This is a genomic window from Arthrobacter sp. H-02-3, assembly GCF_003097355.1.
Taxonomy (GTDB): domain Bacteria; phylum Actinomycetota; class Actinomycetes; order Actinomycetales; family Micrococcaceae; genus Arthrobacter; species Arthrobacter humicola.
In genome coordinates this window covers 56,672-113,697 of sequence record NZ_PYUI01000013.1, presented here as the reverse complement: position 1 = coordinate 113,697, position 57,026 = coordinate 56,672, and the positions used below count along the sequence as shown (strand labels likewise).

General features: G+C 68.5%; 50 protein-coding genes, 1 pseudogene and 1 riboswitch (2 of these 52 running past the window's edge). Of the genes and pseudogenes, 23 read left to right on the top strand and 28 right to left on the bottom strand.

Translation table 11 applies throughout. From position 1 onward, the window contains the following. Positions 1-591, top strand: a pseudogene (locus C9424_RS13745) (macrolide 2'-phosphotransferase); its annotated part reaches 319 nt to the left of the window's first position; the annotation flags it as partial. 746 nt (positions 592-1,337) lie between these two features. Here C9424_RS13745 and C9424_RS13740 read toward each other — a convergent pair. From C9424_RS13740 to C9424_RS13730, 3 genes are all read right to left on the bottom strand, one after another. Continuing rightward, complete coding sequence (locus C9424_RS13740) at positions 1,338-4,871, bottom strand: ATP-dependent helicase (RefSeq protein ID WP_237563457.1); 3,534 nt, start codon at positions 4,869-4,871, stop codon at positions 1,338-1,340. Positions 4,872-4,981: 110 nt separating this feature from the next. Further along, positions 4,982-8,308: an ATP-dependent helicase gene (locus C9424_RS13735; RefSeq protein ID WP_442862041.1), complete on the bottom strand. Its 3,327-nt coding sequence runs from the start codon at positions 8,306-8,308 to the stop codon at positions 4,982-4,984. Between the two features lie 119 nt (positions 8,309-8,427). Further along, positions 8,428-8,844 carry an MGMT family protein gene (locus C9424_RS13730; RefSeq protein ID WP_116767367.1) on the bottom strand — a complete coding sequence of 139 codons (417 nt, stop codon included), beginning with the start codon at positions 8,842-8,844 and terminating at the stop codon, positions 8,428-8,430. A gap of 107 nt (positions 8,845-8,951) precedes the next feature. On the opposite strand from C9424_RS13730, the gene C9424_RS13725 reads away from it, so the two are divergent. From C9424_RS13725 to C9424_RS13710, 4 genes are all read left to right on the top strand, one after another. Then, positions 8,952-9,662: a 3'-5' exonuclease gene (locus C9424_RS13725; RefSeq protein ID WP_116767366.1), complete on the top strand. Its 711-nt coding sequence runs from the start codon at positions 8,952-8,954 to the stop codon at positions 9,660-9,662. A gap of 384 nt (positions 9,663-10,046) precedes the next feature. After that, a complete protein-coding gene (locus C9424_RS13720) occupies positions 10,047-10,982 on the top strand; it encodes an ABC transporter substrate-binding protein (protein WP_116767365.1) in 936 nt (311 codons plus the stop codon). A gap of 3 nt (positions 10,983-10,985) precedes the next feature. After that, positions 10,986-11,750 carry an amino acid ABC transporter permease gene (locus tag C9424_RS13715; RefSeq protein WP_116767364.1) on the top strand — a complete coding sequence of 255 codons (765 nt, stop codon included), beginning with the start codon at positions 10,986-10,988 and terminating at the stop codon, positions 11,748-11,750. Next, positions 11,747-12,484 (top strand): amino acid ABC transporter ATP-binding protein, encoded by a 738-nt coding sequence (locus C9424_RS13710; RefSeq protein ID WP_116767363.1) that lies wholly within the window; start codon positions 11,747-11,749, stop codon positions 12,482-12,484. The genes C9424_RS13715 and C9424_RS13710 overlap by 4 nt, the downstream gene beginning before the upstream one ends. A 105-nt stretch (positions 12,485-12,589) precedes the next feature. On the opposite strand, the gene hemL is transcribed toward C9424_RS13710, so the two are convergent. The 10 genes from hemL to hemE form a co-directional block, all read right to left on the bottom strand. Then, a complete protein-coding gene (gene hemL / locus C9424_RS13705) occupies positions 12,590-13,930 on the bottom strand; it encodes a glutamate-1-semialdehyde 2,1-aminomutase (RefSeq protein ID WP_116767362.1) in 1,341 nt (446 codons plus the stop codon). A gap of 30 nt (positions 13,931-13,960) precedes the next feature. Next, positions 13,961-15,067 carry an LLM class flavin-dependent oxidoreductase gene (locus C9424_RS13700; RefSeq protein ID WP_116767361.1) on the bottom strand — a complete coding sequence of 369 codons (1,107 nt, stop codon included), beginning with the start codon at positions 15,065-15,067 and terminating at the stop codon, positions 13,961-13,963. Next, positions 15,064-16,047: a porphobilinogen synthase gene (gene hemB / locus C9424_RS13695; RefSeq protein ID WP_116767360.1), complete on the bottom strand. Its 984-nt coding sequence runs from the start codon at positions 16,045-16,047 to the stop codon at positions 15,064-15,066. Before hemB ends, C9424_RS13700 begins: the two co-directional genes overlap by 4 nt. After that, the gene (locus C9424_RS13690; RefSeq protein ID WP_116767383.1) at positions 16,044-16,961 is read right to left on the bottom strand and encodes a uroporphyrinogen-III synthase; all 918 of its coding nucleotides are present in this window, start codon (positions 16,959-16,961) and stop codon (positions 16,044-16,046) included. The genes hemB and C9424_RS13690 overlap by 4 nt, the downstream gene beginning before the upstream one ends. Before the next feature lie 38 nt (positions 16,962-16,999). Continuing rightward, on the bottom strand, positions 17,000-17,998 hold the full coding sequence (gene hemC / locus C9424_RS13685) for a hydroxymethylbilane synthase (RefSeq protein WP_116767359.1): 999 nt from the start codon (positions 17,996-17,998) through the stop codon (positions 17,000-17,002). Continuing rightward, positions 17,995-19,281, bottom strand: coding sequence for a ferrochelatase (locus C9424_RS13680; RefSeq protein WP_116767358.1), 1,287 nt, complete (start codon positions 19,279-19,281; stop codon positions 17,995-17,997). Before C9424_RS13680 ends, hemC begins: the two co-directional genes overlap by 4 nt. Beyond that, positions 19,278-20,024 (bottom strand): hydrogen peroxide-dependent heme synthase, encoded by a 747-nt coding sequence (gene hemQ / locus C9424_RS13675; protein WP_116767357.1) that lies wholly within the window; start codon positions 20,022-20,024, stop codon positions 19,278-19,280. The genes C9424_RS13680 and hemQ overlap by 4 nt, the downstream gene beginning before the upstream one ends. Positions 20,025-20,145: 121 nt before the next feature. Next, complete coding sequence (locus tag C9424_RS13670) at positions 20,146-20,817, bottom strand: hypothetical protein (protein ID WP_133247520.1); 672 nt, start codon at positions 20,815-20,817, stop codon at positions 20,146-20,148. Positions 20,818-21,236: 419 nt separating this feature from the next. Next, complete coding sequence (gene hemG / locus C9424_RS13665) at positions 21,237-22,778, bottom strand: protoporphyrinogen oxidase (protein ID WP_116767355.1); 1,542 nt, start codon at positions 22,776-22,778, stop codon at positions 21,237-21,239. 4 nt (positions 22,779-22,782) lie between these two features. After that, on the bottom strand, positions 22,783-23,820 hold the full coding sequence (hemE, locus tag C9424_RS13660; protein WP_237563456.1) for a uroporphyrinogen decarboxylase: 1,038 nt from the start codon (positions 23,818-23,820) through the stop codon (positions 22,783-22,785). A 302-nt stretch (positions 23,821-24,122) separates the two neighbouring features. Here hemE and C9424_RS13655 point away from each other — a divergent pair, with 302 nt between their 5' ends. Then, positions 24,123-25,496, top strand: coding sequence for a glutamyl-tRNA reductase (locus C9424_RS13655; protein ID WP_116767353.1), 1,374 nt, complete (start codon positions 24,123-24,125; stop codon positions 25,494-25,496). A gap of 146 nt (positions 25,497-25,642) precedes the next feature. On the opposite strand, the gene C9424_RS13650 is transcribed toward C9424_RS13655, so the two are convergent. Together C9424_RS13650 and moeB are read right to left on the bottom strand one after the other, a co-directional pair. Continuing rightward, the gene (locus tag C9424_RS13650) at positions 25,643-26,665 is read right to left on the bottom strand and encodes an SDR family NAD(P)-dependent oxidoreductase (protein WP_116767352.1); all 1,023 of its coding nucleotides are present in this window, start codon (positions 26,663-26,665) and stop codon (positions 25,643-25,645) included. Positions 26,666-26,763: 98 nt separating this feature from the next. Continuing rightward, a complete protein-coding gene (gene moeB, locus C9424_RS13645) occupies positions 26,764-27,987 on the bottom strand; it encodes a molybdopterin-synthase adenylyltransferase MoeB (RefSeq protein ID WP_116767351.1) in 1,224 nt (407 codons plus the stop codon). Positions 27,988-28,068: 81 nt separating this feature from the next. Here moeB and C9424_RS13640 point away from each other — a divergent pair, with 81 nt between their 5' ends. The 4 genes from C9424_RS13640 (at position 28,069) to C9424_RS13625 (ending at position 31,739) form a co-directional block, all read left to right on the top strand. After that, positions 28,069-28,788: a TetR/AcrR family transcriptional regulator gene (locus C9424_RS13640; protein ID WP_425547217.1), complete on the top strand. Its 720-nt coding sequence runs from the start codon at positions 28,069-28,071 to the stop codon at positions 28,786-28,788. 61 nt (positions 28,789-28,849) lie between these two features. After that, on the top strand, positions 28,850-29,074 hold the full coding sequence (locus C9424_RS13635; RefSeq protein WP_091249068.1) for a DUF3107 domain-containing protein: 225 nt from the start codon (positions 28,850-28,852) through the stop codon (positions 29,072-29,074). A gap of 58 nt (positions 29,075-29,132) precedes the next feature. After that, positions 29,133-29,435: a hypothetical protein gene (locus C9424_RS13630; protein WP_116767349.1), complete on the top strand. Its 303-nt coding sequence runs from the start codon at positions 29,133-29,135 to the stop codon at positions 29,433-29,435. 321 nt (positions 29,436-29,756) lie between these two features. Then, entirely contained in the window at positions 29,757-31,739 is a 1,983-nt protein-coding gene (locus tag C9424_RS13625) for an HNH endonuclease signature motif containing protein (protein ID WP_237563451.1), read from the top strand. Positions 31,740-32,027: 288 nt separating this feature from the next. On the opposite strand, the gene C9424_RS13620 is transcribed toward C9424_RS13625, so the two are convergent. The 3 genes from C9424_RS13620 to thiO all read right to left on the bottom strand — a co-directional run bounded on the left by C9424_RS13620 (position 32,028) and on the right by thiO (position 34,452). Then, positions 32,028-32,852, bottom strand: a complete 825-nt coding sequence (locus tag C9424_RS13620) for a thiazole synthase (RefSeq protein WP_116767348.1) — start codon at positions 32,850-32,852, stop codon at positions 32,028-32,030. Positions 32,853-32,857: 5 nt separating this feature from the next. Further along, the gene (gene thiS / locus C9424_RS13615) at positions 32,858-33,094 is read right to left on the bottom strand and encodes a sulfur carrier protein ThiS (RefSeq protein WP_116767347.1); all 237 of its coding nucleotides are present in this window, start codon (positions 33,092-33,094) and stop codon (positions 32,858-32,860) included. Then, a complete protein-coding gene (thiO, locus tag C9424_RS13610; protein WP_116767346.1) occupies positions 33,091-34,452 on the bottom strand; it encodes a glycine oxidase ThiO in 1,362 nt (453 codons plus the stop codon). Before thiO ends, thiS begins: the two co-directional genes overlap by 4 nt. After that, positions 34,446-34,566: riboswitch (TPP riboswitch) on the bottom strand. It overlaps the preceding gene by 7 nt. A 26-nt stretch (positions 34,567-34,592) precedes the next feature. Between thiO and thiE the strand changes: the two genes are divergently transcribed. Then, the gene (gene thiE, locus C9424_RS13605; protein ID WP_116767345.1) at positions 34,593-35,300 is read left to right on the top strand and encodes a thiamine phosphate synthase; all 708 of its coding nucleotides are present in this window, start codon (positions 34,593-34,595) and stop codon (positions 35,298-35,300) included. Between the two features lie 36 nt (positions 35,301-35,336). Here the strand turns inward: thiE and C9424_RS13600 are convergent, their stop codons facing one another. Beyond that, positions 35,337-36,008 (bottom strand): ferritin-like fold-containing protein, encoded by a 672-nt coding sequence (locus tag C9424_RS13600; RefSeq protein ID WP_116767344.1) that lies wholly within the window; start codon positions 36,006-36,008, stop codon positions 35,337-35,339. Positions 36,009-36,049: 41 nt separating this feature from the next. Here C9424_RS13600 and C9424_RS13595 point away from each other — a divergent pair, with 41 nt between their 5' ends. The 3 genes from C9424_RS13595 (at position 36,050) to C9424_RS13585 (ending at position 40,507) form a co-directional block, all read left to right on the top strand. Beyond that, complete coding sequence (locus tag C9424_RS13595) at positions 36,050-37,546, top strand: RNB domain-containing ribonuclease (protein ID WP_116767343.1); 1,497 nt, start codon at positions 36,050-36,052, stop codon at positions 37,544-37,546. A 304-nt stretch (positions 37,547-37,850) separates the two neighbouring features. Continuing rightward, on the top strand, positions 37,851-39,617 hold the full coding sequence (locus C9424_RS13590; protein WP_116767342.1) for a DEAD/DEAH box helicase: 1,767 nt from the start codon (positions 37,851-37,853) through the stop codon (positions 39,615-39,617). Positions 39,618-39,625: 8 nt separating this feature from the next. Beyond that, positions 39,626-40,507 carry a DNA-methyltransferase gene (locus C9424_RS13585; protein ID WP_116767341.1) on the top strand — a complete coding sequence of 294 codons (882 nt, stop codon included), beginning with the start codon at positions 39,626-39,628 and terminating at the stop codon, positions 40,505-40,507. A 104-nt stretch (positions 40,508-40,611) separates the two neighbouring features. Here the strand turns inward: C9424_RS13585 and C9424_RS13580 are convergent, their stop codons facing one another. Continuing rightward, positions 40,612-41,457 (bottom strand): PHP domain-containing protein, encoded by an 846-nt coding sequence (locus C9424_RS13580; RefSeq protein ID WP_116767340.1) that lies wholly within the window; start codon positions 41,455-41,457, stop codon positions 40,612-40,614. A gap of 135 nt (positions 41,458-41,592) precedes the next feature. On the opposite strand from C9424_RS13580, the gene C9424_RS13575 reads away from it, so the two are divergent. Next, a complete protein-coding gene (locus C9424_RS13575) occupies positions 41,593-43,176 on the top strand; it encodes an aminopeptidase P family protein (RefSeq protein WP_116767339.1) in 1,584 nt (527 codons plus the stop codon). A 156-nt stretch (positions 43,177-43,332) separates the two neighbouring features. On the opposite strand, the gene C9424_RS13570 is transcribed toward C9424_RS13575, so the two are convergent. Further along, complete coding sequence (locus tag C9424_RS13570) at positions 43,333-44,205, bottom strand: general stress protein (RefSeq protein ID WP_116767338.1); 873 nt, start codon at positions 44,203-44,205, stop codon at positions 43,333-43,335. 77 nt (positions 44,206-44,282) lie between these two features. Between C9424_RS13570 and C9424_RS13565 the strand changes: the two genes are divergently transcribed. Genes C9424_RS13565 through C9424_RS13555 form a run of 3 tightly spaced genes read left to right on the top strand, consistent with a single transcriptional unit; the run spans position 44,283 to position 47,504 of the window. Then, positions 44,283-45,566 carry a magnesium transporter MgtE N-terminal domain-containing protein gene (locus C9424_RS13565; protein ID WP_091249035.1) on the top strand — a complete coding sequence of 428 codons (1,284 nt, stop codon included), beginning with the start codon at positions 44,283-44,285 and terminating at the stop codon, positions 45,564-45,566. Continuing rightward, on the top strand, positions 45,547-46,365 hold the full coding sequence (locus C9424_RS13560) for a DUF1003 domain-containing protein (protein ID WP_442862039.1): 819 nt from the start codon (positions 45,547-45,549) through the stop codon (positions 46,363-46,365). Before C9424_RS13565 ends, C9424_RS13560 begins: the two co-directional genes overlap by 20 nt. Before the next feature lie 11 nt (positions 46,366-46,376). Continuing rightward, positions 46,377-47,504, top strand: a complete 1,128-nt coding sequence (locus tag C9424_RS13555; protein WP_116767337.1) for an Mrp/NBP35 family ATP-binding protein — start codon at positions 46,377-46,379, stop codon at positions 47,502-47,504. Positions 47,505-47,610: 106 nt separating this feature from the next. Here the strand turns inward: C9424_RS13555 and C9424_RS13550 are convergent, their stop codons facing one another. From C9424_RS13550 to sigE, 3 genes are all read right to left on the bottom strand, one after another. Continuing rightward, positions 47,611-48,006, bottom strand: a complete 396-nt coding sequence (locus C9424_RS13550; protein ID WP_116767336.1) for a twin-arginine translocase TatA/TatE family subunit — start codon at positions 48,004-48,006, stop codon at positions 47,611-47,613. 81 nt (positions 48,007-48,087) lie between these two features. Next, positions 48,088-49,497 (bottom strand): hypothetical protein, encoded by a 1,410-nt coding sequence (locus tag C9424_RS21685; RefSeq protein WP_133247519.1) that lies wholly within the window; start codon positions 49,495-49,497, stop codon positions 48,088-48,090. Between the two features lie 8 nt (positions 49,498-49,505). After that, positions 49,506-50,159, bottom strand: a complete 654-nt coding sequence (gene sigE / locus C9424_RS13540) for an RNA polymerase sigma factor SigE (protein WP_116767334.1) — start codon at positions 50,157-50,159, stop codon at positions 49,506-49,508. A gap of 292 nt (positions 50,160-50,451) precedes the next feature. On the opposite strand from sigE, the gene C9424_RS13535 reads away from it, so the two are divergent. Then, complete coding sequence (locus tag C9424_RS13535; protein WP_091249026.1) at positions 50,452-51,084, top strand: O-methyltransferase; 633 nt, start codon at positions 50,452-50,454, stop codon at positions 51,082-51,084. A gap of 141 nt (positions 51,085-51,225) precedes the next feature. Here C9424_RS13535 and C9424_RS13530 read toward each other — a convergent pair whose 3' ends face one another. From C9424_RS13530 to C9424_RS13515, 4 genes are all read right to left on the bottom strand, one after another. Then, positions 51,226-51,393: a DUF3117 domain-containing protein gene (locus C9424_RS13530; RefSeq protein WP_079550332.1), complete on the bottom strand. Its 168-nt coding sequence runs from the start codon at positions 51,391-51,393 to the stop codon at positions 51,226-51,228. A gap of 299 nt (positions 51,394-51,692) precedes the next feature. Beyond that, entirely contained in the window at positions 51,693-52,874 is a 1,182-nt protein-coding gene (locus C9424_RS13525) for a hypothetical protein (RefSeq protein ID WP_202615874.1), read from the bottom strand. Between the two features lie 101 nt (positions 52,875-52,975). Beyond that, entirely contained in the window at positions 52,976-53,332 is a 357-nt protein-coding gene (locus C9424_RS13520; RefSeq protein ID WP_116767332.1) for a DivIVA domain-containing protein, read from the bottom strand. Between the two features lie 48 nt (positions 53,333-53,380). Continuing rightward, positions 53,381-54,280: a TIGR00730 family Rossman fold protein gene (locus C9424_RS13515; protein WP_237563450.1), complete on the bottom strand. Its 900-nt coding sequence runs from the start codon at positions 54,278-54,280 to the stop codon at positions 53,381-53,383. A 217-nt stretch (positions 54,281-54,497) separates the two neighbouring features. Here C9424_RS13515 and C9424_RS13510 point away from each other — a divergent pair, with 217 nt between their 5' ends. The 4 genes from C9424_RS13510 to C9424_RS13495 all read left to right on the top strand — a co-directional run. Next, positions 54,498-55,253, top strand: a complete 756-nt coding sequence (locus C9424_RS13510; RefSeq protein ID WP_091249018.1) for an amino acid ABC transporter ATP-binding protein — start codon at positions 54,498-54,500, stop codon at positions 55,251-55,253. 63 nt (positions 55,254-55,316) lie between these two features. Further along, positions 55,317-56,201 (top strand): glutamate ABC transporter substrate-binding protein, encoded by an 885-nt coding sequence (locus tag C9424_RS13505; protein WP_116767331.1) that lies wholly within the window; start codon positions 55,317-55,319, stop codon positions 56,199-56,201. A gap of 99 nt (positions 56,202-56,300) precedes the next feature. Then, complete coding sequence (locus C9424_RS13500) at positions 56,301-56,951, top strand: amino acid ABC transporter permease (protein ID WP_091249013.1); 651 nt, start codon at positions 56,301-56,303, stop codon at positions 56,949-56,951. Further along, positions 56,948-57,026: the start of an amino acid ABC transporter permease gene (locus C9424_RS13495; RefSeq protein ID WP_116767330.1), read on the top strand. The gene runs 755 nt beyond the window's last position; the window shows 79 of its 834 coding nt (coding positions 1-79); the start codon lies at positions 56,948-56,950; its stop codon lies off the right edge, out of view. The genes C9424_RS13500 and C9424_RS13495 overlap by 4 nt, the downstream gene beginning before the upstream one ends.

Genomic DNA, 57,026 nt, shown 5'->3' with positions numbered 1-57,026 from the left:
CCCGTTCCCTTGACGACCTCAGCAGCGGCTCCCCCGCCCTCGCCCGGGAAATCGGGGCGGCACTGGCTGCAATCCATGACCTTCCGCGGTCGATCGTGAGCAATGCCGATCTGCCGAGCTACACGCCCAACGAATTCCGCCAGCGGCGCCTCAACGAACTCGATCAGGCCGCCACTACCGGGAAGATCCCCCCGCTGCTGCTGCGGCGCTGGGAACACGCCATGGAAGACGTCTCCCTCTGGCGCTTCAATCCCTGCGTTGTTCACGGGGACCTCCACGAGGACAATCTGCTGGTGGACGGCGACCGCGTGACCGCCGTTACGGGCTGGACCGACCTGCGCATCGGCGACCCGGCTGACGATATGGCCTGGCTGGTCGCCTCGAACGAACAGGACTTTGTGAACGCCGTCCTGGATCACTACACCTCCAGCCGGCGCGACGTACCCGATGCCCACCTGTTGCGGCGTGCGGCATTGTCCGCCGAATTCGCTTTGGCCCAGTACCTCGTCAAGGGCATGGCGGCCGGCAACCAGGACATGATTGACGAAGCAGAGTCCATGCTCGCCGCGCTGGCCGACGACGTCGCAGAATACGGTGGCCAGCCCATCAGTGTGGAACCGCTGCCGCGGCCGGTCGAGGCACCCGAAACGGGCGCGGAACGAGGCGGCGTCAGTGCCGGTGCGCCCACGACGGCGTCAGGGGCTCCTGCCGCTCCGGCATCGCCGGGCGCAGGAACGGCGCCTGCCGTCAGCAAGGTCACGCTGCTTCCTTTGGAGCCGGCACCCGCCCCGGATGCCTCTCCCGCTCCCAGTGCTTCGGCGCCTGGTCCGGGGACCGGTGCCAAGCCCGCCGTGCACGTCACGCCCATCCCCCGCGATGCGGACGCCGCTCCCCCGGGCCCGGCCGTGCAGCCTCTCACCAAGGCAGGAACAGACTCCCGGCCTGATGCCGACACCCCGGACGTTTCCGGCACCCCGGACGCGCCCGGGCCTGGCGCCGGCGGACAGACCGCCGGCGAGGGCACGACGGCCACCAGTGCCGCACCGAACGACGCAAGCCCCCGTGACAACGCCGCCGCAGCAGTCCCGCAGGCTGATGTGGCGACGGCTGATACCCGGGACGACGCCGGCGCGGCCGGGGACGACGGCGCTCAGGCGGCAGCCCCCGCTACCGGAGACGCGTCGACGCAATCAATCGCCGTCGTGCAGCCGGGCTCGGGCAAGGAACCGGACTCAGTGAAGGAGCCGGAGTCCGGAGACAACACGTCAACCGCCGCCATCACCGTAGTGGACGTAACGTCCCGCTAGGACCCCGCCGGAACCAGTGGCAGATCCCGGCTAGGAATCCTTCGCCGTCGCCACCGTTGTCCTGCCCAGCGCCGCGGCCACGATTTCCTCAAGCTTCTTCGCTGATCCGAGGTCATGCGGACGGACCACCTGGTTGTCGGCCACGTAGTAGAACGCCGCCCGGACGTCCTCGAGCGGGACCCCTTTGAGCCGGGCCCAGGCCAGGCGGTACACGGCGAGCTGGACAGCCTTCACCTTCAGCTGGGCTGCAGACGGGCGCCGCCCGGTCTTCCAGTCCACAAGGTCCCAGCAGCCGTCAGCATCGCGGAACACGGCGTCGATCCGGCCCCGGACCACGACGTCGCCAATCCGAGTCTCGACCGGGACCTCAACATGGGCCGGGGCGCGGTGTGCCCATTCGGACTGGCGGAAGGTTTCCACCATGGAATCCAGGCCGTAGGCCTCGTCGATGTGGTCATCAGCCCCGGCCGCCTCGCCCAGGTCCAGCATGCCGGCTGCGCCGAAGTATTCCTCCACCCAGGCGTGGAAGGCCGTGCCTTTTCGGGCTGACATCCCCGGTTCGCGCGGAACCGGCCGCCGCAGTCGGGCCACAACCGAGTCCGCATCATCGTCCAGGTCCACGAGGGTGGACGCGGAGATATGGCCGGGAAGATGCACATCCTGGACCACCGAACGCCGGGACCGTCGTTCGAGCAAAGTGGCCGCCTCCTTGGCCCACCCGGCCGCCGGTCCGCGCAGGGCAGGGCGCCGTTCCTCGTCACCGCCGGAACGTTCCCGGACCGGATCCGGGACGTTTTCCGGGCCGCCGTCAGGGCCGTCATGGGCGTCGAAGGCAGGGCCGGCCCCGGGGGCGTCGAGCATCGCCTGCAGGACCCGCGCCGCGGCTGATTCCATGGCCGCACGGCGTCCCCTGACAAGCCTCAGCCGTTTGCCCGTCCGGGGGTCAGACGGCCCTTCGAGAGGGTCGTACGGCCACGCGGCGACTTCAAGTTCGGAGGTCAGGGGGCTTTCCGCCGGCAGCGCGTCCTCGCTGACGGACAACGGATGAATTTCGGCGGCGCCTTCCGCCGTGAGGCCCTCGAGCTCGGCAAGGAAGGGTGACATTTCAGCCAGTCCGGCGCGCGATCCCACCCATGCGGCACTTGAAATCCAGAGCACATGTTTGGCCCGGGTGTAGGCCACGTAGGCCAGGCGCCGTTCCTCGGCTTCGCCGTGCACCTGGACGGCGGACTTGAACTCTTTCTCCGCGTCAAGCCAGCCTTTCTGGTCCGGCTGATCCAGGTCCCATTGGGGGAGGTCGGCGCGGTCACCGCGCAGCGGCCACGGCAACGCCGCGCTTCCGCTGCTCCACCGCGAGTCCCTGCTGCTGGGAAACGCCCCGGAGTTGAGCCCGGGAACGAACACGACATCCCATTCCAGGCCCTTGGAGGCGTGCACCGTCAGGAGCTGGACGGCTTCGTGGTTCACCTCGGGCGCTGCGGCATCGAGACCGTTTTCCTCTGCAGCCGCGGCTTCCAGCCAGGCAAGGAAAGCCAGGACGTCCACCCGCTGGGAGGTGTGCAGGAACCCGGCGGCGGCGTCCTGGAAGGCGTCCAGATTACGGCGGGCCTGGTGGATGCTGATCCCGGGCCGCGCCGCGACTTCGATGTCCAGGAGCATGGCCCGTTCGACCTCGCCGAGCAAGGTGGTGAGGTCGTCCCCCATGTAGCTGCGCAATTGCCGGAGCTCGTCGGAGAGCCGCTGCAGGCGGTCGCGGGCCTCGGGGCTGAGCCTGCGGCCATGCGCCGAGGTCCAGCCTTCGCGGGGCAGCCAGTCCAGAGCTTCGACCAGGCTGGCGGAGTCCGTGATGTCGCCTTCAATCACGGCGTCGTCGTCAGTATCCTCGGCGGCATGCCCCGCGTCGTCGGTATCGGGGCTGCCGGGGCGGCCCCGGCGGCGGGCCAGGAAACTGGACCAGTCCCGCAGTGCCATCAGGTCCGCCGGGCCGATCCGCCACCGCGCACCGGCCAGCAGGCGCATGAGGGAGTCCGAGCGGCCGGGGTCGGCCAGGACGCGGAGCGTGGCGACAAGATCGATGATTTCGGGGGTGTCCAGCAGCCCGCCGAGCCCGACGATTTCGTAGGGTATGCCGCGAAGTTCGAACTCGCGCCGGATACATTCCATCTGTGCCCGCCGCCGGCAGAGGACGGCCATGGCCGGAGGCACCGGATCGGCCTGCGCGGCATCGAAGTCCGTCACCCGGAACTTCAGGACGTCCCCCGCGATGGCCGCCGCCTCGGCCTCGTCCGTGGCGAACCGTCCCATGACGACCCTGCCCTGGACTGCGCCCGGGCTGGGCTGCAGGGGCGGGACCTCGACGGCGTCGGGGGTGTCCCGGGCCCCGGCAGGCCCGAGGCTGGCCGCGGCCTTGCTCAGCGGCGCCGAAATGAGGTTGGCCGTGGCGAGGATGTTGCGCCCGTTGCGCCACGCGGTGGTCAGGTACGACGTCGGCGCCACGGCAAAGCGCGGGGCCGCGCCGGCCGCGCCCCTGCCCTGGTCTCCGCCGGAGCCTGCGCTGCCGGCATCTTCACCGCTGACACGGATCGGGAATTCGCGGACGAAGTGGAAAAGCTGTCCCGCAGATGCTCCCCGGAAGCCGTAGATGGACTGGTTCGGGTCCCCCACCGCGGTCACGGCATGCCCGTCGCCGAAGAGCCGGGAAAAGAGGACCAGCTGGGCATGCGATGTGTCCTGGAATTCATCAAGCAGCACCACCTTGTAGCGCTGGCGCTCTGTTTGGGCGGCGACCGGAATCTCGCGGGCCACCCGTGCCGCCAGGGCCACGAGATCGCCAAAGTCCAGTGCACCGCGGGCCCGCTTCGCCTCGGAATAGCGGCCCACCATATCCGCGACGCTGGCCCGCGTGCGCAGCATCGCGCTGAGGTCGCCGGCGGCCTGGGTGGGGTTCTTCTTGGCGTCGGCGACGTAGGGAAGCGACTCGAACGCGGCGATCCGTTCCTGCAGCCAGCCCCGGACCCCGGCCGGGTCCTGCAGGTGCTCCGCGCACTCCCCCGCCAGTTGGATCACGGCCTTGACGAGGGTCGATTTGGCGGACCGGAAGTGTTCGTAGTCGCCGTCGAAGGCTTCCACCACCTCGCTGGCGAGCTGAAACGACTGCGCGCCGCCGAGCAGCACGACGTCGCGTTCGACCCCGAGCCGGAGGCCATAGTCGGAGACAATGCCGCTCGCGTACGAGTGGTACGTGGAGACCTTCGGTTCGAGCGCATCTGCGCTCAGCAGCCCGGCAGGAAAAACGGCATTCCCCGTGTCGGCCGCCGCGATGCGCTGCAGCGCGGCCAGCTTGGCCCGGATCCGGGAGGCGAGCTCACCGGCGGCCTTGCGGGTGAAAGTCACGCCGAGGACTTCCTCCGGCCTGACCCAGCCGTTGGCCACGAGCCACACCACCCGGTCCGCCATGGTGGCGGTCTTCCCGGAGCCCGCCCCGGCAATGACGAGCCGCGGCGTGAGGGGCGAGGAAATGATCAGGGACTGTTCGGCCGTGGGGCTGTTCTTCTCCCCCAGCATTGCAGACAGTTCCTCCGGGCTGAACCGAGGGTCGGGAAGGGGCCCGGTATCGCGGGCCGCGTCCGGTGCCGCATGTGGGTCTGCCAGGCCGGTCGGCGGCGCCTCGGGGGTCATTCAGTTACCTGCTTTCCCCGCACGCACAGCGGGCACACTTCGGGGAGCCGGCAGCCGTGGCCGCCGTGGCCTCCCTTGGACGGATCGTGGCGGGCCTGGAAGGTGCTGCCGGACATCACCTGGGCGGCGTCGCCGACCATCTCCAGCGCCCAGTTGTCCTGGGGGTCGAGCGGGGCCTGGGCCTGGATGCCCGGGCTTTTGGTTGTCGTGCCGAGCTGGGCCAGGACGGCACCGCCCGGCAGCGGCGGCGGACCGTCGTCGGGGCCGGCAAAGCCGCCGGCCAGCACGGCGGCCTGGTAGGCGCCGAGCTGCGGATGACGCTCCAGATCCGCCTTGCCCGGCTGGCGCTTACCGGTCTTGAGGTCCACGATCACCAGGCGGCCCTCGGCGTCGATCTCCAGCCTGTCCACCTGGCCCCGGAGCACGGCGGGCCGGGCCGGGCCCGCGCTCCCGCCGTCGCCGGACTCAGGTCCGGCGACGGGCTCCGCCGGAAGGTCCGGCAGCTTCACCTCAAAGTCCTGCTCGACGCCGACCAGACTACGGCCTTCGCTCCGCATGATCAGGACATACTGGGCGAGCTTGCGGACCATGGACTCGGCACGCTGAAAATCCAGCTTGCCCTCCCAGTTGTCCTTCATCCCCAGGGTAGGCCAGCGCCGGACGAGTTCCGCCACGTATTCGCTTCCAGAGGCATCGGGGAGGTCCTGCGCGATGGCATGGACCAAGGTACCCAGGCTGCGGGCAAAATCCGTGGCGGCTTCTCCGCCGGCGGCCTGCACGAACCAGTCGAGCGGCGATTTCTGCACGGTTTCGACCTTCGAGGGCGAGACGAAGACTGTTCCGCCGGCAGGAACAACCGGCTCGTCGGAAGACAACCCGGCCAGTCCCCACCAGCTCGCCGGGTGTGCGCCCGGAACCGGCGGCCGAGCGGTGGCCAGGACGCCCAGCACGGCCGCGGCTTCGGCCGATTCGGCAGCTTTGGGATCCAGCTGTGCATACTGGCGCAGCTCCGCGACCAGGGCCCTGAGGGTCAGCGGACGCTCCACCGGGGTGAAGCCCCGGCGGTCCTGCCCCGGGCGCAGCGGCGCCACATAGTCCAGGAAGGAGGACGGTTGCTCGTCCTCCGAGGACACCGCCGTGCAGATCAGCACCTCGCGGGCGCGGGACACCGCGGTGGAAAAGCTCCTCAGTTCGTCATAACGGATTTCGCGCAGCCGGCTCAACGGATCCAGTTGCAGGGCATACTCGACGCCGTGTTCGACGGCGTCGGCGAACAAGGTGCTGCCGAGCAGTTCGCCACGCAGCCGGGTATTGGGCCACACGCCCTCTTGGAGCCCTGGCACAATCACCACAGGCCACTCCCGGCCGGCGGCACTGGCAGGGGTCATGAGTTCCACAGCGTCTTCCAGCTGCGCCCTGGCGGCGAGGGTATCCATGGGGAGCTCCTGGCTGAGCAAGTACTCGAGGAACTGCTCCGGTCCGGAACCGGGCAGCTGGTCGACGAAGCGCTCCGCGGTATGGAACAAGGCCATCATGGCATCGAGGTCACGGTCGGCCCTGGCACCGGCTGACCCGCCGGCCAGGGCGGCCTCGGTCCAGCGGGCGGCCAGTCCGGTCGAATGCCAGAGCGCCCACAGCACCGTCTCGGCGTTACCGCCGGGGGCCTCGGCGGCGTCGCGCCCGGCCCGGATCATCCGGGCAATGCGGCGGGCCGAATGTCCTTCGATGCCCAGTGTTGCCAACGCTCCGGGCTCCAGCAGGGCCTCGACAAGGAGGGCGTCGCTGGTCCGTCCGCCGCCGCCGAGAAGTTCCTCGCGGCGGAGCGATTGACGCAGCCTCCGCAACTCAATCGAGGTGGCACCGCCGATCCGGGACGTCAGCAAGGACACGGCCGACTCTGGCGTGAGCGCGGCCGGGTCAAGGGCCACGGCGTAGGCATCCAGCAGCGGACGCACCGCGACCTCGTCCCGGACCGCCGATTCGGCCACGGGAATCCGGACCGGAATGCCTTGGCCGGCCAGGTACCGCTGCAGCTGGCTCAACTGGCCGCCGTTGCGAACGATCACGGCGATGTCCCCGAGGTCCCGGGCGTCGTTCAGCTGGGCTTCGAGGATCCGCTGCGCCACATACCGCAGTTCATGGACCGGAGACGGCAGCAGGTGTGCCTCGACCGTCCCCGGATTGACGTCGGCGCCACGGGACGGCCCGCCCGGAGCGGGGTCCGGCGTGGGATCCGGAGCGGGGTCCGGGGAGGGGGCCGGCGCGGGAAGGGGCTCAGGTTGTTCGAGCCGGCGTGCGGACAGGCCACCGGACCGCAGGGAGATGCGCTCGGCCACCGACAGCCACGACTCCGCCACGGCCGGGGCGTGCCGATGCGCAATCCAGAGGGGACGTTCCAGGATCACTCCGTCGGCGGCCAGGAGACGGGGAAGCTCGGCCACGAGATCCGGGCGCGCCCCCCGGAAGCCCTGAACCACGGTGTCCGGCGAGGCGGTGATGATGGCGTCCTTGCCGGCTGCGATGTCAGCAAGCAGTTCGAAGACCGCGGGGTTCGCTTCCTGGATGTCGTCCACGAGGATCAGCTGGAGGCGCTCGCGTTCGGCCGCGAGGAAATCCGGGGCGTCCTGGAAGATCTGGCGTGCTGCGGTGATGATGCCGGCGGGGTCGAAGGCCTCCGGCATGCGCAGGTCCAGGACGTCACGGTACTCGGAGTACAGGGCGGCCGCCGGAATCCAGTCGGGCCGGTTGCACCGCCGGGCCAGGGCCACGAGATCCTCCGCCGTCCGCCCGGATTCGATGATGCGGTCGAAGAGTTGGCGCACTTCCTGCCGGAAACCGCGGGTCTGCAGGGCGGCGCCCAGATCCTCCGGCCATGGCAGCTCGAGGCCGGGCAGCGCATGCCCTTCGAGCAGTTCCTTGATGATGAGGTCCTGCTCCGGGCCGGAGAGCAGCTTCGGCTGGCGCGGCAGCGGCAGGATGCCTTCCGCTTTGGCGCGGCGGATCAGATCGAAGGCGTACGACGCCCAGGTGCGGGCCGGCGTCGTGCTCAGGCTCCGGTCCAGGCGGGCTGTGAAGCGGTCGCGGAGAGTATCGGCGGCGAGCCTGCCGGGAGCCAGGATGAGCATCCGTTCCGGGTCCAGGCCGTCACGTTGGGTGCGGTGGACGGCGGCTTCGACGAGGACCGTCGACTTCCCCGTGCCCGGCGCGCCCGGCACCAGAACGGGGCCAGAGCCCGGCGGGACCTGGACGACGGCGAGCTGGTCGGGCGACAGCACCGGGACCGCGCTGTGGTGGGTCCGGGGAGGCAACAACCGCAGCCCCACACCCGCTGTCTGCCCCGTTCCCGTTCCTTTTCCCGTGCCAGTTCCCTGATGGGCATGGGACGCGGACCGCTGCAGGCCCGGATCGAAGCTTTCGGGCTGCTGAACCTCGGTCACTTTACTCACACAGTCATCTCATCATCCGGTACCGACAATTTATGCAACTCCCGCTCGAGCCGCTCAGTGATGGCATCTATCCGGTCGAAGTCGGCGTCGCTGGGCACCCATCGGCCGGCGGCCAGGTTCACGCGCCAGCGGCCCTCGCCGGTCCGGAGGAAATCGGCGTGACTGCCCAGCAGCGGCGTGCCTTCCTGCAGATAGAGCGTCAATGCCTCGCGCTCATGTCCGGGAGGCGCATCCCCGCTGGCCTTCAGGACCCGCCACCACGGCACGTGGCTGCCATAGTGGCTCATGACGGAACCGACCTGGCGCGGACCTCCGGAGCCAAGCAGTTCCGCAACGTCGCCGTAGGCCACCGCGGTGCCGGCCGGGATCAACGCCACCAGCTCCAGCACCGCCTCCACATACTCCGTTCGCATCGATCCAGCCTAGCTGGCCACAGGTCGCGTCAGTGCAGGCCCCGCACCCGGACGGCACGCGCCGGGAGCGGTCAAGAACTGTCGGAGGCAGAAGGTAGCGTTGAAGCATGAGCACCTGGAACAGCCTTCCCCGCGCAGCCTTCGACCTCGAAACAACGGGCCGCAACTCCCGCTCGGCGCGGATCGTCACCGCATCCGTCACCGTCGTGGACGCCGGCGGCGAGGTGATCAAGGAGCATGAGTGGCTCGCCGATCCCGGCGTCGAGATTCCCACCGAGGCCAGCGACGTCCACGGCATCACCACGGAGCAGGCCCGCCGCGAGGGCAGACCTGCCGCCGAGGTGACACGGGAGCTCGCTGCCGTCTTGCAGGAACTGTTCGATGACGGCGTACCCGTCATAGCCTTCAACGCCAGCTACGACTTCACCGTGCTCGCGGCCGAGTCGGCCCGCTACGGCGTCCCGCAGTTGAGCCGCTTCCCCGTCCTGGACCCGTACATCATGAACAAGCAGGTGGACCGGTACCGCAAGGGCAAGCGCACGCTCACCGCCCTGTGTGAGGAATACGGCATCAATCTGGACAACGCCCACACCTCGGCCGCCGACGCCCTGGCAACCTTGCGCATGCTCGACGCCATGGCCGGAAAATTCCCCAAGCTCAGGATGCCGGCGGCCAACCTGCACCAGCTCCAGGTCGAATGGGCCTCGGCCCAGGCCGCGGATTTCCAGAGTTACCTGCGCAAGACCAAACCGGCCGCCGTCATTGAAGGCGACTGGCCCGTCCTGCCCCCGGAAGACGCCAGCCGCGGCGACTTCTAAACTGCCGGTCTGCCCTTCGCGAAAACTTCTTAATACGAAACGTTGGGCGGCAAAAAGACTTACTTAGTCTTCCCCGGCGCCCAATTCCAGCCATTGAGACGGAACTCACACGCCCCGGGGCCCCCAACTGCCCGGCCCTTCCACGCCAATGATTCCGCCGTACCCGTCCGGCGCTACCCGGAACACTGACCATGACGCAGGAGGATGAAGATACTTCGCGGTGGGCGCACTCCCGCGCTGATTAATTCGGATTGAATCCGCGTCCACACCGGATGACACAATTATCTTTCGCGGCTTGCCTGCCCATCCGGCGCCCAAGCCAGCAGCCGGGGCCCGATGAGTCGCCCCGCGCCCCACTGAATTTCAGACGAAAGTGATTGCGTGATGAAAAGCAAAGCCTTGAAGTGGCTGACAACCGTTCCCGTGGCACTCGCCGTGGCGGTCTCCCTTGCAGCGTGCGGCGGCGGGTCGGCGCAGACCACGGCGTCACCGACGGATGCGCTCAAGGGCAGCGACCAGACCTCCCTGGACAAGTACACCACCAAGGACGTCACCCCCCTGGACAAGATTGACAAGGCCAAGCTCGGCCTGATCAGCGACGGAACCCTCACCGTGGGAACCCTGTCGGACGCCCCGCCGAACATCTACATCGACAAGTCCGGCAAATTCACCGGCTACGACAACGAGCTCCTGCGCGCGATCGCGGACAAGCTGGGCCTCAAGGTGGAGTTCAAGTCGACCGGCTTCGCGTCGCTGCTCTCCCAGGTCGCGAACAAGCAGTTCGACCTCGGCTCCTCGTCGATTTCCACCACTGATGCCCGCCGCAAGACCGTAGGCTTCACCAACGGCTACGACTTCGGCTACATGGCCGTTGTTGCCAAGAAGGACTCCAACGTCAAGGGCTTCAAGGACCTGACCAAGGACACCCGCATCGCCGTAGTCCAGGGCACTGTGCAGGACGACTACGTCACGAACACCCTCCAGATCGAGCCGGTCCGCTTCGAGGACTACAACACCGCCTACGCAAACTTGAAGAACGGACAGGTTGACGCCTGGGTCGCACCGTCCCAGCAGGCCACCGGCCAGGTCAAGGAAGGCGACGGCACCGTCATTGCCGAGTCGGTCGTGAACACCCAGAACTTCACCGCCTACGCCGTGAACAAGGACAATCAGGCACTCATTGACGCGCTGAACTCCGGCCTCGACGCCGTGATTGCCGACGGCACCTGGTCCAAGCTGACCAAGGAATGGTACCCGGACCGCGAGACCCCGGCCACGTGGTCCCCGGGTTCCAAGGCTGTCACCGTTCCGAAGTCCTAGTCCATGGATGCACTCGATCAACTCGTAAAGACCTTCTTTGACTGGGAGGCGATGGCGGCCGTCCTGCCGAACATGATTATGGTCGGCCTGCCCAACACCCTGATCCTCGCGGTTTCCTCGGGCGTGCTCGGGTGCATCCTGGGCATGGTCCTGGCCGTCATGGGAACGTCCCGCATCACTGCGCTGCGCTGGCTCTCCCGGATCTACACGGACATCTTCCGCGGCGTCCCCGCCATTGTGGTCATCCTCCTCATCGGCATCGGGCTTGGACCGGTGGTCAGGGAACTGACCGGATCCACCAATCCGTTCCCGCTCGGTATCCTCGCCCTGACGCTCATGGCATCCGCCTACATCGGCGAGATCTTCCGCTCGGGCATCCAGAGCGTGGAGAAGGGCCAGCTGGAAGCTTCCCGGGCCCTGGGCTTCAGCTACGGCGATTCCATGCGCCTCGTGGTGATTCCGCAGGGCATCCGCCGCGTGCTGCCGGCCCTGGTCAACCAGTTCATCTCGCTGATCAAGGACTCCTCCCTGATCTATCTGCTGGGCCTGCTCGCCAGCCAGCGCGAGATCTTCCGCATCGGTAACGATGCCGCCGCCAACACGGGGAACCTGTCACCGCTGATCGCCGCGGCGTTCATGTACCTCATCCTGACCGTTCCGCTCACCCACTTGGTCAACTACATCGACAACCGCCTGCGCACCGGCCGTCCGGAGAAACGGCAGCCGGACGACGCCGCGGCCCTGATCGGGAAGGGAGCACAGCCATGAGCGAATTCGCCTCCGGTTCGCTGACCGGCAAGAACCTGCACCTGTCCTTCGGCTCGAACCATGTCCTGCGCGGCATCGACCTGCACGTCGAGAAGGGCACCACCGCGTCGGTGATCGGCCCCTCCGGATCGGGCAAGTCCACGCTGTTGCGCGTCATGAACCGCCTGATCGAACCGGATCAGGGCGACATCCTGCTGGACGGCCGCTCGGTCCTGAAGGACAACCCGGACGAGCTTCGCCAGCGGATCGGCATGGTGTTCCAGCAGTTCAACCTGTTCCCGCACAAGACCGTCGTGGACAACGTCTCGCTCGCGCTGCGGAAGCTGCGCAAGCTGCCGGCCGAGCAGGCCCGGGCCGAGGCTCTCGAGCAGCTCGACCTCGTTGGGCTCAAGCACAAGGCCGACGCGCGTCCCGCCAACCTCTCCGGCGGCCAGCAGCAGCGCGTCGCCATTGCGCGCGCCCTGGCCATGAAGCCGGAAGTGATGTTCTTCGACGAGGCCACCTCGGCCCTCGACCCGGAGCTCGTCAAGGGCGTGCTGGCGCTGATGGCCGACCTCGCCAAGGGCGGCATGACCATGGTGGTGGTGACCCACGAGATGGGCTTCTCCCGCAACGTTTCGGACACTGTGACGTTCATGGACGGCGGCGTCGTCGTGGAGTCCGGCCCGCCGGAACAGATCTTCACGAACCCGCGGACCGAACGGCTGCAGGGATTCCTCGCGGACGTTCTCTAGTTCGCCTGCCGCCCTTCCGGCGCTGCCGGCGTTCGCAGCGTTAACGACTGATGGCACCCGCCGCTGCGGGTGCCATCAGTTGTTAAGGCTTCGGTCGGCTAACGATCAGGGACGCTGCGCTTTCGCGGCGGCGGCCGCCTTCGCCGCGGCCGGCAGGGCGTCGAAGATCCGGTTCATCGCGGCGTCGTCGTGCGCGGCGGAGAGGAACCAGGCTTCAAAGACCGACGGCGGCAGGTAGACGCCCGAGTCCAGCATCGAGTGGAAGAAGGGGGCGTAGCGGAACACTTCCTGGCCCTGGGCGTCGTCGTAGTTGTGCACGCCCCGGGCGCCCGTGCCGAAGGCCACGGAGAACAGGTTGCCGGCGCGCTGGATGGAGTGGTCCACGCCGGCGGCGTCGAGGGCGGAGGACAGCGCCGCGGAGAGCTCCAGGGAGCGGGCGTCCACGAACGAGTAGACCTCGGGGGTGGCGTGGGTGAGGGTCGCGACGCCGGCGGCCATGGCCACCGGGTTCCCGGAGAGGGTGCCGGCCTGGTAGACGGGGCCCAGGGGCGCCAGGTAGTCCATGACGTCGGCGCGTCCGCCGAGGGCCGCCGTCGGCATGCCTCCGCCGATGACCTTTCCGAACGTCAGCAGGTCCGGGGTCCACGGCTCGGCGGCGTCGGCGGCCCCGCCGGTCAGGCCCCAGTAGCCGGAGTAGCCGGTGCGGAACCCGGTGAGGACCTCGTCGAGGATCAGCAGGGCGCCGTGCCCCCGGGTGATCCGGGAAAGACCTGCGTTGAAGCCCTCGCCGGGGGTGACCACGCCCATGTTGGCCGGGGCGGCCTCGGTGATGACAGCGGCGATGCTGTCACCGTGCTTGGCGAAGGCGGCCTCGACGGCGTCGAGGTCGTTGTACGGCAGCACGAGGGTCTCGGCCGCCGTCGCGGCGGTGACGCCGGCCGAGCCGGGCAGCGCGAGGGTCGCCAGGCCGGAACCTGCCGCGGCGAGGAGGCCGTCGAGGTGGCCGTGGTAGCAGCCGGCGAACTTGATGACGAGGTTCCGGCCGGTGAAGCCGCGGGCCAGCCGGATGGCGGTCATGGTGGCTTCGGTGCCGGTGGAGACCATCCGGACGCGTTCGGCGGCCGGGACGCGCTCCTTGACGATCGCGGCCAGGTTGGCCTCGTCGGGCGTGGACGCACCGAAGGACAGGCCGCGGTCGACGGCGGCATGCACGGCGGCGATGACCTCCGGGTGGGCGTGCCCCAGCAGCGCCGGACCCCAGGAGCAGACGAGGTCGACGTAGTCCGCGCCGTCGGCGTCGGTGAGATAGGCGCCCTTGGCGGACACCATGAACCGCGGCGTCCCGCCCACGGAGCCGAAGGCGCGCACGGGTGAGTTCACGCCGCCCGGCATCAGCTGGCGGGCGCGGTCAAAGAGTTCCTCGTTGCGAGGCATGCTGGAAGTCATGGTTCCTATTCTTTCAGTTCTGCGGCCGGGTCATTTTCCTGCGGCCTTGGCCAGCAGTGCGGTGACGCGGGGCGCCACTTCGGTGCCGAACAGTTCGATCGAGCGCATCATGGCCGGGTGCGGCAGGGTGCCGTTGCTGTATTTGAGGTCAAAGCGGTCCACGCCGAGGTTCTTCTTCAGCAGCGCGATTTTTGCGGCCACGGTATCCGGAGACCCCACGTAGAGTGCTCCCTCGGGCGTGCACATGGCATCAAACTCGGCCCGGTTGCCTGGGCCCCAGCCGCGCTCCGCGCCAATCCTGTTGCGCATCGCGATCCAGTGCGGGAAGAACTCCTCCCGTGCTTCCTCGTCGGTAGCGGCGATGTGGCCGGGTGAATGCGTGGCCATCTGCTGCATCGGGTGCCCGTATTTGCCCATGGCCTCGCGGTAGAGGCCGGCCAACGGGGCGAAGGACCGCGGCTGGCCGCCGATGATGGCGAAGATGATCGGGTAGCCGTATTCTGCGCAGCGCAGCACGGATTCAGGGGTGCCGCCGACGCCGATCCAGGTTGGCAGCAGGTGGTGTTCCAGGGGCGGGTAGACGCTCAGGCCGTTGATGGCGGGCCGGGTGCGCCCTTCCCAGTGGACCGGCTTCTGCGCCCGGACCTTGTCGAAGAGCTCGAGCTTTTCCTCGAAGAGGACGTCGTAGTCGGCCAGGTCCAGGCCGAACAGCGGGAAGGATTCGATGAACGAACCGCGGCCCAGCATGATTTCGGCCCGGCCGCTGGAGATGGCGTCCACCGTGGCAAAGCGCTGGAAGACCCGGATGGGGTCATCGGAGCTGAGGACGGTGACGGCCGAGCCGAGCCGGATGTGCTTGGTGCGGGCAGCCGCCGCGGCGAGGAAGACTTCCGGGGCCGAGACCGCGAAGTCGCGGCGGTGGTGTTCCCCCACGGCGAAGGCGTGCAGGCCGACCTCGTCCGCGAGCTCGGCCTGTTCCAAGAGCTGCCGCAGGACCTGGGCGTGCGGGACGGGATGGCCGTCGGGGAAAACGCCGACGTCACCGAAGGTGTTCAGGCCCAGGAGGATGCGTTCCGGCCCGACCGGGGCCGTGGGGTTCTCCCCGGGTGCCGGCTCAGGCGTAGTCGCGGTGTTCACCGGGATTCCTTCAGCCAGCCGGCGAGCTCGCTGGCCCAGTAGGTCAGCACCATGTTGGCGCCGGCGCGCTTGATGCCCAGGACGGATTCGGTGATGGCGGCCCGGCGGTCGATCCAGCCGTTCGCTGCTGCGGCCTCGATCATCGAGTACTCGCCGGAAATCTGGTAGGCGGCCACCGGTACCGGGCTCATGGCGGCGACGTCGGCGAGGATGTCCAGATAGCTCATGGCGGGCTTCACCATGACCATGTCGGCGCCTTCGGCCAGGTCCAGGTCCACCTCGAGGATGGCTTCCCGGCGGTTGGCGGCGTCCATCTGGTAAGTCCGGCGGTCGCCGGTCAGCTGCGAGTCGACGGCCTCGCGGAACGGGCCGTAGAACGCCGAGGCGTACTTAGCGGCGTAAGCGACCACGGCGGTGGTGGCGTGCCCGGATTCCTCGAGGGCCTGCCGGATGACGGCGACCTGGCCGTCCATCATGCCGGACGGCCCCAGGACGTGGGCGCCGGCGTCGGCCTGTGCGACGGCCATCTGGCCGTAGATTTCCAGGGTCGCGTCGTTGTCCACGTAGCCGTTGGCGTCCAGGACGCCGCAGTGGCCGTGGTCGGTGAACTCGTCGAGGCACACATCGCTCATGATCACAAGCTCGTCGCCAACTTCGGCGCGGACGTCCCTGATGGCTTTGTTCAGCACACCGTCGGGGTCCAGGGAGGCGGTGCCGCGCGCATCCCGGACGGCGGGGACACCGAACAGCATGATGCCGCCGACGCCCAGCCGCACGGCCTCGGCAGCGGCCCGCTTGAGCGAATCGGTGGTGTGCTGCTGCACGCCGGGCATCGAGGCAATCGGGTTGGGCTCGGTCAGCCCTTCGCGGATGAAGGCGGGAAGGATCAGTTCCGCAGCGGAGAGGCGGTGCTCCGCGGTCAGGCGCCGCATGGCGGGGGTGGTGCGAAGCCGGCGGGGCCGGTGGGTCGGGAAGCTCATGTGTTGTCCTTCGCTGGATGCTGGGATGGTTGGGAGCGGACGACGGCGGCGACGAGGCCGGACGCGGTGGGAGCTTCGGCGACGGCGGCGACGGTGAGTCCAAGACCGGCCGCCTCGCCCGCCGTCGAGCGTCCGATCGCAACGAACCGGCACGCGCCGAGCGGGGCGAGGTCCGCGTGGATGCGGCGGGCCGCGCTCGGCGAGGCGGCGACAACGGCGTCGAGCCGTCCGGCCCGGATCTCACGTTTCGCGTCGGCGGCCGTGAGGACTTCGGCCGGCGGCCCGGCGTCGGCTTCCTCCAGCGGGGGCCTGCAGGCCGGGAGGCTCAGGCCGGGATCAGCCGGGTAGTCCACCGTCCGGTAGGCGGTGACGGCCTGCACCGACGCGCCGCGGGCTTCCAACCCGCGGCGGAGCCTGGAATCGGCGATGTCCGCCTGGGGCAGGAACACGCTGTTGCGGCCTTCGGGCCAGACGCCGAGCAGGCCGGCGCCCGACTGCAGTGCCGTCGGTGCGAGGTCCACGCTGACACCCCGGGACTCGAGGATCTGCCGCGTCGCGGGGCCGATCGTGGCCACCTGGACGTGCCCGGGCAGCCAGGCGCCCAAGGTGGAGCCACGCTCCGCGGCCTTGGCCTCCAGCACCTGGACGGTGGTCGCGCTGCTGATGACAAGCCAGTTGTAGGCGCCGGCGCCCAAGGCATCGAAGGCGACGTCGAGGGAGTGCTGGTCGCGTGCCACCTCGAAGTCGATCAGGGGCAGCAGCACCGGCTCGGCGCCAAGGCGGCGCAGGGCCGCGACCAGCTCGCCGGCGCGGTCCGGGCTGCGGGCGATCAGGATCCGGGCTCCCGCGAGGGCTCCCTGGTCGTGGGTGGCCGGCCCGCTGCTGCCCTCATTCAGGGCATTTTCCCGTCCCATGATGCGGTCCCGTCCCATAATGCGCTGGATCCCCCGGTTCAGGATGCGGTCAGGTCCGCGATATCGGCGGCGCCGCGGGCCAGCAGGACTTCCGCCAGTTCGATCCCCAGCAGAGTGGCCCCCACCTCGGTCAATCCGTCGGTGGCCTTCCGGTCCCGGACGGTGGCGGTGCCGTCGACGGCGCAGACCACGGCTTCGAGGTGCAGCATGCTTCCCTTGCGGTAGGCGTAGGCGCCCACCGGTGCGGCACAGCCTGCCTCAAGGCGGGCCAGGAGCGCCCGCTCGGCGGTGACGGCGAGCCGGGTGTCGTGATCGTCGAGGGCTGCGAGGGCCTGGGCGAGGACGCCCTGGGACCCTTCGGTGGACCCGGCCTTGCGGGGCGCGTCGGCCGTGCGGCATTCGATCGCGAGGGATCCCTGCCCGGCGGCCGGCAGCATAATGTCCGTCTCGAGGTATTCGCTGACCGTGTCCAGCCGGCCGATCCGGTGCAGCCCGGCTGCGGCGAGGACGACGGCGTCGAGGTCGCAGGACTTGCCGTCCACCATGGCGTCGGTCGTGTTGCCCGGCAAGCCGGGGACGCGTCCGAGCCGGGTGTCGACGTTGCCGCGGATGTCCCGGATGTCCAGGTCCGGACGGGCGGCGCGCAGCTGGGCTGCGCGCCGCGGGGAACCGGTGCCCACGCTGGCGCCGGCGGGCAGGTCCGCGAGCTTGAGCCCGTCGCGGGCGCAGAGCACATCGCGGACGTCGACTCGTTTCGGCGTCGCCGCGAGCGTCAGGCCAAGCGCCGGCCCGGTGGGCAGGTCCTTGAGCGAGTGCACGGCGACGTCGCATGCGTTCTGCAGCAGGGCGTCGCGCAGGGCCGCCACGAACACGCCGGTTCCGCCCATCTGGGACAGCGATCCGGTAAGGACATCACCGTCGGTCCGGATGTGGACAAGCTCCACGGCGAACCCGCCGACGGCGGCCAGCTGGTCCGCGGTCTGCTGCGTCTGGGTGAGGGCCAGTTTGCTGGCGCGGGTTCCGATCCGGACGGTCACAGCGTTGCCTGACCAGCCGCCGGGGTCGCCATATCCGCGGCTGCGGGCGTTGCGGCGGGGTAGGGATCGTGGCCCGTGCCGATGCTGGTGTCAGCGCCCGCGATGGTGGGCTTTTCGCCACGAAAGTTGGCGCAGCAGCCGGGCCGGCAGACGTCGTACCAGGGGCCGAGTTTGGTCAGGTGGGGCCGGTCCGCGATGTTGTTCGCCGCGGTCCGTTCGCAGATCAGGTCCACGATCCCGCCGACGAACTTCCGGTGCGTGCCGGGGGTGGGGACGCGGGTGGCCGCCAGGCCCAGCTTGCCGCAGGTCTCCAGTGCCTCGGTGTCCAGGTCCCAGACAACCTCCATGTGGTCGCTGACGAAGCCCAGCGGCACGATCACGACGCCCTTGACGCCCTGGCCGGCGAGCTCCTCGATGGCGTCGTTGATGTCGGGTTCGAGCCACGGGACGTGCGGGGCGCCGGAGCGGGACTGGTAGACGAGGGACCACGGTGCGGTCAGGCCGGTCTCGGCTTCGACGCGGCGGATGACCTCGGTTCCGGTGGCGAGGTGCTGGGCCACGTAGGCGGAGTCTTCCTCGAAGTGGCGGGGCTCGCCCTCGGAGCGGCCGGCGGCTTCGGCGTCGCGGGTAGGGATGGAGTGGGTGGCGAACAGGATGTGCACCGGGGCGTCGGGGGTGCTGGCCGCGGTGAGCTGTGCGCGGACGTCGGCCAGGCCGGCGGCGGTGCCCTCGATGAACGGCTCGACGAAGCCGGGGTGGTCAAAGTACTGCCGCACCTTGTCCACTTCGAGTTTTCCGTCCAGCCCGGTTTCGGTCAGGGCCATGCCAATGTCCTCGCGGTACTGGCGGCAGCTGGAGTAGCAGGAGTAGGCGCTCGTGGTGACCATGAGGACCTTGCGGTGCCCGGCGTCGTACATCTCCTGGAGCGTCTGCGGGATGTAGGGATCCCAGTTGCGGTTGCCCCAGAAGACCGGCAGTTCGATGCCGCGGGTGGCAAGTTCGGCCTCCATGGCGGCCTTGAGGGCGCGGTTCTGCTGGTTGATGGGGCTGATGCCGCCGTTGGCGCGGTAGTGGTGCGAGACCGCTTCGAGCCGCTCGTCCGGGATGCCACGGCCACGGGTGACATTGCGGAGGAACGGGATGACGTCCTCCTGGCCTTCCGGGCCGCCAAAGGAGGCGAGGAGGACGGCGTCGTACTCCTTGGGAGCCATCCGGCCTGCCTCGGTGACGGGGTTCACGGCGGTCACCGCCGTGGCGGTCTCCTGGGGATCCAGCGGGCTCATGCAAGGACCTCGGCGATCTCGGCGGCGCTGACGCGCCGACCGGTGTAAAAGGGGATTTCCTCGCGCACATGGTGACGCGCCTCGGTGGCGCGCAGGTGGCGCATCAGGTCCACGAGGTCCACGAGTTCCGGAGCTTCCAGGCCGAGGATCCATTCCCAGTCGCCCAGGGCGAAGGAGGAGACGGTGTTGGAAATGACCTGCGGGAAGTCGCGGCCCAGGAGGCCGTGGTCGCGAAGCATCGCGCCGCGCTCGGCGTCCGGCAGGAGGTACCACTCGTAGGAGCGGACGAACGGGTAGACGCACAGCCACTCGGCCGGTTCGACGCCGCGGGAGAAGGCGGGCGTGTGGTTCTTGGCGAACTCCGCCTCGCGGTGGACGCCCATGGCGGACCAGGCGATCTCGGTCCCGGTGAAGAGCGTGCTGCGGCGGATGTCCCGGACGGCCCGCTGCAGGGCCTCGGGCTTGGGCCCGTGGAGCCAGATCATGATGTCCGCGTCCGCGCGCATGGCGGAAACGTCGTAGCTGCCGCGGTGGACCACGCCGGCGTCGGCGAGGCGTGCCAGCAGGGACTCGAAGTCTTGGGCCGCATTCGCGTCGCGGGCGGTGTCCGCGGACCGCTTGAAAACGGTCCAGAGGGTGAAGAACTGCTCGGTTGAATCGTCGGGCGCCGAGGCCCCGGCGACTGATTCTCCGGGGACGGGCATTCCGGTTTTAGTGACAGATTCGGCAGAAGTGTGGCTCATGGTTACCAGTCTGCCTCCTCTCTCCAGCTAAGTCGAAAAAAAGCACTTCTACAACGCGTAGAAGTGCTTTATTTCACAAGCCGGGGGCGACTGCCCTGGAATCCGGGCAGCCGGGATGCCGTCAGGTCCTGCGCATCCGGACAGCGATGACGCCGGCGCCCACTGACAGCGCCACCAGGCCGATGCCCCAGCCGATCAGCGGGGACGGTCCGGCCGGTTCCACAGCGGACGTGGCCTGCAGCGACGTGCTGCCGGAGTGGCCCGCGGCTGTGGCCGGTGCTGTTTTCGAACCGGCCGCGTTCGAACCGGTGGAGGAGGGCCGGGGCGTTGCAGTATTCGATGCCGGCGCCGGCGTGCCAGCGCCGCTTCCGGCTTGCCCGGCAGTTCCGGGCCCGGTCCCGGTGGCAGCGCTGCCAGCGTTGCCACCTGCGGACGGCTGGCCGGGCACCTGTCCGGGGACGGATCCGGCTGCTGCCCCGTCCGCGGCCGGCGCTCCCGGCGCCGTGACCGGCGTGCCGGGGTTTTGCGGTGCGGAGGGCGGGGCCACGTTGGCCGACGGGGTGCCGGATGGCGGCGCGCTGGTGCTGGGAGCCGTGGACCCGGGGTTGCTGGGCTCCGGGCTGCCGGACTCGGGGATCGTGGGTTCCGGGCTGCTGCTGCGGGACGGCGGTTGCATCGGCTCCGCTTCTTCGTCCGAGCCGGAGGACGGCGAGGGGCTCGGTGTGGGCGACGGGCTCCGCGTCGGCGAGGAGCCGAGCAGACTGTCCAGCACGTCACCCAGGCCGAGGGTCAAGGAACCCTGGGTCGACGGCGGGGTGGATGCCGCTGCGGATAAACCAGTGGCAGCATTCGAAGCAGGAACTCCTGCGGAAACAGCCAGTACCGCCCCGAGCGCGGCTGCCGCTGCGCCGCGTCGAAGACTCCTATGGCGCCGGGTCGTCGTTGTTGACACGTTGGACCTGAAAATAACCATGGTCATCGAGCCTAGCCGGAATCGACCGCGAGGAAAAACCAGCCTAATTCCGCGGAATACCGGGCAGTAATCCAGGGGGCTAGAGGGGTTCAGGGTGCATTTGGGGCCGCTGTGACTTCTGCGGCTGAGGGGGCGTCAGGGACTTCGGAATGGGTCCCCGAAGTGGCTGCAGGCGACGGGCCGACGGCGGCGTTTGGGGCATCCGCGTGTGTGGAAACAGCGGTCGGGGCGGCACCCCTTTAGGTCAGGAGGGTGCGAACCTGCTGAGGGGTGTCGGCCACGATCGCCGCCAGCCCGTTGCCGGACAGCCATCCGCCCACGACGGCGAGGGTGCCGTCCGCGGCGCAGACGCTCCGGACGGCGGCGACACGCTGTTTGTGGCCGAGGGACGCAAACGGCAACGCACCGGCCCAGCGGACCACGTCCCAGCCCACCACGTCCCCGGCGGTGACCGGGACCGACAGCAGGGCCGAGGCGTCGGCCAGGGCTGCGCGGAACAGTTCCTCGTCTGAGCGCGGCGGTTCCGAGCGCGGCACAGCCGCTCCCGGGCTGCCGTATTCCGTGGTCCCGACGGGCGCAACTCCCCGCCCGTAGGAAAGCCGGAGCACGTGCCTGCCCGGCCCGGTCCGGTCCGCCAGCCAAGCCCATTTGGCGGTGCCGTGCGTCAACGCTTTGGCCTGTATCCCGGGGCTCTGCGGGGCCACGAGCACGCCCGTACCGCGTGGCGCCGCGTCGAGCGCCGGGAGATCCACCACGAGGGTGACCAGGCTGACATCGGGTCCGGTTTCGGGGCGGAGGCCCGCAAGCTCCGGCAGGGATTCTTCAAGCAGCCCGGCGGCGGCGGGGCCTTCGACCGCAACCACGAGCAACCCGGCGTCGTACGTGTCCTGATCCGTGGTGACCCGCCAGCCGCCCGCTGTGCGCCGAACGGACCGGGCCGGGGTGGCGCTGAGCAGGGTGACGCCGCGCCGGCGCAGGTCGGCCAGAAGGGCAGTCACCAGGGTGTGCATCCCGCCTCGCAGGCCGGCGACGGCGGCGCCGGCTTTCTGGAGCCCGGCGGAACTGCCCGTCCCCGGTGCGGCTGCGCCGGCGCTCGAGTTGGCTCCTCCCCTGCGTTGGGCCGCGACGGCGGCGGCGAGGGAACCGTGCCGGCGGATACCGGCCCGCAGCCCGGGGGCCACCATGTCGACGTCGAGCACGGCGGGATCGGCCGAGTGGACGCCGCCGACCACGGGCGCAACGAGTCTGTCCAGCACGCGCCTGCCCATTCGCGCGCGGACCAGGGCTGACACACTGGTGGCCTCGTCGGCGGTGCCAAGCGAGGCAGGCAGCACGGCGTCCATGGAGGCGCGGAGGGAGCCCAGCAGTCCCAAGGACCGGCGGACTTCCGGGTCCCATGGGCTGGCCGGGATGCCCAACACCCCGGTCTTGGGCAGTTCCCGCGGGCCGTCGGGCAGTTGCACCCAGGCACCGCCGGGGTTCGGTGCGACGATGTCGCCGGCAATCCCAAGCTCGGCGGCGAGATCGGCCACCGCGGCCGTGCGGGTAGCGAAGGACTCCGCCCCGCTGTCCAGGGTCAGCCCCGCCACAGCATGGCTGCCGACGCAGCCACCCCAAGCGTCGCTGGCTTCCAGGACTGTGGTGCGGAGGCCCGCCCGGGCGAACTCCCTGGCCGCAAGCAAGCCGGAGATCCCTCCCCCGACCACGACGGCGGTCCCGTGACGGGAGGTGCCCTCTGCAGCGGTACCCGCCGCGGACGTTACGGCGGCGCCTGCGTCCATGTTCCTACTCCGGTGAAATGGAGTGGATGAGTTCGACGACGCGCGTCAGCACCTCGGGATCCGTCTCCGGGGGCACGCCGTGGCCAAGGTTCACCACGTGGCCGGGCGCTGCGGAGCCGGCTGCGATCACGTCGCGGACGTGCGCTTCCAGGATCTCCCAGGGCGCGGAGAGGAGTGCGGGATCGATGTTGCCCTGCAGCGGAACGGTCCCGCCGAGGCGGCGGTTGGCCTCGTCCAGCGGCAACCGGTAGTCGACCCCCACGACGTCGACACCGACGTCGCGCATGGCGACGAGCAGTTCCGAGGTGCCGGTGCCGAAGTGGATGAGCGGTGCGCCGAGGTCCCGGACGTGGTCCAGGGCCCGGGACGACGCCGGGGCAACGTAGCGCTGGTAGTCGGCCAACCCCAGCGAACCGGCCCAGGAGTCGAAGAGCTGCGCGGCGGAGGCTCCGGCTTCCAACTGCGCACGAAGGAACATGCCGGAGGCGTCGGCGGCCCAGTTGGCCAATGCCGTCCAGGTTTCCGGGTCGGCGTGCATCATGGTGCGCGGGCCGAGGTGGTCGCGGGAAGGCTTGCCTTCCACCATGTACGCGGCGAGCGTGAAGGGTGCGCCGGCGAAGCCGATCAGCGGGGTGTTGCCGAGCTCGGCCACGGTCAGCCGGACGGCTTCACGAATGGGTTCCAGGGCCTCCCACGTCAGCTGCGGCAGGGCGGCGACGTCCGCCGCCGTGCGCACCGGCACGTCCAGGACAGGACCGACGCCGGGCACGATGTCCACGCCGACGCCGGCCAGCTTGAGCGGAATGACGATGTCGGAGAAGAAGATGGCGGCATCGACGTCGTGACGGCGGACCGGCTGCAGGGTGATCTCAGAAGCCAGTTCCGGGCGCAGGCACGAGTCCAGCATGGCGACGCCCTCGCGGACCTTGAGGTACTCGGGCAGCGAGCGGCCCGCCTGACGCATGAACCAGACGGGACGGCGGGAGGGCTTGCCGCCGCGGTAGGCGGTGATTAGCGGTGAGTCCGCCGTGCGGCCGTCCATCAGCGGGTGTCCGGCGTCTAGGCCGCCGGCGCCGGCCACTGCGCCGTCTACTGCGGCGGCGTCATCGGCTGCGCCATGATCGGACGTACTGAATTTTGTCGTGCCGGCATGTGCCGCAGCGCTTGGAGTCATGACTTCGATTGTGCCCAAATTTGCGCCCAAAAGATAACGACAGCCTGTCACGCGGGCTGTCACACTGGCCACGAGGGCCGCGGCGTGGCGGGGATCACAGCCTTGGGTGCCGGACCCCACGCCAGGATAGTTGTTCTACACAGGCGCGAAAAAGCTATGATGGTCGTGCTGTGGTTCTTTTCTCATTGGTGGCTACACACGCCGACATCGACCTCGAAACCGTTGCTCAGTTGAGCACCGGCGCTTCCGGGCTTGCCACATCCGCCCTCGCCGGATCGCCGGCCGTGGCGGGTGCCGTTGTCCTTGCCACCTGCAACCGCTTCGAAATCTACGGGGAAGCCCCGCATCCGGACGCCGTCGACGCAGCCCGGGCTGCCCTCATCTCCCAGATCAGCGGAGCCAGCGGACTCAACGATCAGCTGGTCTCCCGCGCCTTCAGCACCCGCACGGGTGCCGAGGTCAGCCAGCATCTCTTCGCGGTGAGCTCCGGACTGGACTCCGCCGTGGTGGGCGAACGCGAAATCGCCGGCCAGGTCCGCCGCGCCTTGATCACGGCCCAGCATGAAGGCACGGCCAGCTCCGGACTGGTGCGGCTGTTCCAGGCGGCGTCCAAGACCGCCAAGGACGTCGGCGCCCAGACGGCGCTTGGTTCCCGCGGCCTCTCCATCGTCTCCGTAGCACTGGATCTTGCCACCGACCTGTCGGAAAACCCGGACTGGTCCGCCAAGAAGGCCGTCGTCTTCGGGACCGGCGCCTACGCCGGGGCCACCATGTCACTGTTGCGCGAACGCGGCTGCACCGATGTCTCGGTCTACTCCTCCTCCGGCCGTGCGCCCGGTTTCGTCGCCACCCGGGGCGGCGCCGCCCTGGATGAGGACACCCTTCCGGCTGCCGTCGCCGCTGCCGACGTCATGATCGGCTGCAGCGGCTCGGACAGCCGGGTCGAAGCGGACGACCTCGCCCGGATCCGGTCGGGCTCGGCCCAGCCGCTCATCGCGATCGACCTCGCCCTGACGCACGACTTCGACCCCGCGGTCGGCGAGCTCGACGGCGTCGAACTCCTCACGCTGGAATCCGTCCGGCTCGCGGCGCCCCAGGAACAGGCCGAGTCGCTCGCGCAGGCCAGCAGCATTGTGTCCGGTGCGGCCAGCGCCTTCGAGCAGGAGCGCGAAGCACGCTCCGTGGACTCGGCGATCGTTGCGTTGCGGCGCCACACGATGAACGTCCTGGATGCGGAAATGGAAAAGGTCCGCGCCCGGCACGGCTGCACCGCCGCGGCCGAGGAAGTCGAATTCGCCCTGCGCCGCATGGTGAAGCAATTGCTGCATGTCCCCACCGTCCGGGCCCGCGAACTCGCCGCCAACGGACAGCAGGACGCCTACGTTGCCGGTCTTGAGGCACTGTACGGGATTACGGTGGAGCCCTCCCCCGCGACGACCGCTGCGACGGTCCCGGGTTCTGCAGCCTCCGAGGCCGACTGCCCTGTGGAGCACAGCCACGCGGAGCACGGCCCCGCCGCCGGCGACATCCGCGAAACCGCGTAACTGCCCGCGGCCCTCATTCCTGCCCCTCGGTTATTGCCCCGCGGCGCTGGCTCGTGATGGCGACGCTCGTTGTTGCCCGTTGGCTAGTTGCCAGTAGGGCTAGTTGCTTCCGACGGCGCCACCACGGCTCACATCCCTTAGGCGGCTTACCCGGCGAACGCGTTAATTCCGGTCATGTCGGCCGACACTTGCCACAGCTGTGCGGCAGCCTCCCGGTCCACGGCATGGGCATCCACGCCCCTGATCCTCGCCTCCGGCGGTCCCGGCACGGTGGGTTCGGCAATGTCGCAGTCCTCGCAGTAGACGCCGCCCATGCCCTCAAGGGCCGGTGACGTTGCGGCCCAGACCGAGGTGGCCGCGCCTTGCGCGGGGGTCTTGAACCGGGCGTCGACGTTGCCGTTCTCATCCATCCAGCCCGCGGCGATCATTTCCTCGCGCGGCAGGTGCCGCTGCAGCTCCGTCATGATGCCGCCGGGATGCACGGCGAAGGCCCGCACGCCAAAGTCCCGGCCCAGGGCGTCGAGCTGGACGGCGAAGAGCGCGTTGGCCGTCTTGGCCTGGCCGTACGCCCGCCATTTGTCGTAGCCGGCATCGAAGTTGATGTCATCAAAACGGATCCCCGAAAGCTTGTGCCCGGTGGAGGACAGCGAGACCACGCGGGCACCCTCCGCCGCGGTGAGCGCGGGCCACAGCAGGTTGGTGAGGGCATAGTGACCCAAGTGGTTTGTGGCGAACTGGGACTCCCAGCCGGGCCCCACCCGGTGCTCCGGACTTGCCATGATGGCCGCGTTGTTGATGAGGATGTCCAGGCTGCGCCGGGTTCCGGGTTCCGCGTCGGCCAGGAAGCCGGCGGCGAACTCCTTCACGCTGGCCTGGTCGGCAAGGTCCAGTTCGGCCACGCTGACATCGCCTCCGCGGGTTCCCGGCGTCAGCCCGGCCGCGGCGAGGACGTCGCGGGCGTGCTCCGGCCGTCGGGCCGGCACCACAACGGTGGCGCCGGCTGACGCCAGGGCCCGCACGGTCTCCAGGCCGAGCCCGGAGTAGCCGCCCGTGACCATCGCGGTCTTCCCGGTCAGGTCGATGCCGGCAACGACCTCGGCCGCCGTCGAATCCCGGCCGAAGCCGGAGCCGATCTTCTGCTGGGGTGTCAGGGTGTTTTCCTCGCTCATGACCAAGCCTTTCGCTGGAGGTGCCGTTCGACGGACGGTGCTTGTCAGGTGCCGTGGATGGATGGCCCGAAGGCCGCGGCACCTGAGGGCCGGAAGCCTCAGTACACCGGTTTCCCGGGTTCCACGTCCCGCACCCAGGCGAGGATGCCGCCCTCGAGGTGGCTGACGCGTTCGTACCCGGCCGCGCGGGCCGCGGCCAGGACGGCCGCGGAACGTGTTCCGGCCTTGCAGTGGAAGACGATTTCCGCCTCCTGGGGCAGGTCCTGCCACGCTTCGCCGGCCAGGATGCGGCCCTGCGGGATCAGCACCGAGCCGTCGATGCGGACGATCTCGTACTCCCCGCTCTCCCGCACGTCCACTAGGTGGAAGTCCTTGAGGCCGGCTTTGCGCGAGGCCAGCATCGTGGCGAGCTGGGTCGCCGTCACGGTGTGTTCGGTGCCCGCATCCGCCGTGGGGGTGATCCCGCAGAACGCCTCGTAATCGGTGAGTTCCGTGATGCGCTCGGCTTCGGGGTCCCGGGCCACCTTGATCTCGCGCCAGGTGCCGCCCAGCGCGTCATAGAGCGCCAGCCGGCCCAGCAGGGACCGCCCGACGCCGGTGATCAGCTTGACGGCCTCGGTCACCATAAGCGCTCCGACGGCGGCGCACAGCATGCCGAACACTCCGCCTTCCCCACAGGACGGCACGGAGCCGGCCGGCGGCGCCTCCGGGTAGAGGTCCCGGTAGGTGGGCCCGTACTGTTCCCAGAAGACGCTGACCTGGCCGTCGAAGCGGAAGATCGACCCCCAGACGTAGGGCTTGCCGAGGATGGCGGCGGCATCGTTGACGAGGTAGCGGGTGGCGAAGTTGTCAGCGCCGTCGAGGATGAGGTCGTAGCCGGCGAAGAGCTCCAGGGCGTTGGATGCGTCAAGGCGGACGTTGTGGAGCCGGACGTCCACGAGCGGGTTCAGGGCCGCGATGGCGTCACGGGCGGACTCGATCTTGGGCCGGCCCACGTCCGCGACGCCGTGGATGATCTGCCGCTGGAGGTTGCTGAGGTCGACGTCGTCGTCATCGACGATGCCGAGGGTGCCGACCCCGGCGGCGGCGAGGTAGAGGAGGGCCGGAGAACCGAGGCCGCCGGCTCCAATCACCAGGACTTTCGCGTTCTTGAGCCGGCGCTGCCCGATTGCGCCGATTTCCGGAATGATCAGGTGCCGCGAGTAGCGTTCCACCTCGTCCGGGCTGAGATCGATTGCCGGGTCAACCAGCGGTCCAGGCTGCGTATCCAGCTGCGTCTGGAGGGTTGCGGGGGCGCCGGTGGCGGTGAACTTGGAAGCCATACTTCAATCTATGCCCGAAGATACCACCAGGTCATATTACCCACGCGTAAAGTGTAGTTCAGTGCAATGTAGTTCAGTGCAATGCAGCTGAGTGTACTTGCGCGTTATTGGGTGAAGAGGGAAAGAAGGCCGACAGTGGTTCATCAGGCACCGGTGGAGCGGGACGAGACCGGCAAGCCGCCGGCCGGGCAGACGCGGAGCGGACAGCGCTCGGCACGTCTCCCCCGTGACGAACGCCGGGCGCAGTTGCTGGCGGCGGCGCAGGAAGTCTTCGTGGCGAACGGCTACCACGGTGCCGCCATGGATGAGATCGCCGAGACCGCCCACGTCAGCAAGCCTGTCCTGTACCAGCACTTCCCGTCCAAGCGGGACCTCTACCTGGCCCTGCTGGACAGCCATCTCAGCAAGCTGATCGATCTCCTGCTGGGCGCCCTGAATTCCACCAGCGACAACGACGAGCGCGTCCAGGCGGTCATGCGCGCCTACTTCCGATTCATCGCCAACGACGACCAGGCACACCGGCTCGTCTTCGAATCGGACCTGATCAACGATCCCGACGTCAGCGCACGTTTGGAAACGTTCAACAAGACTTTTGCCGACGCCGTCGCCCGCGTGATCGCGGAGGACACCAAGCTGCCGGAGCTCGAGGCCCAGCTCCTGGGTCGCGGACTCGCCGGAATGGCCCATGTGAGTGCCCGGTACTGGCTGGAAACCGACGGAAACCTGGACCTCGATGTGGCCAGCGACCTCATCTACCGTTTAGCTTGGCGCGGAATCTCCCGCTTCCCCAAAGAGACCTAGACTACAACTAGAGATTGACCTTAGACATTTATTCGACTTTGACTGGCTGGGAGGCCCCGCTGTGGAAGTAAAGATTGGTATTCAGAACATTGGCCGCGAAATTGTGCTCGAATCGGCTCAGGACGCCGACGCCGTCGCCAAGGTGGTGGGCGACGCGATCGCCAAGGGCAGCGAGCTGCGGCTGACGGACGACAAGGGCCGCCTCGTCATCGTCCCCGCCAATGTGCTGGGTTACGTGGAAATCGGCGCAGAAGAGGCCCGCCGCGTTGGTTTCGGCGCCCTCTAGCGCCCGTTTTTCACTGCGGTTTTCTTCACTGTCGTTTTCTTAGCCCGAGGGGTCCTGAATGCTTTCCCTGATTGTGGTCGCCATGATCACCGTTGCTGTGGGCTTTGTGGTGTGGGCCAACGACAAGCGGCACACGAAGTACGGCATCAGTGTGCCGGCCGGAGTGGCCGCCTTCGTCGGCATGCTGAGCTGGATCATCTTCATGGCGGCCGGGTTCGGCTACCAGCCGGGCCTGACCTGGATTCCGTGGATCCTGCCGCTGATCCTCGGTGCCGCAGCCTCCATCGCGGCCGTGGTGTACCTCGGCAGGACCCGGGCCCGGCACGACACCGAGCGTCTCACCGCCATCCTGAAGCTTTAGCGGGTCCTGGCCGGCAGCCAGCAGGACGGGGCCCATTTTCTCGTCAGGGCGGACCCTCGTCCGCCCTCGTTGGGCAGGCTCAGCCGGTTTACCTGCACATCCGTGACCACGCGCCCAGCAGGGTGCGTGGTCACGTTTCGTTGAGCACCGGCGGCTCCGGCAGGCCGCCCGCCTTGATGAAGTCGACTCTTGTCGTACGCGGAGTTACGTTGCCCGGCATCGTACCGCCGTTGCCTGCCGGGGCGGCAGCCGGATGCGGCGTCGCGTCGCGGCCGCACCGGTTCGGTCTTTTTTGTCGGACCCCTCTGGGATCGTTGAGACATGAAAGCCGTTGGAGCGTTCATCCCGGAGCTGGCCCCGTGGGCCGGCCCGGTCACGTCCACGCGGCTTCCCCGCCCGGCCGCCGCGGCCGGGGAGTCTGAAGCATCACACGTCGGTGGCGCAGACCATGCCGGGAACGGTACTTTGGGCCGCGCCGCGACTGCTGCCGCCAACGGCGCTGCGGGCCATGGTGCCGGCGGCGCGGTGGAATCGGCGCTGGCGTTGCTGCGATCCTTGGGCCCGGCGGCGGCCGAGGCGGCCCGGTTCTCCCTGGTCGAAGCCGCGGACTTCGCCGGCCGCGTGGAGGAACTCTCCCGGACGGTCGAATACTTCCAACTCATCGCCGCCGCCGCGGTGGACCGGACCCGCAAACAAACAACCTGGACCCGGCCGGCGCCGGCGGGCTGGGCCGCCGAAACGGCGGCGCCGGCGGGCTGGCTCACCGGCTGGACACAAAACACCCCCGCCGGAACCGATGGCGGGACCGACATAGGATTCGACGGCGAATCCGGGGTTGGGAGAGACGACGGTGCCGGGGCCGGATCTGAGGTGGGGACGCACGGCTGGACGGCATTTGACAGTAGCGGCGGGCCGGCCGGCGTGTGCGCCGCGGCCGACGACGGCTACAAGAGCACCACCGAGTTCCTGCGGGCACGGTTGCGGATCAGCGCCCCCGAAGCCCGGCGCCGGCTGACCCAGGCCGCGGACCTGCTGCCCCGCCAGGGACTCACCGGAGCACCGGTCCCGGCCGTGCACGAGGAACTCGGCGCCGCCGTCGCGGCCGGGCAGATCGCGTCCCGGACCGCGACCATCATCACCACCGCCCTGGACCGGGTCCGGCACCTGTGCCCGCCCGGGACCGCCGCCGCGATGGAACACGCCCTGACCCTGACCGCGATCGAGAACGACCCCGATTTCCTGACCCGGATCGCCCGGCGCTGGACCGACGCCCTGGACCAGGACGGCGCCGAACCTACCGAGGAAGCCCTCCGCCGGCTCCAGGGCGCCTTCATCCGCAAACCCCGGCACGGCCTGCACCACCTGGAAATCTTCGCCACCACCGACCAGTTCGAACACCTCATCACCGCCATGAACACCGCCACCAACCCCCGCACCAGCGCAGGAACCGATCCCGGCCCGGACGCAACAGCCGACCCCGGCACCGGCGACGGCGCGGCCACCGGCGCGGCGGCGGACGTCTCCTCTGCCGGACGAGACGGCGGGGTTTGCGTGGAAACGGACGGCGCGGTCACTGACGTGGCCGCGGCCGGCGGGATCCGTGACGGTAGCGGACACGCCGTCGGAGCGGCCGCCCGGTCTGACGCGGCCGTAAGCACCACGGCCGGTGCGGCCGACGTCCTGGACCGCCGCTCGCGGCCGCAACGACTGCTCGACGGCCTGGTCGGCGCCTGCGACACCGCCCTCGCCGCCGGGGCCCTGCCCGCCGCCGGCGGACTCCGGCCACAGGTCATGGCCACCATCGACTACCGGGACCTCCTCGGCCGCCTCGACCGCACCGGCACCCCCAACGACCCCGCTGCCACGCCCGGCCCGGGCACGGGAACGGGAACGCTGATGTTCACCGGACCCGTCACCGCCTCCACCATCCGCAAGATCGCCTGCGACGCCGACATCATCCCCGTCCTGCTCGGCGGAGAAGGCCGGATCCTGGACATCGGACGCACCGCACGGATCTTCCCGCCCCACATCCGCAAAGCCCTCACCGCCCGGGACCAGGGCTGCGCCTTCCCGCAATGCACCATCCCCGCACCCTGGTGCGAAGCCCACCACATCACCTACTGGTCCCGCGGCGGGTCCACAAGCACGGACAACGGCACCCTCCTGTGCTCCCACCACCACCATCTGATCCACAAGGAACAATGGACCATCCAGATGCGCAGCGGCATCCCCTGGTTCATCCCGCCACCCCACGTCGACCCCCGCCAAACACCCCGACGCAACAAATACTTCCGCCCGGACTAGTAGTCGTTCTCTGATAGGTCGGTGCTCGCTGTTTGTCCCTGTGCGTTCCTGGCAGCGGGGGCAGTATCCCGGCAGTTCAACGCGGACTCATCGGAGTTCCTCGCGGACGCCGTAGGGGCTATGGCTTCCCTCGCCCGCCACGGGCCTGCAAGGCGCTTATCGGCGATGACAGGCGCCGATGGGCGATGCAAGGCTCCGCCTGGTGATGAAGATCTGTGATGAAGCGGTCCTGCTGGCGGAACCAGGTCAGACCTGCCAGCCTCACCGGCCTTCAGAGGAACGCAGACGTTACAGGAACTCGGCCCGGCCTTCCATCGCCGAGGACGCCAGCGCGTGTTCGCGCCGCGGGATCCTGCCGGCCGCTTTCGCCAGCCTGCCGGCGATGACGGCGTGTTTGAAGGCCTCCCCCATGAGCGCGGGATTCTGGGCACGGGTCACGGCCGTGGCCAGCAGCACGGCGTCGCAGCCAAGTTCCATCGCCAGGGCCGCGTCCGAGGCCGTGCCGATTCCGGCATCGAGCACCACGGGCACGGACGCCCGCGAGACGATCAGCTCGATGTTGTGCGGGTTCAGGATGCCCAGGCCGGTGCCGATCGGGGCACCCAGCGGCATCACCGCCGTCGCCCCGAGGTTTTCGAGCCGCAGGGCCAGCACGGGGTCATCGTTGGTGTACGCGAAGACCTTGAAGCCGCGGGCCACCAGCTGCTCAGTTGCGTCCACGAGCTCGACCGCGTCCGGCAGCAGGGTGTGCTCGTCGGCAATGACTTCGAGCTTGACCCAGTCCGTCTCCAGGGCCTCGCGGGCCAGTTCGGCGGTGAGTACGGCGTCCTTGGCGGTGAAGCAACCGGCCGTGTTCGGCAGCACTCGGATGTTGTGGTCCACGAGCAGCTGGAACAGCGATCCCGTTTCCGCCGGTGAATAGCGGCGCATCGCCACGGTGGTCAGTTCCGTCCCGGAAGCCAAAAGCGCCGCGCCCAGCCCGTCCAGGCTCGGCGCACCGCCGGTGCCCATGATAAGCCGGGATCCGAGCGTCACGCCGTCCACCACGAACGGATCGGCGAGGGCCCCGGCAGCCGGCCGGGCCGGCGATCCTGCAAGAGTCGTTTCGTTCATGCTGGTCATCCTCCCTGGACTGCCGTAACAAGTTCGACGTCGTCGCCGTCGGCGAGCGCGGTGGCGTGCCACTGGCTGCGGGGCACCACTTCAGCGTTGCGGGCCACCGCGACACCGAGCTTCTGCCCGTCGGCGGCCCGGCCGTCGGGGCCGATGCTCCGGCCCGTGAGCTGGCTGACGAGTGTGCTGACGGAGGCGCCGTCGGCGACGCTCTGCTCCGTTCCGTTCAGTCTGATGTTCATGCTGCTTCCTTGTTGGGGCTGTCCCCGGACGCATCCGGGGTGCGGGAGAAACGGTCGGGGCGGAACCCGGCCCAGCGCGGGTCCGGCATACCGTCCATGAGTTGACGACAGACGACGGCGGCTGCCGGGGTCAGCAGGACGCCGTGCCGGAAGAATCCCGTGGCGATGATGAGGCCCGGGACGTCCCCGCCTTCCGGGCGCGAGACCCGCCCCAGCATCGGGGCGTTGTCCGGTGTGCCGGGGCGGGCGCGCGCCGTGGCTTCGAGTAGTTCCAGCTCGGCTACAGCGGGCACCAGCTGCTGAGCGTCTCGGAGCAGCCGGTACACGCCGCCGGCGGAAACAGCGTGCGGATCCGACGGGCCGTCTTCGCGCTGGGTGGCGCCGATCACCACAGTGCCGTCCTGCCGCGGGACGATATACACCGGCACCCCGCGCACCATGCCACGCACGGTGGCCGTGAGCAGTGGTTGCAGGTGCGCGGGCACGCGGAGCCGAAGGATGTCGCCGTAGACCGGCCGCAGCGGGAGTTTCAGTCCATCGGGCAGCCCGTCAAGGTCGGGGGCGCCGAGCCCGTTGGCGACCACGGTTTCCGCGGCCCGCACGGAACCGCCGCCCGCGAGCCGGACACCGGCGACGCGTCCGTCCTCCCACAGCAGCCCCGCCGCGCGCCGACGGACGAATCTGCAGCGGCCCTCCGCGTCGAGCAGCCTGGTGAGCCGGGCAATCAGCATGCGGGGGTCCACCTGGTGGTCGGCCGGGATATCGAATGCGCACGAGATACCGGGGCTGAGCAAAGGTTCCCGGCTGCGGGCCTCGCGCACGGTCAGGGGCTCCACGGTGAGGCCGGAGTCCTGCTGGACTTCCCTCAGGTCCGCGAGCGCGCGCCGGTCCGCCGCATCGGCACCGACGGCGAGGGTCGGCGTCGTCAGGTAGCCGGTACTGGACCCTGCCCGGGATCCCGGGCCGCTGGCGGCACTGGCATCGGCGTCGATCCCGGCACCGGCATCGATCCCGGCCACGAAGGCGGGCCACAGCCGGGAGGACTCGAGCATCAGTTCCAGGAGCTGTTCTTCCTGATAGTGCAGTTCGCTGACGGGGGCCAGCATTCCGGCGGCGGCCCAGCTGGCCCCGCTGCCGGGCGCGTCATCGATCAACACCACGGACCGGCCCGCACGGCTGGCCTCGAACGCGATGCCGTGGCCGATCACCCCGCCGCCGATCACCGCAACGTCAACAGCGACGTCCTGTGCGGATGCGTCCTGTGCGGTGAGGTCCTCTGCGGAACCGGGGCCCGTGTCACAAACCCGGTAGGCGGCGTCATCTGCGGCTTCGGCTTCACGGCTGGCTCTTGTGCCCATAAAAAATTCCTTCCCTACGCCGGTACTAGCCGGATCAGGTCAAGCGGTCGGCTCTGACGCCCTCTCAGCCGTGCAGCGATGACGTGGCCGCTGCGGGCTCCCGCGGTATGCGCCCAGTTTAGAGGAACTAGGCTGGTGTCATGAGCCAGGACTCCCTCCACACCACCGCCCGCCTCTACTTGTGCACCGACGCCCGGCAGGACCGCGGCGACTTCGAGGACTTTGTGGACGCCGCATTCGCCGGCGGGGTGGACATCATCCAGCTGCGCGACAAGTCGCTTGAGGCGGCCGAGGAACTGGAGCTCCTGGAGGTCCTGCACGCCGCAGCGCAGCGGCACGGACGGCTCTGGGCCGTCAATGACCGGGCGGACATCGCCTCTTTGTCCGGGGCTCCGGTGTTCCATATCGGGCAGAAGGATATTTCGCTCGACGCAGCCCGCGGCCTCCTCGGCAAGAAAACCGTGGTCGGATTGTCCACCCACAGCCCGGAGCAGGTGGACGCTGCCATTGCGTCCTCCCCCGGCCGCAAGGGACTCGACTACTTCTGTGTGGGACCCGTGTGGGCCACTCCCACCAAGCCTGGACGCGCCGCCGTCGGCCTCGACCTGGTGCGTTACGCCGCCGAGGCGACCGGCCGGGCGGATGGGGAGGGAACCGGCACGGTCGACGGCGGGGTCGAAAGCTTGTTGCCGTGGTTTGCGATCGGCGGCATCGACCTTGGCAATGTTGAGCAGGTAGTCGACGCCGGTGCCCGCCGGATCGTCGTGGTCCGGGCAATCACCGACGCCGATGATCCGGCCCACGCAGCCGGCGCACTGCTGGCGGCGCTGGATGCCGCCGATTCCTGAACAGGTTCCGTTCGGGTTTCCGCCCCGGCGGCGGAGCTACCCCGCGAGTCCCAGCGCGGCCATCCGGCGCGAGTGGTTTGTGGCGAGTTCGGCCGTCAGAGCCCTGACCAGTTCCCTGGCGCCGGCGTCGTCCAGGCCTGAGAGCCCGCCGAGGAAGGCGTGTTCGAGACTGACCCGCTGGGCCTGGGTCAGTGCCTCGCCCAGCAGGCGCCTGGCCCACAGCGCCAGGCGCGACGCCAGCCGGGGGTCATCGGCCAGGGCCGCCTTGAGCCGCTCCTGCAGCACGGCCGTGGCCTCCTCGGCGGACTGGATCTGCTCGATCAGTTCCCGGGTCGCGGCGTCGACGTGCCTGGCGACGGCACGGTAGAAGTCCGCGGAGACGGTGTCGATCACGTAGGCCTTCATGAGGGATTCGTACCAGTCCGCCGGGCGTGTGCGCTCATGGAAGTGGTCCACGGACGGCTGGAACGGCAGCATGGCGGCCTCCGTGTCCAGGCCCATGGCCTCGAGTCTGGCCCGGACGAGTTCGTAGTGCTGGAACTCGACCACCGCGATCCTGCCCAGCACCGCACGGTCATGCAGCGTGGGTGAATAGCGGGCGTCCGAGGACAGCCGTTCGAAGGCCGAAAGCTCCCCGTACGCCATCACTCCCAGCAGATCCGTGAGGAAGCTGTTGTAGCGGGCAGGATCGTCCGGGATTGGGCTCATAATCCAAGACTAATAGCGGAAATCGGGCTAACCTGATTTTCGTGTCCCATCATCGCCTGACCCCGAGTATCCACGAGCAGCAGAACCAGCTTGCCGGGGCTCTCAAGGCGTTGCGCACCACGCTGGAACTGCCCGGTCCGTTCCCCGAGGACGTGCTGCGCGACGCGCAGGCGGCGGTGGCCGAGCACAAGCTGCCGGACCTGGACTTCACCCATGTCGAGTTCGTGACGATCGATCCGGCGTCCTCCACCGACCTCGACCAGGCGCTGTTTATCGAGCGCAACGGCGAGGGCTACAACGTGCTTTACGCCATCGCCGATGTCCCGTCCTTCGTCGCGCCGGGCGGGGCGCTCGACGCCGAGACCCGCCGCCGCGGCCAGACCTTCTACACCCCGGACGGGCGGATCCCGCTGCATCCGGAGGTCATCAGCGAGGCCGCCGGTAGCCTGCTCGCCGGGCAGCTGTGCGCGGCATTCGTCTGGGAGTTCGAACTCGACGCCGCGGCGGAGGTGACCTCGGTGCTGGTGCGCCGGGCCCAGGTCCGCAGCCGCGCGAAGCTCAGCTACAAGGGTGTCCAGGCCGAGCTCGACGCCGGCACCGCAACGCCCCTGCTGCAGCTGCTGAAGGAGGTGGGCATCAAGCGCGTGGAGCTGGAACGCCTCCGTGGCGGCGCGAGCCTGAACATGCCGGAACAGGAGATCCAACAACTGCCCGACGGCGGCTACCGGATCGTGGCGGCCCCGCCGCTTCCGGTGGAGGACTGGAACGCCCAGATTTCCCTCATGACCGGGATGGCGGCGGCCGGGCTGATGCTCCAGGGCAAGGTCGGCATCCTGCGCACCATGCCAGCCCCGGACGAGGCGTCGCTGCGGCACTTCCACCGCCAGACGCACGCTCTCGGCAAGCCCTGGGACGGCGAAACGCCCTATGGCGAGTACCTGCGGACCCTCGACCCCACGGATCCCCGGCAGCTGGCCATCGTGCACTCGGCCGGCATGCTCTTCCGCGGGGCCGGCTACACGCCCTTCGACGGCACAGTGCCGCAGGCCGCCGTGCAGTCCGCCATCGGCGCGGCCTACGCCCACTCCACCGCGCCGCTGCGGCGGCTGATCGACCGCTTCGTGCTGGTGATCTGCGAGGCCTTGAGCAACGGCACCGAGGTTCCGTCCTGGGCCCGGGAAGCCCTGCCGTCCCTCCCGGCCATCATGGCCACCTCGGACCAGCTGGCCGCACGACTGGAGCGGCTCGCACTGGACACCGTGGAAGCAGCGCTGCTCGTCAACCACGTCGGCCAGGAGTTCGACGCCGTCGTGATCTCCGGCTCCAGACCGGCAAAGACCGCCAGCGGCAGCGGCACCAACGGGAACGGCGGCAAGTCCAACGGTAACGGGAACGGCCCGTCCGGAATCGTGCAGATCGCCGAGCCCGCCGTGACCGCAAGGTGCCCCGGCGAGCTCGAACCGGGCACCCAGGTCCGGGTCCGGGTGGTGTCCTCGGACATCGCCACACGCGAAATCCGGCTGGAGCTGGTCGGCTGACGGACCGCCGCCGGGGCCCCCTCTGCGGCGCGATCGCGCCTCCAGTCGAGGATCCGGGTCTCGTACAGCTAGACTGGAGAGGTAGATATGGATGCCCGGTCGTTGATTTCCATGATTTCCGAATTCAACAAGCCCGCCCCTACGCGATCTTGAGATACACCCGCTGGTCCCCAGTGCCAGCATTTAGATAGCCCGCGATCGGCTTCCACTGGAATTGCTTGCGCGCCTGAGCGTGCTCCGGAACGGCCACGGCCGGCCCCGTTGAGCAAGCAGCGCAGCCCAAAATGAATAAGGAAACTCACCTGTGAGTGAATTGCACACGCACCAGCTTCTGACCGATGAGTCGGGCACGGAGACCATCGAGCCCGAAGAAACCATCATTTCGGACGAAAAGCCGCACGAGATTGCCGAAAAGACGTTCGCCGATTACAACGTCCGCGCGGACATCGTGGAGTCCTTGGCCGACGCCGGCATCACCCACCCCTTCCCGATCCAGGCAATGACGCTGCCGGTCGCCCTGGCCGGACACGACATCATCGGCCAGGCCAAGACCGGCACGGGCAAGACCCTCGGCTTCGGCATCCCGGCGCTGCAGCGCGTCGTTGGCCGCGACGACGCCGGCTTCGACAAGCTGGCCGTGCCCGGCGCCCCGCAGGCCCTCGTGATCGTGCCCACCCGCGAACTCGCCGTCCAGGTAGCCAAGGACCTCGAGAACGCGGCCAAGAAGCGCAACGCCCGTATCGCCACCATTTACGGCGGCCGCGCCTACGAGCCGCAGGTCGATGCCCTGCAGGAGGGCGTCGAGATCGTCGTCGGCACCCCCGGCCGCCTGATCGACCTCTACAAGCAGAAGCACCTGAGCCTGAAGAACGTCAAGATCGTCATCCTCGACGAGGCCGACGAAATGCTGGACCTCGGGTTCTTGCCGGACGTCGAAACCCTGATCGCCGGTACCCCCGCGGTCCGCCAGACGCTCCTGTTCTCGGCCACGATGCCCGGCCCGGTCATCGCCATGGCCCGCCGCTACATGACCCAGCCGACCCACATCCGCGCCGCGGACCCGGACGACGAAGGCCTGACCAAGCGCGACATCCGCCAGCTGATCTACCGTGCCCACAGCATGGACAAGGTCGAAGTTGTTGCCCGGATCCTGCAGGCCCGCGGTCGCGGCCGCACCATCATCTTCACCAAGACCAAGCGCACCGCTGCCAAGGTGGCCGAGGAACTCGTGGACCGCGGTTTCGCGGCTGCCGCGATCCACGGCGACCTCGGCCAGGGCGCCCGCGAACAGGCGCTGCGCGCCTTCCGTAACAACAAGGTGGACGTCCTCGTGGCCACCGACGTCGCCGCCCGCGGCATCGACGTCGACGACGTCACGCACGTGATCAACTACCAGTGCGTCGAGGACGAGAAGATCTACCTGCACCGCGTCGGCCGCACCGGCCGCGCCGGCAACAAGGGCACCGCTGTGACCTTTGTCGACTGGGATGACATGCCGCGCTGGGGGCTCATCAACAAGGCCCTGGGCCTGAACTTCCCCGAGCCCGTGGAAACCTACTCCTCCTCGCCGCACCTGTTCGAGGAACTCGACATCCCCGAGGGCACCAAGGGCCGCCTGCCCCGCGACAAGCGCGTGCTGGCCGGCGTCGACGCGGAGGTTCTCGAGGACCTCGGCGAGACCGGCAAGAAGAACACCCGCAGCAGCGCAAAGGACAGCGGAAGGGACGGCGCCCGTGAGGGGAGCCGCACCGGCGCCCGCGAAGGTAACCGCACCGCCAGCCGTGACGGCGCCCGTGAAGGCAGCCGCACCGGCAGCCGGGACACCCGCCGCAGCGGCACCGAGGCAGGCGGACGCTCCGGCGACCGCCGTCGTCGTCCCGCCGACGCCGAAGCCGCTACCGTTTCCACTGCCGGCGGGCAGGGCCCCGAGGCTGCTGCCGGCGCCGCGCCGGCGAAGGCCCCGACCGAGGTGGACCGTGCAACCCGTGCGCGTCGCCGCACCCGTACGCGCCGCCGCAACGGTGAAGTCGTGGCCGGCGGCGACGCACAGCCGAGCGGCGCCGAGGCCTAATCCCCTCCATGACTGACACCGTCTGGGCGCCGGACGGCAGCAACCTGGTGGTTCACGCGGACAACGCGGAATACCTCCCCACGCTGCCGGACGGCGCCTTCACACTGATTTACGTGGACCCGCCCTTCAACACCGGCCGGGTGCAGCGGCGCCAGGAAACCCGGATGGTCCTCAACGCCGGCGGCGAGGGTGACCGCGTCGGGTTCAAGGGCCGGTCCTATGACACCATCAAGGGCGCGCTGCACAGCTACGACGACGCCTTCAGCGACTACTGGTCTTTCCTCGAGCCCCGGCTCGTGGAGGCCTGGCGGCTCCTGGCCGACGACGGCACCCTGTACCTGCACCTGGACTACCGCGAGGTGCACTACGCGAAGGTCATGCTGGACGCGATCTTTGGCCGCGAATGCTTCCTGAACGAGATCATCTGGGCGTACGACTACGGTGCACGGGCCAAATACCGCTGGCCCACCAAGCACGACAACATCCTTGTCTACGTCAAGAACCCGGCGAAGTACCACTTCGACAGCGCTGAGGTGGACCGTGAGCCCTACATGGCACCCGGGCTCGTCACCCCCGCCAAGCGCGAGCTCGGCAAGCTTCCCACCGACGTGTGGTGGCACACCATCGTCTCGCCCACCGGCAAGGAGAAGACCGGCTACCCGACGCAGAAGCCGGAGGGCCTCATCCGGCGCGTGGTCGCCGCCTCGAGCCGGCCGGGCGACTGGTGCCTGGACTTCTTCGCCGGTTCCGGCACGCTCGGCGCCGTGGCTGCGAAGCTGGACCGCAGGTTCGTGTGCGTGGACCAAAACCAGGCGGCCGTCGACGTCATGGCCAAACGACTGGCCGCGAAAGCGCAGTTCACCGCGTTCCCGCCGGACCCCGGGGCCTGACCCGCGGTCCCGCCCGCCTTTCGTCGCGATGCGCCATCACTTGTGGCGGCTAACCGGGCCTCTGACCGACCACAAGTGATAGCGCAATCAGGTTCGGGAAGGGCTCAGCGCACCACGGCGGAGCCGGTGCCCAGTTCCTCGATCCGGGCAAAGACTTCGGGCGAGGTCAGGTTTTCCCCCAGCAGGTTCGGCTTCCCGGCGCCGTGGTAGTCCGAGGACCCGGTGACCAGCAGGCCGTACCGTTTGGCGATGCGGCGCAGGAAGACCCTGCCCTCCTCGGGGTTGTCCCGGTGGTAGATTTCCAGGCCGGCCAGCCCGGCGTCGATCATTTCCCGGTACGTCCCCTCCCCCACGATCCGTCCGCGGGCAGACGCGACCGGGTGCGCAAAAACCGGCACGCCACCGGCTTCCCGGACCAGTTCGACGGCGAGCGCCGGATCCGGCGCGTAGTGCTGGACCCAATAGCGCGAGTGTGAGGTAAGGATGGAGCTGAAGGCCTCGGCCCGGTCCTCCACAACGCCTGCGGCCACGAGGGCGTCAGCGATGTGCGGGCGGCCGAGAGTGGCGCCCGGCGCGACGTGGTGGATCACGTCGTCCCATGTCAGCGGGTAGTCCTCGGCCAGCAGGGTGACCATCTTTTGGGCCCTCGTGTGCCGGGCGTCCTTGGCCTTGGTGATTTCCTCAAGGAGTCCGGGGTGGGCCGGGTCATGCAGGTAGCTCAACAGGTGGACGCTGATGCCTTCCCGGGTCCGGCAGGAGATCTCCATGCCCGGGACCAGGGCGACCCCCGTTTTCCGGGCCGCGACGGTGGCCTCCGCCCACCCGTCCGTGGAGTCGTGATCGGTCAGCGCGACGACGTCCAGCCCGGCGCCGGCAGCGGACTCAACGACGTCGGCCGGCGCCTGGGTGCCGTCGGAAACGTTCGAGTGCGCATGCAGGTCAATTCTCACCTCACCAGCCTAGTAGATGGCCCGGTCCAAAGCCCCGGCCCCGCGCGTCTATGCCCTGCGCCCGCGCGTTGCAGTTGCCGTGCAGCGGGAGCGCGCCGTTGGCCTAAGCCGCGGCGCTGGTGAGACTATTGGACGGTGAACGATGCAGATAACACCCAAGTCTCCGCTTCCCAGCCCCTCGAAGAGCGCGTCAACAACCGCTCGCAGCGGCCCAGTTCCGACGCTTTCAAGGCTTTTATGGCCAGCAACTGGGCGCCGGCCATGCAGCAGCTCCCCGAGCGGGACGCCGTCGCCGGCCACGCAGCAGCCCGGCGCCGCGCCATTTCAGGCCAGTTCAAAGGTGAACGCCTGGTCATCCCCGCCGGTCCGCTGAAGGTCCGCTCGAACGACTGCGACTACCGCTTCCGGCCGCACTCGGCCTTCGCGCACCTCACCGGCCTCGGCGTGGACCACGAGCCCGATGCGGTCCTGATCCTGGAGCCGGTGGCCGAGGGCACGGGCGACGACGGCGGCAACCACCACGCCACGCTGTACTTCCGCCCGCTGGCCGGCCGCGACACCGAGCAGTTCTACGCCGACTCCCGCTCCGGGGAGTTCTGGATCGGCGCACGCCCCACCCTGGCCGAGTTCAAGGCCCGGCTCGGGCTGGACACCGCGGACATCAGCGAACTCGAACTCGCCATCACCAAGAACGTCGGTGCGCCCGAGATCGGCGGCATCTCCATCCGGCTGGTCCGCAAGGTTGACGAGAACATCGACGCCCTCGTGGACACCGCCCGCTACAACACCGCCAAGGATCCTGACAACCTTGACCTGAGCGTCCTCGATGCCCTGGACGAGAAGCTCAGCGAGGCCCTCTCCGAGCTGCGCCTGCTGAAGGACGAGTGGGAAATCGAACAGATGAAGACCGCTGTGGCCGCCACCGTGGCAGGCTTCACGGAGGTCGTCAAGGCACTCCCGCGGGCGCTGACCCACCACCGCGGCGAGCGCGTCGTGGAAGGGGCGTTCTTCGCCCGGGCCCGCGAGGACGGCAACGAGCTCGGCTACGACACCATCGCCGCGTCCGGCAACAACGCCACCATCCTGCACTGGACCCGGAACACCGGAAAGATCGCTGCCGGTGAACTGCTGCTCCTGGACGCCGGCGTCGAGGCCGATTCCCTGTACACGGCCGACGTCACCCGCACCCTGCCGGCGAACGGCAAGTTCACCGAGATCCAGCGCAAGGTCTATGAGGCAGTGCTCGACGCCGCCGACGCCGGCTTCGCGGCCGCCCAGCCGGGCACCAAATTCCGGGACATCCACACCGCAGCCACCACCGTTCTCGCGGAGCGGCTCGCCGAATGGGGCCTCCTGCCCGTCTCCGTGGAGGAAGCCGTCAGCGCCGAAGGGCAGCAGCACCGCCGGTGGATGCCGCACGGCACCAGCCACCACCTCGGCCTCGACGTCCACGACTGCGCGCAGGCGAAGCGGGACCTGTACCTCGACGGCGTGCTCACACCCGGAATGGTGTTCACGATCGAACCCGGCCTGTACTTCAAGAACGAGGACATCGGCATCCCCGAGGAATACCGCGGCATCGGTGTCCGGATCGAGGACGACATCCTCATGACGGCCGACGGCCCGGTCAACCTCAGCGCTGCGTTGCCGCGCAAGGCGGACGACGTCGAGTCCTGGATGGCGGGCATCTACCTGGAATTCGACGGCCAGACGCCGTAGCGTCCGTCAGACGAGCCGAAGAAGCACAGAAAAGGGAGGGTCCCTGGGACCCTCCCTTTTCTGCGTCTGCAGCTTCTTGTGAGGCTAGCTTCTTGTGAGTCTTCCTTCGCCGATTGTCTCGTGCAGGCCTCTTCTGAAGCTTTCCTCTGCCGCGGGTTAGTGCTGCTGGCCGTCGTGGCCCGGCGCGGGTTTGTCGCTGTCCGTGACCCTGACCCCGTACTGCGGGCGGCCGTCCGGGAGGTCGGGGTAGGTCACGCCGGAGACCCGGCCTGCCGGGCGGGCCGGTTCTTCCTCCGTGCCCGGGGCCGCCGGGGCGTGGCCCGGGGTCCCGGCCTGCTGGGGCTGGCCGCCCTGGTACTGTCCGGCCGGCTCGCTGCCGGGCTCCGGCGTTCTCTGGCCGTAGGGATCGTTCCAGCCCGCCGGGCGCTGGGGTGCATGGCCCAGCTGGCCTGGCTGCTGCGGGCCCGGCTGCTGCGGGGTGTGCTGCTGGGGTTCCTGCTGCCGGTAGCCGGAGGCGTCATGAGGCGTCATGGGCAACTGGTGGAGCAGGCGCCGCGCTTCGCCGGCGGCCTCGAAGGAGACCACCACGTCATAGTTGGTCGCCACCACCTGGCTGGTTGAGGTGAAGTCGCGCTTGCCGCGCTGCATGGCGTAGGTGACGATGCCAAACAGCATGAAGAATGCGGCGCCCATCAGCACGGACGTCACAATCGAGAAATACCCGGGGGTCGTGGAGAAGAAGGAGAGCATGACGCCGACGAATAGGCCGAACCACATGCCGCTGAGGGCGCCGGACAAGGCGACCCGCGGGTAGGTCAGGCGGCCGGTCACCCGCTCGACCATCTTCAGATCGTTGCCCACGATCGACACCATCTGCACGGGGAACTGCTGGTCCGCCAGGTAGTCCACCGCCTTCTGGGCATCCAGGTAGGAGTTGTAGGAACCGACGACGTCGCCTCTCGGGACGGCGCGGGCCTCGTCCGAGCCGTTGGGGGCACCGGCCCTGGGAGCACCAAAAATGTTTGACATACGCCCATTCTCACCCATCCGGCTGGTATACGGCTGGAAATTCAGCTAAAAGAGAGCAGACTGGGTAGCCTGTATGAGTGAGCACGAATCTTACGCGGGTGTTTGTCGCGCGCCTCCTCGGACTGGACGTCTTTGACCCACTGGGCGACCGTCTGGGACGGCTGCGCGATGTCGTGGTGCTCTCCCGGGGAACCAGGGGCGCCCCGCACGTGGTGGGCATCGTCGTCGAAGTCCCCGGGAAGAAGCGCGTATTTGTGCCGATGACCCGGATTACGTCCATCGACCAGACCCAGATCATCTGCACCGGCCTGGTCAATCTGCGCCGCTTCGAACAGCGCGGTGCGGAAACCCTTGTGGTCGCTGAAATGTTCGACCGCCGGGTGACCCTCGCGGACGGCAGCGGAGACGCGACCATCGAGGACATCGCCATGGACAAGCACCGCTCGGGCGACTGGTTCGTGAGCAAGCTTTTCGTACGCCGCGGCCACTCCCTCTCACCGCTGAGCCGGCTGCGCCGCAACGAAACCATGATCATCGACTGGGCCGATGCCCAACAGGGCGCCAAGACCGAGCCCCAGGCCGCCACCCAGTTCGTGGCGACGCACGAGGACCTCAAGCCGGCCGACTTCGCCGAAGCACTCCAGGAAATGAGCGACAAGCGCCGCTTCGAGGTCGCCAGTGAACTCCAGGACGAACGGCTCGCCGACGTCCTGCAGGAGATGCCCGAAGGCGATCAGGTGGAGATCCTCTCCGCGCTGGACATCAACCGCGCCGCCGACGTCCTGGAGGAAATGGATCCCGACGACGCCGCGGACCTCCTCGCCGAACTTCCCAGCGCGCAGGCCGAGGAACTCCTGCAGCTGATGGAACCCGAAGGCGCCGAGGACGTCCGCCGCCTGCTCGAATACGACGAGGACACCGCCGGCGGCCTCATGACGCCGGTTCCGGTGATCCTTCCCCCGGAGGCAACCGTCGCCGAGGCACTCGCCCACGTCCGCCGGGAGGAACTCTCGCCCGCGCTGGCGTCCTCGATCTTTGTTGCCCGTCCACCGCTGGAAACTCCCACCGGGCGTTTCCTCGGCGTCGTGCATATCCAGCAGCTGCTGCGCTACCCGCCGCCCGAGCCGCTGGGCAACCTCGTGGACAAGAGCCTGGAACCGGTTTCCGACCAGGCCCATATCAGTGAGGTGGCCCGGGCCCTGGCCACCTACAACCTCAATTCGCTCCCCGTGGTCAACTCGGACGGACGGCTTGTGGGGGCGGTGACTGTTGACGACGTGCTTGATCACCTGTTGCCGGACGACTGGCGCGCCCACGAGGACGACGCCCCGATAAGGAAGCTTGGAGGCCGCATTGGCTGATCCCACCGCACCCCGGACCTCCAACGTCCGCCCCGGCAGCAGGACTTCCGGCGGCCTGGACACGCCTCTCAGCGGCCGGCAACGTATCCTGCCCAATTTCCGTCCCGACCCGGACGCCTTCGGCCATGCCACGGAAGGCTTCGCCCGTTTCATGGGCACCCCGCAGTTCCTGCTCTACATGACCGTGTTCTGTGTCTTCTGGCTGGGCTGGAACACGTGGGCCCCGGTTGAATGGCAGTTCGATTCACGGGCACTGGGCTTCACCCTGCTGACCCTCATGCTCTCCCTCCAGGCCTCCTACGCCGCTCCGCTGCTGCTGCTCGCGCAGAACCGCCAGGACGACCGGGACAAGGTCTCGCTCCAGCAGGACCGGCAGCGGGCTGAGCGCAATCTCTCCGACACCGAGTACCTGACCCGGGAACTTGCGTCCCTGCGCATCGCGCTGCGCGAGGTCGCCACCCGCGACTACGTCCGCGCCGAGCTGCGCAGCCTGCTGGAGGACATGCTGGAGGCGCAGGAAGAACTGCGCACGCATGATCCTTCTGCCGGCGCCCACGAGACCCCGCGGGACAAGGTCAAGGAGAAGCTGAAGGAGCGTCGCGACAAGCAGCGCGGGCCCAGGACCCAGCAGATTCCCCGCGTCAAGACCGGCGGCAAGCGGGACACCGCGCAGGAGGACCGGAAGGCGAACCCGCCGTTGAACCACTCCGCGAACCCGCCGTCGAGCCTCACGGCCGATGCTGCGGATGCTGCCGACCCCGCCCGCCTGCCTGCACACCGCACCTTCCCCGAAAGCTGAGCATCGCCCGCATGAGCACCCCGCTGGAACAGGCAGTGCACGCGGCACTTGCCACCGTGATTGACCCTGAACTCCGCCGCCCCATCACCGAGCTCGGCATGGTGGAGTCGGTGCAGATCTCCGACGGCGGCAGGGTGCGGCTTGTGGTGCTTCTGACCATTGCGGGCTGCCCGCTGCGCGGCACCATCACCGCGGACGCCGAAGCTGCCCTGTCCGCCGTCCCGGGCGTCACCGGCGTCGATGTTGACTTGAAAGTCATGACGCAGGCGCAGCGCGACGCCCTCAAGGAGCAGTTGCGCGGCTCCGGCGGCCAGCGCGGCATCCCGTTCAACGCTCCCGGCTCCCTGACCAGGGTGTACGCCGTCGCGAGCGGCAAAGGCGGAGTGGGCAAGTCTTCGGTGACGGTCAACCTGGCGTGCGCGCTGGCGGCCCAGGGGCTCCGCGTGGGGATCGTGGACGCGGATGTGTACGGTTTCTCCGTCCCGGCGCTGATGGGCATCACCCAGGCCCCCACGCGGGTGGACGACATGATCCTGCCGCCGGTGGCCTACGGGGTCAAGGTCATCTCCATCGGCATGTTTGTCACCGGAAACCAGCCTGTCGCGTGGCGCGGGCCGATGCTGCACCGGGCGCTGGAGCAGTTCCTCACGGACGTGTACTTCGGCGACCTCGACGCCCTCTTCCTGGACCTGCCGCCGGGCACGGGCGACATCGCGATCTCCGTAGCCCAGCTGCTGCCCAAGGCCCAGATCCTGGTCGTGACCACCCCGCAGGCGGCCGCCGCGGATGTTGCCGAGCGGGCCGGGGCGATCGCCACGCAGACCGGCCAGACCGTGGCCGGCGTCGTGGAAAACATGTCCTATCTTGAAATGCCCGACGGCGGCAGGATGGAACTGTTCGGCAGCGGCGGCGGCGCCGTGCTCGCCGAGCGCCTCTCCGCCACCGTGGGCGATGACGTCCCGTTGCTGGGCCAGATTCCCCTCGAAGTCCTGTTGCGTGAGGGCGGAGATGCCGGGGTGCCGCTCGTGCTGGGCCGTCCCGAGACGCCGGCTGCCCTTGTCTTGGCCGGGATCGCCGGGAAGCTGGCGTCGGTGCCCCGCGGGCTCAAGGGCATGCCGCTGGGTCTGCAGCCCCGCTGACCGGGGCGGCAGGTTGAGGCAGACGGCTGGCGCCACTGTTGGCGTCCGCAGACCGGGGCAGGATCATTCGGGCCGGGCCGCATATTGGGCGGGGCCGCGTGAGGTCCTAGGTCGCTTCTGAGTCGAAGGGCGCTGATTCGCCCGCGGGCAGCCGCTCAAAGACCCGGGCCGGGCGGTGTTCGGCGACGGCAGTGGCGGCCGCAGCCGCGGAAACCGTTACGGGCGCCCCGGAGCTCACCGGCTTGGTGTCGTCCTCCAGGAGCGCTTCCTTGATGATCCGGCGCGGATCGTACTGCCGGGGGTCATACTTCTTCCAGTCGACCTCGTCGATATCGATGCCGACTTCTTCCTTGATCTGTTCCCGCGCACCCGACGCCATCCGGCGCACTTCCTTGACGATATTGGCAAGTTTCTGGGTGTATTCGGGCAGCCTGCTGGGACCAATCACCAGAAGGCCGATGATCAGCAGAAGTAAGAACTCCGGTCCATTGATTCCAAGCACTTTAGGAAGATTACCCTCTCGTTCGGGCTGGCGACGACTTCGCGAAGTCGGGATGCCTACGATGTCGACCCCGTTGCTGCCTCACGGGGCCAGGTGCTCCAGGATTCGGCTCAGCCCGCGCTCGATCCGTTCCGGGATTCCGTCGCGTGACGCGGGCGCCGAGGCTCGGCTGCTTACCCGGGTGAGGGCGGCAGCGCCGTCGCCGGCCTGATTGGCCGGCAGGTCCGACACGTACGTGTAGGTGGCCGCGGCGGTCTGGTAGATGGCCCGGTAGGGCGGGCCGGGGTTGACCCAGAGCGCATTGTCCCCGGGTCCGGCCCCGGGCCGGGCGTCAGGCCCGGATTCCGGGGCTGCGGCCGTACCGGCCTTCGCCACCGTGAAGCCGTCCGTCATGGCGGTGTGGCCCGTCAGCACGTTGATTGGCGAAGCATCCGCCCGGGCCTGTGCCGCTGGCGTTCCGGGCACCCGCGGCGCGGAATCGTGCTGTTCCAGGACCGTGGCGAAGTGCCGGCCGTCCGTGAGGCGAAGTTCCAGGACCTCGTCCCCGGACATGACACCGGCCCGGGCCCACATCAGGTGGAATCCTAGGTCCCGCAGTTCCGGACATGTCCATCCCTGCGCCCGCAAAGCCGCAAGCTGCCCAGCGCTCAACGCCCCGGCCGGGGCGAAATCGGGTTCGCCGCCCGGGCCGAGTCCAACCCAGGGTCCGCTTCCCGCGTCCCCCGGGACGCCGGCGGTGCCGGCTCCGCCGCCACTGGAGCCGTCGACATCAGACAGGTTCCCCGTGGCGAGCGGCTCTCCGGTGGCGAGCTGCCCTGCGGTGTCGGGGTGGGAGAGTCTGGAGGTCTCTGCGCCGTCGGCCAGGCCTGTGGCGTCGCCTCCCATGAAGTATGCGGTGCCGGCCATGAGGGCGAGGGCAGCGACGGCCCCTCCAGCCGCCAGTGCGGGCAGGCGCGGGCCGCGGCGGCGGCCGCCTTGGGGATGCGCGGCCTCCGCCGGCCAACCGCCAAGCGGCCGGTCCGTCCCTGGCCGATCTGTCGTGAAGTCCTCTGCGGGCAAACGCTCTGGCGCCTGATGCGTGCCTCCCGGCGCTGTGTCCGCCCAGGCCGATTCCGCCCAGGCCGATTCCGCGCCTTCCGTGTCCGCCCGCGCGCTGCCTGCAGGGGCTGTGCCTGCACGGGCTGTGTCCGCCGGTGCAGTATCAGCTCGTGCTGAGTCTGTGCCTTCTGCGGCTGCGCGTTCGGCGGCCAACTGCTCGGTCCGTGCCAGGAGCCGTGCGGTCAGGTCCTCGCTGGCCTCGGGCACGGCGGCGCCGCGGAGCCTCTCCAGGTACTGGCGCTCGCGCTGCTGCCGGGCGCGGCATTCGGCGCAGGTCTCCATGTGATCGTGGTGGCCGGCGGACAGCTTCCGGGTGGCGCCGATGCGGCTACGGCCGGTCCTGCCCGAAAACCTGCAGCCGGAACCGCCCAGCAAACGTTTCAGTAGACCCATGGACCGCTTCAGAGGAGGCCGGCGATGCGCGGCATTTTGAGCCGCGGCTTGAGGGACTGCTTGGCCTGCTGTGCAGGGCGCGGGTCGCGGTGCGCGAGCTTTTCGCGCAGCATCGTCCGGCCGCGGTGGATGCGGGACCTGACGGTGCCGAGTTTGATGTCCAGCGCGGCGGCGACTTCGTCGTAGGACAAGCCTTCAAGGTCGCACAGCACGACGGCGGCCCGGAAGTCCGGGGGCAGCTCTTCAAGCGCGGCCTGAACATCGACGTCGAGGTTGTTGAACTCGAAGCTCTGCTCCGGGCCGGGTTCCCGGCCGGGGAGCCGCGACTCGGCGTCGTCGGCTAGGGCGTCAAAGCGGATCCGGCTCTTGCGCCGGGCCTGGTCCAGGAAAAGGTTGGTGGTGATCCGGTGCAGCCAGCCGTCCAGGGTGCCCGGCCTGAAGTTCTCCAGCGAACGGAACACCCGGACGAACACCTCCTGGGTGAGGTCCTCGGCGTCGTACTTGTTTCCGGTCAGCCGGTACGCAAGGCGGTAGACCTTGGCGGAGTGGTTCGTCACCACTTCCTCCCAGGTGGGCCGTACCCATTCGGCTTCCGCCGCGGTGCCGGGCTGGCCGGTTGGATCAGTTGCCTCAGTTGCCGGGACAGGTGTCAGAACCGACATCGTCCGCTCCCCTCATGGATGGTACCTACGCCTGAACGGTGCCTGCTCGCGCAGGTTCCTGCACTCTTCATTCGACGCCGATCACCACGCGGATGAGCGGATACCCATCATTTCAAAATAAGCTGGGAATTTCCTGACGCGACGCAGTCTTCCGCCGAAGGCAGAACGTCTGCCCCGAGGCGGATCGCCTGCCCGTCTGCCGGGGCCACGGCCCCGCCGCCTCCGTGTCGCGTCCCGTCGGACACAGTACGCTGTAGGGAGTACTCCCCTGCCGCCCAGAAAGCGATTACCCATGAGCGCCGATAAGTCCACGAGCTGGTCCTACGCAGAAGATCTGCCTGCCGAGGATGAGGTCCTGTTGCACGCGCGCGAACGGTCTTTCGAGCTTGGCGTGACGCCGATCGGCCCAGGCGTGGGTGCCGTGCTGACGGTGCTGGCAGCGGCGTCCAAGGCACAGACCGCCGTGGAGATCGGAACCGGCGCCGGGGTGTCCGGCGTGTGCATCCTGCGCGGGCTCGGTCCGCAGGCCGTCCTGACGACGATCGACGTCGACGTCGAACACCTCAAGGCGGCGCGCGAAGCGTTCCAGGAAGCCGGCAGCCCCGCCAACCGCACGCGCACCATTTCGGGCCGCGCCGGCGACGTCCTGCCGCGGCTGACGGACGGGGCCTACGATCTCGTGTTCATCGATGCCGACAAACCGAACTACCCCAGCTACGTGGAGCAGGCCGTGCGGCTGCTCAAGTCCGGCGGCCTGCTGATCGTCAACGACGCCCTCGACAAGGACCGTGTGGCGAACCCGGCCGCCCGGGACGCCACCACCGTTGTGCTCCGCCAGATCGGCAAATCCATCCGCGACGACGACCGACTCGCCTCCGCCATGCTGCCCACCGGCGACGGCCTGCTCATCGCCGTCAAGAAGTAAGCGTCAGGAACCACGCGCCAGGCACAGGCAGGAGACGCACAAGCAGGGGACGCACAAGCAGGGGACGCACAAGCAGAAAAGGGCGGGGTCCGCAGCCTGGTGGCTGGGACCCCGCCCTCTTGCGAAGCTCTTGGTGTGAAGCTATTCGGTGACGCCGACGAGGCATTCCTTGAGGTTTGTCGCCTCAGCAGCGTTGAGCTCGACCACGAGCCGCCCCCCGCCTTCGAGCGGAACACGCATGATCAAGCTTCGTCCCTCTTTCGTCACTTCCATAGGGCCGTCGCCGGTGCGTGGTTTCATTGCCGCCATAAGGAATATCCCCTCCATTAGTCCCTGACATACCAGCCCGGCCGGGCTGCGTCCGCTTGGTCAATCAAGCCGTCCGGCAGCGCTCCAGGAGGCCGCCGTGACAGACCCGCTCACAACCGCTTACGAATAAACCGCTTGCGAATCAACCGCTTGCCATCAAACCGCTCGCGATTAAACTCAGTGTGCTTCTTGTCCTTGCTTATCCTCTATTATCGCGTAACAATGCGCCCGGAGCTAATCGTTGGACTTTCCAGCGCGCCCCGGAAAGCCGGGGCGGCAACGCGAAATGGTGCCGTGGGTCACGGCGGATAGTCCCCTCCGCCCGGCAGCGGCGCCCACGCCCACAGCCACACAATCCAGACGATCTGCAGCAGGACGAACATGACCACCACGGCTCCCCGGTAGGCGCGGGAGCGCGAGAGCAGTGCGGCGCTGAGGGCGAGCGGGAACAGCGGCAGCAGCATCCGGAACGTGCTGGTCTGCGGTTGCAGGAAGGCCAGCAGGTAACCCATGTAGCAGCAGCACCAAAGCCTCAGTTCAGCGCCCAGCGCAACCACGGGCCGCGACATCATGAAAAGCGTAAAGGCGGCCACGAACAGGAACGGGGCCAGCACTCCGAGCGTCGGCCCGAAGAGCATGATGCCGGTGTCGAACCATGGCTTGAACGGCACCAGGTCATCGCCGCGCCATGCGGTTTCGGTCTTGGTGTAGGCCCCGAGATCACCGGTTGCGGCCCAGGCGATGGCCGGCCACAGCAGCGCACCGACCCCGCTGACGGCTGTCAGCCCGCCCAGGGACCACAGCTGCGCGTTGGTGTGGACGGGAACCCCGCGCGGGGGGCGCCCTGTCAGGCGCTGCCAGAGTCGGTAGAGGAACAACAGCCCCATCATCACCGCAAACGGGACCCCGGTAGGCCGGGAAAGGCACATGAGGAGCACCACGGGCATGGCCCACAGGTATCGGCGCTCCATGACCAGCAGCAGCGCGGCGCCAAGGAGCAGCAGGTTGAGGGATTCGGCGTAGGGCACCTGCAGCACCGGCGCCACCGGGAATGCCGCCAGGAAGATGATCCCCCAGAGTGCCGTGCGGTGGGAGGCCCGGTGCCGGAAAATCCTGTAGGCCACGAGGGCTGCCCCCAGCCCGGCGGCCAGCGCAATGGCCGTCAGGGACCATGCCGGACCCGTGCCCGTCAGCCCGGACACCACCCTGCCCAGCACGGGAAACAGCGGGTAGAAAGCCCACGCGTTCTCCTGAACGGTGCCGGCCGCGTCTGTCGGCAGCAGCGCCGGATACCCGTTCTGCAGTGCTTCGGAGTACCAACGGGCGTCCCAGATGTTGATGAAGTTCCAGTAGTCCGGTTTCGCGGGAAACCAGGGATTCACGCCCTGGTGCAGCGCGGCGGCCATGAAGATGCAGGCGCTGACCAGACGGGCGGCGATATACAGGCCGGCCACCTGGACCCACCACGGCCACCGCGACATCCGGGCGCCGGCGGCCGCGATGCTGCTCCACGCCGCCGCGTTCAGGCCCCTTTGTCCCCCGGCGTCAAGTGCCGGGACTGTCTCCGGGTCCTCCACGTGGCTCACGGACGCTGCTCTGTCGGCCGGCGGAGGCGTTCCAGTTCCTCCCCCAGCGCCTCGATCTTTTGGTCTTTGACGGTGATCTGGTCCCGCAGATCGTCAAGGACCTGGTCCACCTGGTCCATCCGGTAGCCGCGCAGCCCGACGGCAAATCGGAGATGGTCGATGTCCGTCGCGGCCGCACGGTCAGGCAGCAGGACCGGCGGCAGGGACGCGACCGGCTCGTCGAAACCGTCCTCAAAGGGCACCTCAGCGCCGCCGGCCGTGTCCCGGCGGAAGATTTTCGGCGCCAGGCCGGTACCCAGAAGGACGGCGACGCCGATCAGCGCAATCGCAAGGAAGACCAGAAAGAGACTCACTAGACCATCGTGCCAGAAGCCGGACGCCGGTGCGCTCAGCCCGGCGCTTCAGCCACGCGTTCCGCCGCCCTTTCCGTTGCCGTTTCCGGTGCCGTTCCCGTTGGTGGAGCCCCCGTTCGGGTTCCGGTGACGGGCCGCGCCCTCGACGACGAGTTCGACGGCGAGCGCAGGATCGTCCACTACCTGCACGAGGTCAAGGTCCTCCTCGGACACCATGCCCTCGGTGACGAGGGTGTCCCGGACCCAGTCGAGCATCGGGGTCCAGAACGCGGTTCCCACGAGGACGATCGGGAAGGACGTGACCTTGCGGGTCTGGACCAGGACCATGGCCTCGAAGAGCTCGTCCAAGGTGCCCAGGCCGCCGGGGAGCACAATGAAGCCCTGGGCGTACTTGACGAACATGGTCTTGCGGGCGAAGAAGTACCGGAAGTTGATGCCCAGATCCACCCACTGGTTCATGCCCTGTTCGAAGGGCAGCTCGATCCCGAGCCCCACCGAAACGCCATTGCCCTGAACGGCACCCTTGTTGGCGGCCTCCATCGACCCCGGGCCGCCGCCCGTGATCACGGCCAGTCCGGCCTCGGCCAGTTTGCGCCCGACCTCGACGCCGAGCTCGTAGTTGAGGGTTCCGGGCACCGTGCGGGCGGAGCCGAAGACGCTGACCGCCGGGCCCAGGTCGGCGAGGGCGCCGAACCCTTCCACGAACTCGCTCTGGATCCGCAGGACGCGCCAGGGATCGGTGTGAACGAACTGGCCCGGCCCCTTGGTGTCGAGCAGGGTCTGGTCCGACATTGTGACCTTGGCGGCCTTCCGGCGCAGCTCGAGCGGGCCTTTATGGCGGATCCCGTTCGGCGCCGGGGTGCTTCGGACCTCGCGGGCCGGCTTTCCGGCGGGGTTCTGTTCGGGGTTTTGCTCGGGGCCGTGCTGCGGATCGGTACTCATGCCCATAGGCTAGCGCGGAACACCGCGCCCGCGGCTTCGGCGCGGCGGCGCCACGCCCGGCGGCAGGCTGCGACCGCCTGCGGCCCAGAGCCGCAAAACAGCGGCCGGAGAGCGGGCAGTGGCCGCGCCGGGGACCAGGGCTTACAGGTATCTCTTGAATCACGATCTGCACCAAACTCAGTGATTGCCGTCATATCTTGTCAATCTTCGTTAGATTCTTTATATGACTACTCAAGTGCCCGGCGATGCGCTCGTCTCCCTGAAGGCCGTGAACAAGCATTACGGCCAGTTGCACGTCCTGAAGGACATCAACCTGAATGTCCGCAAAGGTGAGGTTGTTGTTGTCATCGGCCCCTCGGGTTCCGGCAAGTCAACGCTCTGCCGCGCCATCAATCGCCTTGAGACAATCGACGACGGCGACATCAGGATCGATGGCAAGGAACTGCCTGCGGAGGGCAAGGAACTGGCGAAGCTGCGCGCCGACGTCGGCATGGTCTTCCAGTCCTTCAACCTGTTCGCCCACAAGACCATCTTGGAAAACGTCACCCTCGGCCCCATCAAGGTCAAGGGCGTTTCCAAGGCTGAGGCCGACAAAGACGCCATGGCACTGCTGGAGCGGGTCGGCGTCGGGCATCAGGCCCCCAAACTTCCCGCTCAGCTCTCCGGCGGGCAGCAGCAGCGTGTTGCCATCGCCCGCGCCCTGGCGATGAAGCCGAAGGTGATGCTCTTCGATGAGCCCACCTCCGCCCTCGACCCGGAAATGATCAACGAGGTCCTGGACGTCATGGTCCAGCTCGCCAAGGAGGGCATGACGATGATCGTGGTCACCCACGAGATGGGCTTCGCCCGCAAGGCTGCCGACCGCGTCGTGTTCATGGCCGACGGCCAGATCGTCGAGGACGCGACCCCCGAGGAATTCTTCACCAACCCCAAGAGCAGCCGGGCCAAAGACTTCCTGTCCAAACTTCTGACGCACTGAGTTCATCGCTCGCGAGTTCGCACCCCGGCCGCCGGAAGGCGGCCGACCAATGAAAGGAATGTCATGAAGGCATTTTTGACCCGGAGGAAATCCCTTCTGGTTGCCGCATCCGCAGCACTGGCGCTCACCCTGAGCGCCTGTGGCGGCAGCTCCTCCACTACCACCAATCCGCCTGTAGCCGAGAAGCCGAGCTTTGCTGCCGATTCCACCATGGCCAAGCTTTCATCCGCAGGAAAGATCACCATCGGCACCAAGTTCGACCAGCCGCTGTTCGGCCAGAAGGGCCTCGACGGCAAGCCTGTCGGCTTCGACGTCGAAATCGGCAAGCTGATTGCCGCCAAGCTGGGCATCCCCGCCGACAAGATCGAGTGGGTTGAAACGGTCTCCGCCAACCGCGAGGAGTTCCTCAAGCAGGGCAAGGTGGACATGATCGTCGCCACCTACACCATCAACGACAAGCGCAAGACCCAAGTTGACTTCGCCGGCCCGTACTACGAGGCCGGCCAGGCCCTCATGGTGAACAAGGACAACAACTCCATCACCAAGCCCGAGGACCTCAAGGGCAAGAACGTCTGCTCCGTGACCGGATCCACCCCGGCCGCCACGATCGTGGAAAAGTACGGAGCAGTCCTGGTTCCTGCCGCGACTTACTCCGCCTGCCTTGAGCCGCTGCGCAACCACCAGGTTGAAGCCGTCACCACGGACAACGTCATTCTGGCCGGGTTTGTATCCAAGGAACCGGATGCCTTCAAGCTGGCCTCCGACCAGACCTTCACCAAGGAGCCGTACGGCATCGGCCTGAAGAAGGACGACACGGCCTTCCGCATGTGGATCAACGACCAGCTGGAAGCCTTCGCCAAGGACGGGTCCTACAAGAAGGCCTGGGAAGACACCGCCGGCACCGTCATCAAGACCGCGCCCGAGCTTCCCACGATCGACCGCTACTAGCCGACTGTGGCGGCTGCCGGGCCCGCGGTTACCCCGCAGCCCGGCGGCCGCCACTGCCGTCTTTCGCTTGGAATCCCGTCAACGCAGCTGAAGGAACTTATGGACGTCATCATTGAAAACCTCCCCCAGTATTGGGACGGTTTTCTCAGAACCCTCTTCCTGTCCGTGGTCTCGGGGATCATTGCCCTGATCGTCGGCACCGTGCTCGCGGCGGCCCGAGTCTCTCCCGTCGCCGCGCTGCGCGGCTTCAGCATGGTGTACGTCGAGATCGTCCGGAACACCCCGCTGACCATTGCATTCTTTTTCGCGGCAGTGGTCCTGCCCCGCCTCGGCATCACGTTCCAACAGTTCGAGGTCGCCGCCATCATCGCCCTGAGCGCCTACACCTCGGCCTTCATTGCCGAGGCCGTGCGGTCCGGCGTCAACAGCGTCCCGGTGGGCCAGGCCGAAGCGGCCCGCAGCATCGGCATGAAGTTCAGCCAGGTGCTCACCCTCATCATCCTCCCCCAAGCCCTGCGCACCGTGATCCCGCCGCTGATCAACATCCTGATCGCTTTGGTCAAGAACTCCTCCGTTGCAGGCGCGTTCTATGTACTGGAACTCTTCGGCTACGGCAAGCAGCTGGCCAACGCCAACGGCGACGCCGTCGTGTGGGTCCTGGTCGGCATCGCATTCTTCTACCTGCTGATAACCGTCCCGCTTGGCTTCCTCGCCAACTTCGTTGAACGAAAGGTGGCAATCGCGCGATGAGCTCTGTTCTCTACGACGTCCCCGGCCCCAAAGCCCGCCGGATTTCGCTGATCGGCTCGATCATCGGCGTCATCG

Excerpts from the sequence above, each read along its gene's own strand:
- C9424_RS13740 (WP_237563457.1), bottom strand. The coding sequence starts at position 4,871 with ATGCTGGGGGAGAAGAACAGCCCCACGGCCGAACAGTCCCTGATCATT.
- C9424_RS13730 (WP_116767367.1), bottom strand. The coding sequence starts at position 8,844 with ATGCGAACGGAGTATGTGGAGGCGGTGCTGGAGCTGGTGGCGTTGATC.
- C9424_RS13725 (WP_116767366.1), top strand. The coding sequence starts at position 8,952 with ATGAGCACCTGGAACAGCCTTCCCCGCGCAGCCTTCGACCTCGAAACA.
- C9424_RS13720 (WP_116767365.1), top strand. The coding sequence starts at position 10,047 with ATGAAAAGCAAAGCCTTGAAGTGGCTGACAACCGTTCCCGTGGCACTC.
- C9424_RS13715 (WP_116767364.1), top strand. The coding sequence starts at position 10,986 with ATGGATGCACTCGATCAACTCGTAAAGACCTTCTTTGACTGGGAGGCG.
- C9424_RS13710 (WP_116767363.1), top strand. The coding sequence starts at position 11,747 with ATGAGCGAATTCGCCTCCGGTTCGCTGACCGGCAAGAACCTGCACCTG.
- hemL (WP_116767362.1), bottom strand. The coding sequence starts at position 13,930 with ATGACTTCCAGCATGCCTCGCAACGAGGAACTCTTTGACCGCGCCCGC.
- hemB (WP_116767360.1), bottom strand. The coding sequence starts at position 16,047 with ATGAGCTTCCCGACCCACCGGCCCCGCCGGCTTCGCACCACCCCCGCC.
- C9424_RS13690 (WP_116767383.1), bottom strand. The coding sequence starts at position 16,961 with ATGGGACGGGAAAATGCCCTGAATGAGGGCAGCAGCGGGCCGGCCACC.
- C9424_RS13680 (WP_116767358.1), bottom strand. The coding sequence starts at position 19,281 with ATGAGCCCGCTGGATCCCCAGGAGACCGCCACGGCGGTGACCGCCGTG.
- hemQ (WP_116767357.1), bottom strand. The coding sequence starts at position 20,024 with ATGAGCCACACTTCTGCCGAATCTGTCACTAAAACCGGAATGCCCGTC.
- hemG (WP_116767355.1), bottom strand. The coding sequence starts at position 22,778 with ATGGACGCAGGCGCCGCCGTAACGTCCGCGGCGGGTACCGCTGCAGAG.
- hemE (WP_237563456.1), bottom strand. The coding sequence starts at position 23,820 with ATGGACGGCCGCACGGCGGACTCACCGCTAATCACCGCCTACCGCGGC.
- C9424_RS13650 (WP_116767352.1), bottom strand. The coding sequence starts at position 26,665 with ATGAGCGAGGAAAACACCCTGACACCCCAGCAGAAGATCGGCTCCGGC.
- moeB (WP_116767351.1), bottom strand. The coding sequence starts at position 27,987 with ATGGCTTCCAAGTTCACCGCCACCGGCGCCCCCGCAACCCTCCAGACG.
- C9424_RS13640 (WP_425547217.1), top strand. The coding sequence starts at position 28,069 with ATGCAGCTGAGTGTACTTGCGCGTTATTGGGTGAAGAGGGAAAGAAGG.
- C9424_RS13630 (WP_116767349.1), top strand. The coding sequence starts at position 29,133 with ATGCTTTCCCTGATTGTGGTCGCCATGATCACCGTTGCTGTGGGCTTT.
- C9424_RS13625 (WP_237563451.1), top strand. The coding sequence starts at position 29,757 with ATGAAAGCCGTTGGAGCGTTCATCCCGGAGCTGGCCCCGTGGGCCGGC.
- C9424_RS13620 (WP_116767348.1), bottom strand. The coding sequence starts at position 32,852 with ATGAACGAAACGACTCTTGCAGGATCGCCGGCCCGGCCGGCTGCCGGG.
- thiS (WP_116767347.1), bottom strand. The coding sequence starts at position 33,094 with ATGAACATCAGACTGAACGGAACGGAGCAGAGCGTCGCCGACGGCGCC.
- thiO (WP_116767346.1), bottom strand. The coding sequence starts at position 34,452 with ATGGGCACAAGAGCCAGCCGTGAAGCCGAAGCCGCAGATGACGCCGCC.
- thiE (WP_116767345.1), top strand. The coding sequence starts at position 34,593 with ATGAGCCAGGACTCCCTCCACACCACCGCCCGCCTCTACTTGTGCACC.
- C9424_RS13600 (WP_116767344.1), bottom strand. The coding sequence starts at position 36,008 with ATGAGCCCAATCCCGGACGATCCTGCCCGCTACAACAGCTTCCTCACG.
- C9424_RS13585 (WP_116767341.1), top strand. The coding sequence starts at position 39,626 with ATGACTGACACCGTCTGGGCGCCGGACGGCAGCAACCTGGTGGTTCAC.
- C9424_RS13570 (WP_116767338.1), bottom strand. The coding sequence starts at position 44,205 with ATGTCAAACATTTTTGGTGCTCCCAGGGCCGGTGCCCCCAACGGCTCG.
- C9424_RS13555 (WP_116767337.1), top strand. The coding sequence starts at position 46,377 with ATGAGCACCCCGCTGGAACAGGCAGTGCACGCGGCACTTGCCACCGTG.
- C9424_RS21685 (WP_133247519.1), bottom strand. The coding sequence starts at position 49,497 with ATGGGTCTACTGAAACGTTTGCTGGGCGGTTCCGGCTGCAGGTTTTCG.
- sigE (WP_116767334.1), bottom strand. The coding sequence starts at position 50,159 with ATGTCGGTTCTGACACCTGTCCCGGCAACTGAGGCAACTGATCCAACC.
- C9424_RS13535 (WP_091249026.1), top strand. The coding sequence starts at position 50,452 with ATGAGCGCCGATAAGTCCACGAGCTGGTCCTACGCAGAAGATCTGCCT.
- C9424_RS13530 (WP_079550332.1), bottom strand. The coding sequence starts at position 51,393 with ATGGCGGCAATGAAACCACGCACCGGCGACGGCCCTATGGAAGTGACG.
- C9424_RS13525 (WP_202615874.1), bottom strand. The coding sequence starts at position 52,874 with ATGTCGCGGTGGCCGTGGTGGGTCCAGGTGGCCGGCCTGTATATCGCC.
- C9424_RS13515 (WP_237563450.1), bottom strand. The coding sequence starts at position 54,280 with ATGGGCATGAGTACCGATCCGCAGCACGGCCCCGAGCAAAACCCCGAA.
- C9424_RS13510 (WP_091249018.1), top strand. The coding sequence starts at position 54,498 with ATGACTACTCAAGTGCCCGGCGATGCGCTCGTCTCCCTGAAGGCCGTG.
- C9424_RS13505 (WP_116767331.1), top strand. The coding sequence starts at position 55,317 with ATGAAGGCATTTTTGACCCGGAGGAAATCCCTTCTGGTTGCCGCATCC.
- C9424_RS13500 (WP_091249013.1), top strand. The coding sequence starts at position 56,301 with ATGGACGTCATCATTGAAAACCTCCCCCAGTATTGGGACGGTTTTCTC.